The sequence below is a fragment of the Winogradskya humida genome (genome assembly GCF_016862215.1).
In the GTDB taxonomy this organism is placed as follows: Bacteria; Actinomycetota; Actinomycetes; order Mycobacteriales; family Micromonosporaceae; genus Actinoplanes; species Actinoplanes humidus.
This window is the reverse complement of sequence record NZ_BOMN01000031.1, coordinates 1-57,285: the sequence shown is the minus strand read 5'-3', so window position 1 is coordinate 57,285 and position 57,285 is coordinate 1. Positions and strand designations below refer to the sequence as shown.

The 57,285-nt window shown below is 68.2% G+C and carries 53 protein-coding genes and 1 pseudogene (1 of these 54 only partly in view); 15 read left to right on the top strand and 39 right to left on the bottom strand.

Translation table 11 applies throughout. The features are described 5' to 3' along the window. The 9 genes from nuoE to mqnC all read right to left on the bottom strand — a co-directional run. On the bottom strand, positions 1-464 hold the start of the coding sequence (nuoE, locus tag Ahu01nite_RS13515) for an NADH-quinone oxidoreductase subunit NuoE (RefSeq protein ID WP_203836839.1). It extends 649 nt beyond the left edge of the window; the window shows 464 of its 1,113 coding nt (coding positions 1-464); its start codon is at positions 462-464; the stop codon falls past the left edge of the window. After that, positions 465-1,790, bottom strand: a complete 1,326-nt coding sequence (locus Ahu01nite_RS13510) for an NADH-quinone oxidoreductase subunit D (protein ID WP_203836838.1) — start codon at positions 1,788-1,790, stop codon at positions 465-467. Next, the gene (locus Ahu01nite_RS13505; RefSeq protein ID WP_203836837.1) at positions 1,787-2,485 is read right to left on the bottom strand and encodes an NADH-quinone oxidoreductase subunit C; all 699 of its coding nucleotides are present in this window, start codon (positions 2,483-2,485) and stop codon (positions 1,787-1,789) included. Before Ahu01nite_RS13505 ends, Ahu01nite_RS13510 begins: the two co-directional genes overlap by 4 nt. After that, on the bottom strand, positions 2,482-3,153 hold the full coding sequence (locus Ahu01nite_RS13500; protein WP_203836836.1) for a NuoB/complex I 20 kDa subunit family protein: 672 nt from the start codon (positions 3,151-3,153) through the stop codon (positions 2,482-2,484). Before Ahu01nite_RS13500 ends, Ahu01nite_RS13505 begins: the two co-directional genes overlap by 4 nt. Positions 3,154-3,163: 10 nt before the next feature. After that, positions 3,164-3,529: an NADH-quinone oxidoreductase subunit A gene (locus Ahu01nite_RS13495; protein WP_067494557.1), complete on the bottom strand. Its 366-nt coding sequence runs from the start codon at positions 3,527-3,529 to the stop codon at positions 3,164-3,166. 78 nt (positions 3,530-3,607) lie between these two features. Further along, positions 3,608-4,888: a geranylgeranyl reductase family protein gene (locus Ahu01nite_RS13490; protein WP_203836835.1), complete on the bottom strand. Its 1,281-nt coding sequence runs from the start codon at positions 4,886-4,888 to the stop codon at positions 3,608-3,610. A 112-nt stretch (positions 4,889-5,000) separates the two neighbouring features. Next, on the bottom strand, positions 5,001-5,294 hold the full coding sequence (locus tag Ahu01nite_RS13485; protein ID WP_203836834.1) for a hypothetical protein: 294 nt from the start codon (positions 5,292-5,294) through the stop codon (positions 5,001-5,003). Between the two features lie 49 nt (positions 5,295-5,343). Beyond that, the gene (locus Ahu01nite_RS13480) at positions 5,344-6,039 is read right to left on the bottom strand and encodes a demethylmenaquinone methyltransferase (RefSeq protein ID WP_438874773.1); all 696 of its coding nucleotides are present in this window, start codon (positions 6,037-6,039) and stop codon (positions 5,344-5,346) included. A 309-nt stretch (positions 6,040-6,348) separates the two neighbouring features. Further along, entirely contained in the window at positions 6,349-7,584 is a 1,236-nt protein-coding gene (gene mqnC, locus Ahu01nite_RS13475; RefSeq protein ID WP_203836832.1) for a cyclic dehypoxanthinyl futalosine synthase, read from the bottom strand. A 110-nt stretch (positions 7,585-7,694) separates the two neighbouring features. On the opposite strand from mqnC, the gene Ahu01nite_RS13470 reads away from it, so the two are divergent. The 5 genes from Ahu01nite_RS13470 (at position 7,695) to Ahu01nite_RS13450 (ending at position 16,164) form a co-directional block, all read left to right on the top strand. Beyond that, the gene (locus Ahu01nite_RS13470; protein ID WP_203836831.1) at positions 7,695-10,697 is read left to right on the top strand and encodes a DEAD/DEAH box helicase; all 3,003 of its coding nucleotides are present in this window, start codon (positions 7,695-7,697) and stop codon (positions 10,695-10,697) included. A gap of 36 nt (positions 10,698-10,733) precedes the next feature. Further along, positions 10,734-11,597 (top strand): SWIM zinc finger family protein, encoded by an 864-nt coding sequence (locus Ahu01nite_RS13465; protein WP_203836830.1) that lies wholly within the window; start codon positions 10,734-10,736, stop codon positions 11,595-11,597. A 155-nt stretch (positions 11,598-11,752) separates the two neighbouring features. Beyond that, positions 11,753-13,357, top strand: coding sequence for a beta-1,3-glucanase family protein (locus Ahu01nite_RS13460; protein WP_203836829.1), 1,605 nt, complete (start codon positions 11,753-11,755; stop codon positions 13,355-13,357). Positions 13,358-14,413: 1,056 nt separating this feature from the next. Continuing rightward, positions 14,414-15,361: an aldo/keto reductase gene (locus Ahu01nite_RS13455; protein WP_203836908.1), complete on the top strand. Its 948-nt coding sequence runs from the start codon at positions 14,414-14,416 to the stop codon at positions 15,359-15,361. 2 nt (positions 15,362-15,363) lie between these two features. Further along, on the top strand, positions 15,364-16,164 hold the full coding sequence (locus tag Ahu01nite_RS13450; RefSeq protein WP_203836828.1) for an inositol monophosphatase family protein: 801 nt from the start codon (positions 15,364-15,366) through the stop codon (positions 16,162-16,164). A gap of 109 nt (positions 16,165-16,273) precedes the next feature. Here the strand turns inward: Ahu01nite_RS13450 and Ahu01nite_RS13445 are convergent, their stop codons facing one another. From Ahu01nite_RS13445 to Ahu01nite_RS13425, 5 genes are all read right to left on the bottom strand, one after another. Next, entirely contained in the window at positions 16,274-17,758 is a 1,485-nt protein-coding gene (locus Ahu01nite_RS13445; RefSeq protein ID WP_203836827.1) for a COG1361 family protein, read from the bottom strand. Positions 17,759-17,835: 77 nt separating this feature from the next. Then, complete coding sequence (locus tag Ahu01nite_RS13440) at positions 17,836-18,687, bottom strand: menaquinone biosynthetic enzyme MqnA/MqnD family protein (RefSeq protein ID WP_203836826.1); 852 nt, start codon at positions 18,685-18,687, stop codon at positions 17,836-17,838. Beyond that, entirely contained in the window at positions 18,684-19,913 is a 1,230-nt protein-coding gene (locus Ahu01nite_RS13435; RefSeq protein WP_203836825.1) for an MFS transporter, read from the bottom strand. Before Ahu01nite_RS13435 ends, Ahu01nite_RS13440 begins: the two co-directional genes overlap by 4 nt. Before the next feature lie 46 nt (positions 19,914-19,959). Continuing rightward, positions 19,960-20,547: an ArsR/SmtB family transcription factor gene (locus Ahu01nite_RS13430; RefSeq protein ID WP_203836824.1), complete on the bottom strand. Its 588-nt coding sequence runs from the start codon at positions 20,545-20,547 to the stop codon at positions 19,960-19,962. A gap of 41 nt (positions 20,548-20,588) precedes the next feature. Beyond that, complete coding sequence (locus Ahu01nite_RS13425) at positions 20,589-20,909, bottom strand: helix-turn-helix domain-containing protein (protein WP_203836823.1); 321 nt, start codon at positions 20,907-20,909, stop codon at positions 20,589-20,591. Between the two features lie 299 nt (positions 20,910-21,208). Here Ahu01nite_RS13425 and Ahu01nite_RS13420 point away from each other — a divergent pair, with 299 nt between their 5' ends. Further along, positions 21,209-23,227, top strand: coding sequence for a HelD family protein (locus Ahu01nite_RS13420; RefSeq protein WP_203836822.1), 2,019 nt, complete (start codon positions 21,209-21,211; stop codon positions 23,225-23,227). On the opposite strand, the gene Ahu01nite_RS13415 is transcribed toward Ahu01nite_RS13420, so the two are convergent. Further along, a complete protein-coding gene (locus Ahu01nite_RS13415; protein ID WP_203836821.1) occupies positions 23,224-23,724 on the bottom strand; it encodes a GNAT family N-acetyltransferase in 501 nt (166 codons plus the stop codon). The two genes, Ahu01nite_RS13420 and Ahu01nite_RS13415, sit on opposite strands and share 4 nt — an antisense overlap. 71 nt (positions 23,725-23,795) lie before the next feature. On the opposite strand from Ahu01nite_RS13415, the gene Ahu01nite_RS13410 reads away from it, so the two are divergent. Continuing rightward, positions 23,796-24,545, top strand: coding sequence for a VOC family protein (locus tag Ahu01nite_RS13410; RefSeq protein ID WP_203836820.1), 750 nt, complete (start codon positions 23,796-23,798; stop codon positions 24,543-24,545). Between the two features lie 5 nt (positions 24,546-24,550). Here the strand turns inward: Ahu01nite_RS13410 and Ahu01nite_RS13405 are convergent, their stop codons facing one another. The 5 genes and pseudogenes from Ahu01nite_RS13405 to mqnE form a co-directional block, all read right to left on the bottom strand. After that, positions 24,551-25,117, bottom strand: coding sequence for a TetR/AcrR family transcriptional regulator (locus tag Ahu01nite_RS13405; RefSeq protein ID WP_203836819.1), 567 nt, complete (start codon positions 25,115-25,117; stop codon positions 24,551-24,553). Positions 25,118-25,203: 86 nt separating this feature from the next. Next, positions 25,204-26,499: pseudogene (locus tag Ahu01nite_RS13400) on the bottom strand (M14 family metallopeptidase); the annotation flags it as partial. 221 nt (positions 26,500-26,720) lie between these two features. After that, the gene (locus tag Ahu01nite_RS50350) at positions 26,721-27,104 is read right to left on the bottom strand and encodes a DUF4229 domain-containing protein (protein WP_239158820.1); all 384 of its coding nucleotides are present in this window, start codon (positions 27,102-27,104) and stop codon (positions 26,721-26,723) included. A 12-nt stretch (positions 27,105-27,116) separates the two neighbouring features. Further along, positions 27,117-27,494: a hypothetical protein gene (locus Ahu01nite_RS13390; protein ID WP_239158819.1), complete on the bottom strand. Its 378-nt coding sequence runs from the start codon at positions 27,492-27,494 to the stop codon at positions 27,117-27,119. Between the two features lie 264 nt (positions 27,495-27,758). Continuing rightward, on the bottom strand, positions 27,759-28,928 hold the full coding sequence (mqnE, locus tag Ahu01nite_RS13385; RefSeq protein ID WP_203836816.1) for an aminofutalosine synthase MqnE: 1,170 nt from the start codon (positions 28,926-28,928) through the stop codon (positions 27,759-27,761). A 244-nt stretch (positions 28,929-29,172) separates the two neighbouring features. Between mqnE and Ahu01nite_RS13380 the strand changes: the two genes are divergently transcribed. Next, positions 29,173-30,828, top strand: a complete 1,656-nt coding sequence (locus Ahu01nite_RS13380) for a C40 family peptidase (protein WP_203836815.1) — start codon at positions 29,173-29,175, stop codon at positions 30,826-30,828. A 269-nt stretch (positions 30,829-31,097) separates the two neighbouring features. Here the strand turns inward: Ahu01nite_RS13380 and Ahu01nite_RS13375 are convergent, their stop codons facing one another. Next, complete coding sequence (locus Ahu01nite_RS13375; RefSeq protein WP_203836814.1) at positions 31,098-31,757, bottom strand: hypothetical protein; 660 nt, start codon at positions 31,755-31,757, stop codon at positions 31,098-31,100. A 795-nt stretch (positions 31,758-32,552) separates the two neighbouring features. Continuing rightward, positions 32,553-32,996 carry a hypothetical protein gene (locus Ahu01nite_RS13370; protein WP_203836813.1) on the bottom strand — a complete coding sequence of 148 codons (444 nt, stop codon included), beginning with the start codon at positions 32,994-32,996 and terminating at the stop codon, positions 32,553-32,555. Between the two features lie 163 nt (positions 32,997-33,159). On the opposite strand from Ahu01nite_RS13370, the gene Ahu01nite_RS13365 reads away from it, so the two are divergent. The 3 genes from Ahu01nite_RS13365 to Ahu01nite_RS13355 all read left to right on the top strand — a co-directional run bounded on the left by Ahu01nite_RS13365 (position 33,160) and on the right by Ahu01nite_RS13355 (position 36,427). After that, the gene (locus Ahu01nite_RS13365) at positions 33,160-33,447 is read left to right on the top strand and encodes a hypothetical protein (RefSeq protein ID WP_203836812.1); all 288 of its coding nucleotides are present in this window, start codon (positions 33,160-33,162) and stop codon (positions 33,445-33,447) included. Positions 33,448-33,688: 241 nt separating this feature from the next. Further along, positions 33,689-35,620 (top strand): DEAD/DEAH box helicase, encoded by a 1,932-nt coding sequence (locus tag Ahu01nite_RS13360; RefSeq protein ID WP_344572109.1) that lies wholly within the window; start codon positions 33,689-33,691, stop codon positions 35,618-35,620. Between the two features lie 186 nt (positions 35,621-35,806). Next, positions 35,807-36,427, top strand: coding sequence for a putative glycolipid-binding domain-containing protein (locus Ahu01nite_RS13355; protein ID WP_203836811.1), 621 nt, complete (start codon positions 35,807-35,809; stop codon positions 36,425-36,427). Between the two features lie 6 nt (positions 36,428-36,433). On the opposite strand, the gene Ahu01nite_RS13350 is transcribed toward Ahu01nite_RS13355, so the two are convergent. The 3 genes from Ahu01nite_RS13350 to Ahu01nite_RS13340 form a co-directional block, all read right to left on the bottom strand. Next, positions 36,434-37,765, bottom strand: a complete 1,332-nt coding sequence (locus Ahu01nite_RS13350; RefSeq protein ID WP_203836810.1) for a gluzincin family metallopeptidase — start codon at positions 37,763-37,765, stop codon at positions 36,434-36,436. 280 nt (positions 37,766-38,045) lie between these two features. Then, complete coding sequence (gene cds1 / locus Ahu01nite_RS13345) at positions 38,046-39,125, bottom strand: L-cysteine desulfhydrase Cds1 (protein WP_203836809.1); 1,080 nt, start codon at positions 39,123-39,125, stop codon at positions 38,046-38,048. Continuing rightward, on the bottom strand, positions 39,122-39,577 hold the full coding sequence (locus Ahu01nite_RS13340) for an Lrp/AsnC family transcriptional regulator (RefSeq protein WP_203836808.1): 456 nt from the start codon (positions 39,575-39,577) through the stop codon (positions 39,122-39,124). The genes cds1 and Ahu01nite_RS13340 overlap by 4 nt, the downstream gene beginning before the upstream one ends. 232 nt (positions 39,578-39,809) lie before the next feature. On the opposite strand from Ahu01nite_RS13340, the gene Ahu01nite_RS13335 reads away from it, so the two are divergent. After that, positions 39,810-40,091, top strand: a complete 282-nt coding sequence (locus Ahu01nite_RS13335; protein ID WP_203836807.1) for a BldC family transcriptional regulator — start codon at positions 39,810-39,812, stop codon at positions 40,089-40,091. Here the strand turns inward: Ahu01nite_RS13335 and Ahu01nite_RS13330 are convergent. From Ahu01nite_RS13330 to Ahu01nite_RS13310, 5 genes are read right to left on the bottom strand one after another with little or no spacing between them, the layout of a single operon-like run. After that, the gene (locus Ahu01nite_RS13330; RefSeq protein WP_203836806.1) at positions 40,064-40,708 is read right to left on the bottom strand and encodes a UbiX family flavin prenyltransferase; all 645 of its coding nucleotides are present in this window, start codon (positions 40,706-40,708) and stop codon (positions 40,064-40,066) included. The two genes, Ahu01nite_RS13335 and Ahu01nite_RS13330, sit on opposite strands and share 28 nt — an antisense overlap. A 41-nt stretch (positions 40,709-40,749) precedes the next feature. Then, on the bottom strand, positions 40,750-41,892 hold the full coding sequence (locus tag Ahu01nite_RS13325) for a hypothetical protein (protein WP_203836805.1): 1,143 nt from the start codon (positions 41,890-41,892) through the stop codon (positions 40,750-40,752). Beyond that, complete coding sequence (locus Ahu01nite_RS13320; RefSeq protein WP_203836804.1) at positions 41,873-42,400, bottom strand: SigE family RNA polymerase sigma factor; 528 nt, start codon at positions 42,398-42,400, stop codon at positions 41,873-41,875. Before Ahu01nite_RS13320 ends, Ahu01nite_RS13325 begins: the two co-directional genes overlap by 20 nt. A 31-nt stretch (positions 42,401-42,431) precedes the next feature. Next, on the bottom strand, positions 42,432-43,328 hold the full coding sequence (gene mqnP, locus Ahu01nite_RS13315; protein WP_203836803.1) for a menaquinone biosynthesis prenyltransferase MqnP: 897 nt from the start codon (positions 43,326-43,328) through the stop codon (positions 42,432-42,434). Beyond that, a complete protein-coding gene (locus Ahu01nite_RS13310) occupies positions 43,325-44,776 on the bottom strand; it encodes a menaquinone biosynthesis decarboxylase (protein ID WP_203836802.1) in 1,452 nt (483 codons plus the stop codon). Before Ahu01nite_RS13310 ends, mqnP begins: the two co-directional genes overlap by 4 nt. Positions 44,777-44,921: 145 nt before the next feature. Between Ahu01nite_RS13310 and Ahu01nite_RS13305 the strand changes: the two genes are divergently transcribed. Next, positions 44,922-45,791, top strand: a complete 870-nt coding sequence (locus Ahu01nite_RS13305) for a hypothetical protein (protein ID WP_239158818.1) — start codon at positions 44,922-44,924, stop codon at positions 45,789-45,791. Here Ahu01nite_RS13305 and ccsB read toward each other — a convergent pair. The 6 genes from ccsB to hemL form a co-directional block, all read right to left on the bottom strand. Then, positions 45,788-46,762 carry a c-type cytochrome biogenesis protein CcsB gene (ccsB, locus tag Ahu01nite_RS13300; protein WP_203836801.1) on the bottom strand — a complete coding sequence of 325 codons (975 nt, stop codon included), beginning with the start codon at positions 46,760-46,762 and terminating at the stop codon, positions 45,788-45,790. The genes Ahu01nite_RS13305 and ccsB overlap by 4 nt on opposite strands. Next, a complete protein-coding gene (resB, locus tag Ahu01nite_RS13295) occupies positions 46,762-48,372 on the bottom strand; it encodes a cytochrome c biogenesis protein ResB (RefSeq protein WP_203836800.1) in 1,611 nt (536 codons plus the stop codon). The genes ccsB and resB overlap by 1 nt, the downstream gene beginning before the upstream one ends. Beyond that, complete coding sequence (locus Ahu01nite_RS13290; RefSeq protein ID WP_203836799.1) at positions 48,369-49,163, bottom strand: cytochrome c biogenesis CcdA family protein; 795 nt, start codon at positions 49,161-49,163, stop codon at positions 48,369-48,371. The genes resB and Ahu01nite_RS13290 overlap by 4 nt, the downstream gene beginning before the upstream one ends. Then, positions 49,163-49,726: a TlpA family protein disulfide reductase gene (locus Ahu01nite_RS13285; protein WP_203836798.1), complete on the bottom strand. Its 564-nt coding sequence runs from the start codon at positions 49,724-49,726 to the stop codon at positions 49,163-49,165. Before Ahu01nite_RS13285 ends, Ahu01nite_RS13290 begins: the two co-directional genes overlap by 1 nt. 55 nt (positions 49,727-49,781) lie before the next feature. Beyond that, positions 49,782-50,444: a histidine phosphatase family protein gene (locus tag Ahu01nite_RS13280; protein WP_203836797.1), complete on the bottom strand. Its 663-nt coding sequence runs from the start codon at positions 50,442-50,444 to the stop codon at positions 49,782-49,784. Between the two features lie 82 nt (positions 50,445-50,526). Continuing rightward, the gene (gene hemL / locus Ahu01nite_RS13275) at positions 50,527-51,879 is read right to left on the bottom strand and encodes a glutamate-1-semialdehyde 2,1-aminomutase (RefSeq protein ID WP_203836796.1); all 1,353 of its coding nucleotides are present in this window, start codon (positions 51,877-51,879) and stop codon (positions 50,527-50,529) included. A 136-nt stretch (positions 51,880-52,015) separates the two neighbouring features. Here hemL and Ahu01nite_RS13270 point away from each other — a divergent pair, with 136 nt between their 5' ends. Beyond that, entirely contained in the window at positions 52,016-52,342 is a 327-nt protein-coding gene (locus Ahu01nite_RS13270; RefSeq protein WP_203836795.1) for an STAS domain-containing protein, read from the top strand. Here Ahu01nite_RS13270 and Ahu01nite_RS13265 read toward each other — a convergent pair. Continuing rightward, positions 52,313-52,909, bottom strand: a complete 597-nt coding sequence (locus Ahu01nite_RS13265) for a TetR/AcrR family transcriptional regulator (protein ID WP_203836794.1) — start codon at positions 52,907-52,909, stop codon at positions 52,313-52,315. The genes Ahu01nite_RS13270 and Ahu01nite_RS13265 overlap by 30 nt on opposite strands. Positions 52,910-52,962: 53 nt before the next feature. Here Ahu01nite_RS13265 and Ahu01nite_RS13260 point away from each other — a divergent pair, with 53 nt between their 5' ends. Beyond that, positions 52,963-53,907, top strand: coding sequence for a quinone oxidoreductase family protein (locus Ahu01nite_RS13260; protein ID WP_203836793.1), 945 nt, complete (start codon positions 52,963-52,965; stop codon positions 53,905-53,907). Here the strand turns inward: Ahu01nite_RS13260 and Ahu01nite_RS13255 are convergent, their stop codons facing one another. Beyond that, complete coding sequence (locus Ahu01nite_RS13255) at positions 53,908-54,456, bottom strand: response regulator (protein WP_203836792.1); 549 nt, start codon at positions 54,454-54,456, stop codon at positions 53,908-53,910. Between the two features lie 2 nt (positions 54,457-54,458). Next, the coding region (locus tag Ahu01nite_RS13250) for a hybrid sensor histidine kinase/response regulator (RefSeq protein ID WP_203836791.1) at positions 54,459-57,285 on the bottom strand (2,827 nt) is incomplete at its 5' end.

Below are 57,285 nucleotides of genomic sequence, written 5' to 3'. Positions count from 1 at the left end.
TCGATCGCGTAGTCGTAGTTGACCGTCACGACCGGCGCGTAGTCACAGGCCGCGAGGCACTCGGCGTGCTCCAGCGTGATCGAGCCGTCCGCCGTGGTCTCGTCGTGGCCGACACCCAGGTGCTCGACGAGGCCGTCGTAGACCTCCTGCCCGCCCAGCACGTTGCACAGGGTGTTCGTGCAGACGCTGATCAGGTAGTCGCCGGTCGGCCGGCGCTTGTACATCGTGTAGAAGGTCGCCACCGCGCCGACCTGCGCCTTGTTGATGCGCAGGATCTCGGCGCAGAACGCCACGCCGCCGGGGGTGACGTAGCCGTCCTCGGTCTGCACGAGGTGCAGCAGGGGCAGCAGCGCGGAGCGTTCCCGGCCCGCGGGATAGCGGGCGAGGATCTCCAGCGCCGGGGCGAGGAGCTTGTCGGCGAGCGGCGTCGCTGCCGGGGAGAATTCCAGCGTTGTGTCGGACATCTATCGGTCACACCCACCCATCACGGGATCCAGGGAGGCGCCACCGGCGATGACGTCGGCCAGCAGCGCACCTTCGGCCATCGCTGGGATGGCCTGCAGGTTCACAAAACTCGGATCGCGCATGTGCACGCGGTACGGATGCGTGCCCCCATCGGAGACGGCGTGGACGCCGAGCTCTCCGCGCGGGGACTCGATGCCGACGTACACCTGGCCCGGGGGAACCCGGAAACCTTCGGTCACGAGCTTGAAGTGGTGGATCAGCGACTCCATCGACTGACCCATGATCTTGGCGACGTGCTCCAGCGAGTTGCCCATGCCGTCGACGCCGATGGCCAGCTGGGCCGGCCACGCGATCTTCTTGTCGGCGATCATGACCGGGCCGGGGGTCAGCTTGTCCAGCGCCTGCTCGACGAGCTTCAGCGACTCCCGGATCTCCGCCATCCGGACCAGGTAGCGGCCCCAGACGTCGGCGGTCTGCGCGGTCGGCACGTCGAACTCGTAGTTCTCGTAGTCGCTGTAGGGCATCGTCTTGCGCAGGTCCCAGGCGAGGCCCGAGGCGCGCAGCACCGGTCCGGTGACGCCCAGCGACAGGCAGCCGGTCACATCGAGAACGCCGACACCCTGCGTACGCTCCTGCCAGATGATCTGGCCGGACAGCATTGCCTCGTACTCCTTGAGCTTCTTCGGCATGTAGACGAGGAAGTCGCGGATCTTCTTGATCGCCGAGGCGGGCACGTCCTGGGCGACGCCGCCGGGACGGAAGTACGCGTGGTTCATCCGCAGCCCGGTGGTCTCCTCGAAGATGTCGAGGATGTACTCGCGTTCGCGGAAGCCGTACAGCATCATCGAGATCGCGCCGAGCTCCATGCCCGTGGTGGCGATCCACACCAGGTGCGACGAGATCCGGTTGAGCTCCATGAACAGCAGCCGGATCGTCCGCGCCCGATCGGTGATCTGCTCCTCGATGCCGAGCAGCTTCTCGACCGCGAAGACGTACGCCGCCTCGTTGAACAGCGGCGCCAGATAGTCGGCGCGGGTGACGAACGTCGTGCCCTGGGTCCAGTTCCGGTATTCGAGGTTCTTCTCGATGCCGGTGTGCAGATATCCGATGACCGGGCGGGCCTCCGTGACGGTCTCGCCCTCGAGCTCGAGGACGAGCCGGAGCACGCCGTGCGTCGACGGGTGCTGCGGACCCATGTTGACAACGATCTTCTCGTTGCTGAGCGGGTCGATGCTGCCCGTGACCGTGTCCCAGTCGCCACCCGTGACGGTGAAGACGCGGCCCTCGGTGGTTTCGCGTTCGGTTGCGTATCCGGAAGTTGTCACTGGTAGACCCTCCGCTGGTCGGGAGGCGGAATCACGGCGCCCTTGTACTCGACGGGCACGCCGCCGAGCGGGTAGTCCTTGCGCTGCGGGTGGCCTTCCCAGTCGTCCGGCATGAGGATCCGGGTGAGGTTGGGGTGGCCCTCGAAGACGATGCCGAACATGTCGTACGTCTCCCGCTCCTGCCAGTCGGCGGTCGGGTAGACGGCGGTGACGCTGGGGACCGGGGTCCCGGGGGCCACGGCGACCTCCAGGCGGACCCGGCGGCGGTACGTCAGCGACGTCAGGTGGTAAGCGACGTGCAACCGGCGGTTGTCGGAGCCGAGATAGTCCACACCGGACACCGACGAGCAGAGCTCGAAGCGCAGGGACTCGTCGTCCCGCATGATCTGGCACACCTCGGCGATCCGCTCCGGCGCGATGTGCAGGGTGAGCTCGCCACGGTCGACGATCACCTTCTCCACCGCGTCGGCGAAGGCCGGGTAGGCCTCCTCCAGCGCGTCGTGCACCTCGTCGAAGTAACCGCCGAAGGGCCGGGGGCTGTCGGCGTCGACCGGCCGGCGCCGGACCAGGCCACCGAAACCGGAGACGTCGCCGGTGCCGTGGATGCCGAACATGCCCTTGTCGGGACTCGCCGGGGTCTGTGCCGGGGCGCCCAGGTTCGCGCCTGCCGGTTCGGCGTTGGGTTCGACGCTCACTTTCCACCCTCCCGCAGGTGCGGCTGGAGCTTCATCCAGTTCTCGATGCGGAGCTGCTCCTCGCGGCCTTCCTTGACGGCCTGCGTCCACTCCGCACGGCGCACCTTGTCGGCGCGGTAGGAGGAGGGCATCGCGCCGGGGGCCACGATCGGGACGTCGCCGCGCTCGCGCCGGGCCTCGAGCATCTTGCGCCCGTTGGGGCCGAGCGGCGTGGCCATGACCTTCTCGCGCATCTTGAGGATGGCGTCGATCAGCATCTCCGGCCGCGGCGGGCAACCCGGCAGGTAGATGTCGACCGGGACGATGTGGTCGACGCCCTGCACGATCGCGTAGTTGTTGAACATGCCGCCCGAGGAGGCGCAGACGCCCATCGAGATGACCGAGCGGGGCTCCGGCATCTGGTCGTAGATCTGGCGCACGACGGGGGCCATCTTCTGGCTGACCCGGCCCGCGACGATCATCAGGTCGGCCTGGCGGGGCGAGGCCCGGAAGACCTCCATGCCCCAGCGACCCAGGTCGTAGTGGGGACCACCCGCCGCCATCATCTCGATGGCGCAGCAGGCCAGTCCGAAGGTCGCGCCCCAGAACGACGACTTGCGCGCCCAGTTGGACAGTTTCTCGACCGACGTAAGCAGGATGCCGCTGGGGAGTTTCTCTTCGATTCCCATAGCGCGCCTCTCAGTCCCAGTTGAGGCCGCCGCGTCGCCACACATACGTGTAGGCGATGAAGACGGTGACGATGAAGAGGACCATCTCGACAAACCCGAAGAGGCCCAGCGCCTCGAAGTTGACGGCCCACGGGTAAAGGAAGATCGTCTCGATGTCGAAGACGATGAACAGCATCGCGGTCAGATAGAACTTCACCGGGAACCGACCGCCGCCGATGGGCTGCGGGGCCGGTTCGATGCCGCACTCGTACGCCTCGAGCTTGGCTCTGTTGTAACGCTTGGGACCGACGATCGGGGCGATCGACACCGAGAAGAGGGCGAAGAGCGCGCCGAGGATCAGCAGCCCGACGATCGGTACGTAGGGATTGAGCGTCATACCGTCTCCTGCTCGACTGTTAGCCGCTTCACACTATTTGTGTGCTTTTGCCTGTTGTCGACCGGGGTGCCCGGATTTCTACACCGCCGGTGCCACCTTCGTAAGCGCATTGATGACCCGGTCCATGGCGTCGCCGTCCCGGGGGTCAGTGAGGTTCGCGAGCAGCTTCAGAACGAAGCGCATCAGCGTGGGGTGGGGCATGCCGTGCTTGGTGGCGAGCCGCATGATCTGCGGGTTGCCGATCAGCTTCACGAAGATGCCACCGACGCGGTAGTAGCCGCCGAACCGGTCCTTGAGCTCGGCCGGATACGCTTGCAGGGCCCGCTCGCGGTCGGCACCAGCGGCCCGCGCGAGCGCCTGCACGGCGACCTCCGCGGCCAGCTCGCCCGACTCCATCGCGTAGGCGATGCCCTCGCCGTTCATCGGGTTGACCATGCCGCCCGAGTCGCCGACCAGCAGCATCCCGCGGGTGTAGTGCGGCACCCGGTTGAAGCCCATCGGCAGCGCCGCGCCCAGGATCGGGCCGTCGGCGTTGGCCTCGTCGCGCATCCCCCAGTCCTCGGGGGTGGTGGCGAGCCAGTCGGTGAGCAGCGACTTGTAATTGGTCTTGCCGAACGCCGTGGACGAGTTGAGGATGCCGAGGCCGACGTTGACCCGGCCGTCACCGAGCCCGAAGATCCAGCCGTAGCCGGGCAGCAGGCGGTCCGGGTTCTGGGCGCTGCGCAGCTCCAGCCAGGACTCGAGGTAGTTGTCGCCGTCCCAGCCGGGCGCGTTGTAGTAGCGCCGGACCGCGACGCCGAGCGGGCGGTCATCGCGCTTGGCGAGCCCCATCGCGAGCGGGAGCTTGCCGGACACCCCGTCCGCCGCGACGACGAGCGGAGCCCGATACTGAACGGGCTCCTTACCGGGACCGACCTTGGCCTCGACCCCGATGGCCCTGCCGTCGGCGTCCAGCACCGGGCCCGTGACGTTCACCCCGGTGCGGAGCAGCACCCCGGCCTCGACCGCGCGCTTGGCCAGCATGTCGTCGAAATCGAGGCGGGTACGAACAAGACCGTAGTTGGGGAAGCTGGCGAGATCGGGCCAGTCGAGCTCGAGGCGAACCCCGCCACCGATCACCCGCAGCCCGCGGTTGTGCAGCCAGCCGGCTTTCTCGGAGGTGTCGATGCCCATGCGGACGAGTTGGCGGACGGCCCTCGGAGTGAGTCCGTCGCCACATACTTTCTCCCTGGGGAACTCCGTCTTTTCCAGGAGAAGTACTCTCAGCCCGTGCCTGGCCATGTGGTAGGCCGCAGCGGATCCACCTGGGCCTGCTCCGACCACGATGACGTCAGCCTCGTCAGCGACGATCTCGTTCACGGCACACCTCCGCTTCACTGGACCAGTGAGACTTTCGCTAGTGAAACAGTTCACAAGCTGGTCCGGTTCGGAGTCTAAGACCGGCATCGAGACGGATCAGGGTTAGGGAACCCTAACTGTTTCGTGCTGATGAAATGCCCGCAATGCGAGGATCACTCTCCGTGGATAACGGGACGTCCTCGCACTCGCGCCGGACGGCGTCGACATAGTCGCGGAATCGGCCCTCCAGGACCTCATCCAGCGACTCCACGAGCTCATCCAGGAGCATTTGCGCATACGCGGGATTACTCACCGCAACGGTACGGAGCGCGTCCGCCAGCTTCAGAGCCTTGCGCTCGCCCTCGTCACGATCGTCGATCGGGACGTCGATATCCGCATCGTCGACGGTCAGGTCGATAGTCGTCATACACCGAGCTAACACCCGACAGGCCCACGAAACGGGCTAAAAGCCGTTTTTAGTTCTTTGTGGCGCGGTGCAGGGCGACAACCCCACCGGTCAGATTGCGCCACGCAACCCGCCCCCAGGCGCCCGACTCCTGAATGCGAGCGGCCAGTGCCTCCTGGTCGGGCCAGGCACGAATGGATTCCGCGAGATAGACGTACGCATCGGGGTTGCTCGACACCGCACGCGCGACCGACGGCAGGTTCCGCATCAGATACGACAGGTAGACCGTGCGGAACGCCGCATTGGTGGGGCTGCTGAACTCGCACACCACCATGCGCCCGCCCGACCTGGTCACCCGGGCCAGCTCGCGCAGAGCAGCCCCGGTGTCGACGACGTTGCGCAGGGCGAAGGAGATCGTGACAGCGTCGAACGTGTCGTCGGCGAAGGGCAGCTTGAGCGCGTCCCCGGCGACCAGCGGCACCTTGCGCCCACTGCCCCGCCCGGCCCGCAGCATCCCGGTGGACAGATCCGCACCCACCGCATACGCCCCGGAGCGTTCCAGCTCCTCGGTAGACACCCCGGTGCCGGCGCCGACGTCGAGAACCCGCTCGCCCGGCCGCAGGGCCAGCGCCGCCCGGGTCGCCCGCCGCCAGCCACGGTCCTGCCCGAAGGAGAGCACCGTGTTGGTGAGGTCGTACCGCTGGGCCACGCCGTCGAACATCTCGGCGACCTCATGCGGCTGCTTGTCCAGGTCTGCGCGCGTCACACCACGAGTTTGCCCCACCCGGACACAGAACGGGCGGGATGGTGACCCATCCCGCCCGATCCTTACGCGTTATATATACGACCGCCATCGGTCGGGTCCGCACCCACCCCGCCGGCGGTCAGATGCCTCGGCGACGCTTCATTCTTGCTTGTTACCAGGGCAACGTAACCAGCGAGAACGCGCTGTACCAGAGCCAAACACCCCTCGTTACCGAGGAGCAATCCACCCCTGTTCGGCAGGCCCACGAGAACCTGGCCGATCGGCCGAGCCGGACGGTCGTACGGTCGAGTCAACCCCCCGAACAGGTGGCTACGAGGCCTCGACGAGCGGGAGGTTCTTGCGGCCGCCGCCGGGCATCGCGATCGAGGAGAAGTGCGATGTCACGCGCTCGTCCGTCGGGTCGTCCGCGGGGTTCTCGTGCACCGTGAGGTGGCTGTAGAGGGTGTCACGCTGCGCCGGGGTGCGGCCCGCCGTGCGGATCATCGAGATCAGCTCCATCAGGTTGGAGCGGTGCCGGGCGCCGGCGGAGGAGATGACGTTCTCCTCCAGCATGATCGAGCCGAGGTCGTCCACGCCCATGTGCAGTGACAGCTGGCCGACGTCCTTGCCCGTGGTCAGCCACGAGGACTGCAGGTGGGCGACGTTGTCGAAGAAGAGCCGCGAGACCGCGACGAAGCGCAGGTATTCGATCCGGGTCGCCTGGGTGCGGCCCTTGAGGTGGTTGTTCTCCGGCTGGTAGGTCCAGGGGATGAACGACCGGAAGCCACCGGGGCCGTCCGCCGCCTCGACCGCGGAGTCGACGTAGCCGTTCGCCACGGCCAGGTCCTGCACGTCGCGGATCATGCGGATGTGCTCGATGCGCTCGGTGTTGGTCTCGCCGGTGCCCATCATCATCGTGGCCGTGCTGCTCAGGCCGTTGCGGTGGGCGATGGCCATGACCTCGAGCCAGCGCGCTCCGGACTCCTTGAGCGGCGCGATCGCCTTGCGCGGGCGGTCGGGGAGCATCTCCGCGCCGGCGCCCGCGATCGAGGCGAGACCCGCCGCCTTGATCCGGAGGATCGCGTCCTCGATCGAGACGCCCGAGACCTTGGCCATGTGCAGGATCTCGCTGGGCCCGATCGAGTGGATGACCAGCTGCGGGTAGGCCTGCTTGACCGACGAGAACAGGGTCTCGTAGTACTCGACGCCGTAGTCGGGGTGGTGCCCGCCCTGGAGCATGACCTGGGTGGCACCGAGGTCGACGGCCTCGCCGCAGCGGTGGAGGATCTCCTCCATCGGGTGCGACCAGCCCTCCTGGTGCTTCGGCGCCCGGTAGAACGCACAGAACTTGCACGCCGTGACGCACACGTTCGTGTAGTTGATGTTGCGATCGATGAGGTAGGTGACGATGCCGTCGGGATAACGCCGGCGGCGCACCGCGTCCGCTGCCTCACCGAGGCCGTGGAAGGGCGCGTCGGTGTAGAGCAGCAGTGCCTCCTCGGGCGTGATCCGCCCGCCGTCGGCCGCACGCTGCAGGATGCTGTCGATCTCCGCGTTCACCGTCACGTCCTGAAGACTACGTCCGATCCGGTCGGCGAGTCAGCGGCGAGGGTCACTGACCGCCGTAGCCGCACCGGGTCGTTAATCTCGACGGGGCGGATGGGATCGGAGTCGCAGTGCTGGTCGTGCAGGGTGGGTGGACGGCGGGGCAGCTGGTCCTCTGGGCGGAGGACCCTGACCTCCCCCGGGGCACGTCCGCGCGGGCAAAGCGGCGCCCGCATCCCTTCGCGGTGTCGGCGGACGGGCTGGCAGCGGCACTCACCGACGCCGTTCCGCATGACGCCGATCACGATCTGCTGACGCTCCAGCTCCCGGGCACCGGTTCCGGGCCCTTGCCGTCTCCCGAAACCGGACTCGAGGCCGCGAAACGGGGCGTGAAGCTCGGCCTCTGGGACACACCGGTCCTACTGATCCCGGGCGACCAGGCACTTCCCGCGCTGGCGGCCCTCGCCGAGCCCGCTGACCCCGACGGCCCCTGGACGCCGGGCGCATCCCTGCGATACCTCTCGCTGCTCGCCGGGTGGGGCTTCGACCTGGCCCGTCGCGGCCGGATGCTGCCACAGCTCGTCATCGAGGCCGGGGTGCCGACCGGCCGCTGGCGCCCGGTGCTGACCGGGCCGGACGGCGCCGCGTTCCGGGACTTCGCCGTCGCGATGCCCCCGGTGTGCCGGGCGGCCGGCGGGACGGCGGCGGTGACCCTGCGGGGGGCGCTCGACGCCGTGACCGACTCCGCAGCACGGCAACTTCTTCCCGAACGGCTACTTCTGGGCGTACGCCCCGGGCCGAAAGCGGACTTCGGCGACCGCTGGGTCTCCTCGCTGACCGCCGCCGACCCCACCCTGCCGGGCGCACGGCCGGCCGACATCGCCGAGCTGACCAGGCCGCTCGAAGCCTGGCTACGGGCCGCGCACGAGGCGAACGCGCCGATCCGGGTCAGCTTCCGCCTGGTCGAGCCGGAGGAGGGCGAGGACGAGTGGGGACTCGATTTCGCCCTGCAGTCCGCCGAGGATCCCAGCCTCTACCTGCCCGCCGACGACCTGTGGACCGGCGAGCGCATGCCGGGGCTGACCGCTCGCGCCGACGAGACGCTGCTGGCCGGGCTCGGCCGCGCCGTGCGTCTCTTCCCCGCGATGCACGCCGCCCTGCTCGAGGCCCAGCCCAGCGCGATGGAGCTGAGCACCGCCGAGGCGCACGAATTCCTGCGTCAGGCGGCGCCGTTGCTTCAGGCCGCGGGCTTCGGGGTCCAGCTGCCGACCTGGGCCGGGCGCAAAGCCGTCGGGCTGAAGCTGACGACCCGAAGCAAGAGCACCACGCCGTCCGGCAAGGCCGCCGCCAGCTCCGGGTTCGGCCTCGACGAGCTGGTCTCGTTCCGCATCGACCTGGTGATCGGCGAGAGCACGGTCACCCCCGAGGAGCTGGCCGAGCTGGCGCGGCTCAAGGTGCCGCTGGTCCGGGTGCGGGGGCAGTGGGTCGAGCTGGACGACCGGCAGCTCGAGGCGGCGCTCAAGGCGGTGTCCCGGCGGCGCGAGGGCGAGCTGACCGCCGGTGAAGTGCTGCAGCAGGTGGTTGACGGGGGCGAGGAGGACCTCCCGCTCGTCGAGGTGGACGCGGAGGGGCTGCTCGGTGACCTGCTCTCCGGTGACGCTGAGCAACGGCTGGCGCCCCTGGCCACGCCCAGCGGCTTCCGGGGGGTGCTCCGGCCGTACCAGGAAAGGGGTCTGTCCTGGCTGCACTTCCTCACGCAGCTGGGGCTCGGCGGGGTGCTCGCCGACGACATGGGCCTCGGCAAAACCGCGCAGACCCTGTCACTGCTGCTCACCGAGCGCGACAACGGCGGCAAGCCGGGCCCGACGCTGCTCATCTGCCCGATGTCGCTGGTCAGCAACTGGCAGAAGGAAGCCGCACGTTTCGCGCCCTCGCTGCGGGTCGAGGTGCATCACGGCGGCACCCGCAAGCGGGACGCGGAGTTCCGGGAGCTGCTGGAACAGTCCGATGTGGTTGTCACGACCTACGGCACCGCGCTTCGCGATCTGGGCACTCTCCGCGAGGTCCAATGGGGACGCGTCGTCTGCGACGAGGCACAGGCGATCAAGAACAGCGGGACCCGCCAGGCCCAGGCGGTCCGGTCCATCCCGGCGCGGACCAGGCTCGCTCTGACGGGTACGCCCGTCGAGAACCACCTCGCCGAACTGTGGTCCATCATGGAGTTCGCCAACCCGGGCCTGCTCGGCTCCGCGAAACGGTTCCGGAAAAGATTCCAGGAGCCCATTGAGGTACGCGGTGACGCCGACGCGACCGCAGCACTCAAGCGAGCGACGGGCCCGTTCGTGTTACGCCGCCTCAAAACCGACAAGTCGATCATCTCGGATCTGCCGGAGAAGAACGAGATGAAGGCGTGGTGCCGGCTGACCGCGGAGCAGGCCACGCTCTACCAGGCGGTGGTCGAGGACATGCTCTCGGTGATCGAGGGCAGCGAGGGTATCCAGCGGCGCGGCAACGTGATCGCCGCGATGACCAAGCTCAAACAGGTCTGCAACCACCCCGCACACCTGCTCAAGGACGGCTCCCGGCTGCCGGGGCGCTCGGGCAAGCTCGACCGGCTCGAGGAGCTGGCGCAGGAGATCATCGAGGACGGCGACAAGGCGCTGATCTTCACGCAGTATTCGGAGTTCGGCTCGATGCTCCAGCCGTACCTGGCCGCGCAGCTCGACCGGCCGGTGCTGTGGCTGCACGGCGGGCTCTCGAAGGCCAGGCGCGACGAGCTGGTCGACCGGTTCCAGAACGATCCCGAGCCGATGCTGTTCCTCCTGTCGCTGAAAGCCGCGGGTACGGGTCTCAACCTGACCGCCGCCAACCACGTCATCCACTACGACCGCTGGTGGAACCCCGCCGTCGAGGACCAGGCCACCGACCGCGCGTTCCGGATCGGGCAGTCGCGCAACGTCCAGGTCCGCAAGTTCATCTGCACCGGCACCCTGGAGGAGAAGATCGACGCCATGATCGAGCGCAAGAAGGCGCTCGCCTCCTCCGTGGTCGGCACGGGCGAGGACTGGGTCTCCGAGCTCAACACCGACCAGCTCCGCGAACTGTTCTCCCTCGACACCGCGGCGGTGCGCTGATGCCGGCCTCCTTCGACACCGCGGCGGTGCGCTGACATGCCGGTCGACCCCGGCGGACGCTGGTTCGAGGGTGGCAGCGGCCCGATCCGCATCGACGGCGGCATCGCCGTGCGGGCCCAGCGCGGCAAGATCGGCTCCCAGTGGTGGTCGCGGCGCTTCGTCGACCTGCTCGAGAGCATCTGCCAGCCGGGACGGCTCGGGCGCGGGCGGGCGTACGCGCGCAAGGGCCAGGTCATCGACTTCGAGCTGACCCCGGGCCAGGTGTTCGGGCGGGTCCAGGGTTCGCGGCCGGACCCGTACGAGGTCACCATCACGATCCCCGCCTTCGACGACGACCAGTGGGCCCAGCTCCTCGAAGCCCTCGGCGCACAGGCGTTGTTCCGCGCGGCGTTGCTGGCCGGCGACATGCCCCACGAGATCGTCGACGTGTTCGACGCCCACGGCATGCCGTTGTTCCCGCCCGACCTCGGTATGCACTGCAACTGCCCCGACTGGGGCGTGCCGTGCAAGCACGCGTCGGCGGTGTTCTACGTGCTGGCCGAGGCGTTCGACGACGATCCGTTCCTGGTCCTGGCCTGGCGGGGCCGCGACCGCGACGGCGTCCTGACAGCGCTACGCGGCCTGCCCGAGCCCGAGGACGTGGTGGACCCGCTCGCGGTCGACGACGAGCCCCTGGAGTCACGGCTCACCGACTTCTACTCCCCGGCGTTGTCGCTGGGCCGGCTGCGCGAGCGTCCATCACGGACCACGACTCCCCCGGAGCTGCTGCTGCGGGTCCTCGACGCGCCGCCAATCCGGGTCCGCGCGATTCCCCTGGTCGACGTCCTGCGCCCCGCCTACCGCGACCTGGCTGGTGGCGGCTCTGCCGCACCCGACCCCACTGCACCCGACCCCGCCTGACCCGAGTCTCGGCTCGTCCGACCCCGCCCTGCCCGGTCTCGCCTGACCCGGTCCGCCTAGACATCAGTTCTTGTCTATTGACACGGAGTCTTAACAGTTCGATCCTGTGAGAGCGCTCTCCCCCTTGCGCGCACCCTCATCCCCGAGGAGTCTCCGTGCGTACAAAAAGAAGGCTCTTGGAGGCCATCGCCGCCCTCGCGATGACCATCCCAGCAGCCGTCACCGCCCTCTCATCCCCCGCCCAGGCGATCGGCCCCGCCCTCCTGCCGGTCACCGTCACCAACAACACCGGCCGCGGCGACGCCGTCTACGTGTACGTCATCGGCATCAACCTGAACACCGGCCGGCTCGGGTACGTCAACCAGGGCGGCACCTTCACCCCCTGGCCGGCCGGATCAAACCCCCCGGTACCCGCACCGGACGTGGCAATCGGCGGACCCGGCAACGGAGGCACCACCACAGTCCAGTTCCCGCGCGGCTTCTCTGGACGCGTCTACTTCTCCCTCGGCGAGAAACTCAAGTTCTTCCTCACCCCGGACGGGCTCGTACAACCCGCCCCATGGGCGAGCGGAGACGCGAACTACAACATCCTGTTCGACTGGAGCGAGTTCACCTACAACGACTCCGGACTGTGGCTCAACAGCTCACAGGTCGACATGTTCGCGGTACCGCACGCCGTCACGGTCACCGGCTCCAGCGGAGTCACCACCAAAACCGGTGAACTGCTCAACAACGGGCGAACCAACGTCATCAACGCGATCAAGGCACAGTCCGGATGGGCGAACACCGTCTACACCCGCTCGGACGGGACGGTTCTGCGGGCACTCGCACCCGGAAAAGCCGCCGGGGCGGGACTGCTCAGCGCCAACTACCTTGACTCGTACATCACGTCGGCGTGGAACGCGTACACCAGCAAAGTCCTGACTGTCGTGCCGTTCGGCGACCAGCCCAACACGAAATACTTCGGGCGTACCTCAGGGAACGTCATGAACTTCACCAACTCCGCCGGCCAGCAGGTCGCCTCGTTCAACAAGCCGTCGTCCGCATCGGTCTGGGGCTGCGACGGCGACCTCCCCGCCCCCAACGACCAGGTCGTGGGACCGATCTCGCGCACCCTCTGCGCCGCACTCAACCGCGGCACCCTCGGCACCATCGACACCCAGCCGAGCACCAACGCCGCGCAGTTCTACCAGAACAACCCCACCAACCAGTACGCCAAAATCATCCACCAGAACATGGCCGACGGTAAGGCCTACGCCTTCGCCTTCGACGACGTCGCCAACTTCGAATCCCTGGTCCACGACGGCGACCCCCGCTCCGCCGGCCTCATCCTCACCCCGTTCGGCGCAGGCGGCCCCACCACCCCGCCCCCCAGCAGCAGCGGCGTCCCGGTCATCAACGACTGGAACGGCAAATGCGTCGACGTCCCCAACGGCAGCTTCGTCGACAGCGCGCCGTTGCAGATGTGGACTTGCAACGCGTCCGCCGCGCAGAAGTGGAACTTCAGTGGCGGGACTCTTCAGGCCGGCGGCAAGTGCATGGATGTTGCGGCTGGGTCTGTTGCTAGTGGGGCGGCTGTTCAGCTCTACACGTGCAATGGCACTGGGGCTCAGCAGTTCGTCCTTTCTTCGGCTGGTGATCTGGTCAACGTTGCTGCTAACAAGTGCGTTGATATCAAGGACTGGAATGCTGCTGATGGGGCTCGGTTGCAGTTGTGGGACTGTGCTGGGACTACCAATCAGAAGTGGCATAAAGGCTGATTTTTTCTTACTGTTGGACGGGTGAGGGCCGGGGTGGCCAAGACAGGCTTTAAGGGCGTTTTTATGCCTGTCTTGGCCACCCCGGCCCTCACCCTTGCGTGCGAGTGGTTTCTGCTTTGACTTTGGTTGCTGGGAGCTGGGTGCACGGCTTGGCTCTGCGCCCACCTCGGGCATTGTGGGCTGGCTGCCGCGCTTTTGGTCGCGCCATCACGGCGGGTGCAGCAGGCCAGGCTGAGTGGTGGGTCTCGCGACGCACCTCGCCGCTTCAGGTAAGGCTTCAGGCGCACCCGCCATGGCCACAACAACGCCGTTGACTAAACCCCGGGGCCACTCGCTGTGGGTTACTTGGGTCCGTGCCTTCAGGAGCTTGTGGCCAACTCGCCGTGGACCGGCCCACGCCTCCATGGCGAAGCCGTGCTCACCACGAAGCCCCACCGCTCAGGGGCCACACACACCCACCCCGTCCCGCAAACACCCAGGTCCCGCATCAACCGCCAGCACTACCGACGACGGTGAACCAAAGGCGATAGACAAAGGCCGCAAAACCGCAGCAAGCACGCAAAGCTACCAACCAAGAGCACAGAACCACGGCGAGCACACGCAAAGCCACCACCAAAAGCGCAGGACCATGGCGAGCACACGCAAAGGCTGTCAACGGAGAGCGCAGGACCATGGCGAGCACACGCGAGGCTGTCAACGGAGATGTACGAACCCTGGCGGACACGTGCAGAGCTGGTCGGCGGAATGCGTGACCGGCGAGGTGCGTCGCGGGACCGACCGCCCAGGTCGGCCTGCTGGCAGCGACGCAGCGACATCGACCACAGCGCGGCAGCCAGACCACAAAGCCCAAGGTGGATACGGGGCTGAGCCATGCAGCGAGAGCTCAGTGACCAAAATCCGAGAGTAAGAGGCGAAGCGGCAAGGGTGCGGGCCTGGGTGGCCAAGACAGGCATAAAAAAGCCCTCAAAGCCTGTCTTGGCCACCCAGGCCCGCACCCGTCCACCGCAACAATCTCCCACCCCGCAACCACGTCATAAGCTCAAAGACATGAGCGAAATGACCCACCGCCGCCTAGGCGCATCCGGCCTGGTAGTCAGCACAGTCGGCCTAGGCTGCAACAACTTCGGCCGCAAGCTGGACCTGGACGGCACGCAGGAGGTGGTGGACGCGGCACTGGACGCAGGCATCACGCTGTTCGACACCGCTGACATCTACGGCACCCCTCACGGCGGGTCGGAGGAGTTGCTGGGGCAGGCGTTGAAGGGGCGGCGGGACCAGGTGGTGCTGGCGACGAAGTTCGGGATGGATATGGGGGGCATGAACGGGGCGGATCGGGGGGCTCGGGGGGCTCGGAGTTACATCGTGCGGGCGGTGGAGGCTTCGTTGCGGCGTTTGGAGACGGATTACATCGACTTGTATCAGATTCATCAGCCGGATGAGGCGACCCCGATTGATGAGACGTTGGGGGCGCTTGACGATCTGGTGCGGGCGGGGAAGGTTCGGTATTTGGGGAATTCGAACTTTGCGGGGTGGCAGATCGCGGATGCCGATTGGACGGCGCGCGGTGATGGGCGGACTCCGTTTGTGAGTGCGCAGAATCAGTACAGTTTGTTGAACCGGCAGGTGGAGGATGAGGTCGTTCCTGCTTGTGAGCGGTTCGGGTTGGGGTTGCTGCCGTTCTTTCCGCTCGACAGTGGACTGTTGAGTGGGAAGTATCGGCGGGGACAGCGGCCGGCGGCGGGGACGCGGCTGGCGACCGAGCGGCATCAGCGTTGGTGGGATGGTGCTGACTGGGACAGGATTGAGGCGCTCACCGAGTTCGGGCGGGAGCGGGGTCATTCGCTGCTGGATGTTGCGATTGCGGGGCTTGCTGCTCAGCCTGCTGTCAGCAGTGTCATTGCTGGGGCGACGTCCGCTTCGCAGGTGCAGCAGAATGCCGCGGCGGGTGCTTGGCAGTTGACCGCGGATGATGTTGCGGAGCTGTCCCGGGTTCTGGACGCATAGCGTTGGGCTCGGATCGGGAGCTTGTTGTTGCCGCGGCGGCTGCGGGGGCCGCGGTTGTGCGGGCACGGTACGGCACCGAGATGGGCCGGGTCTCGAAGGCGGCGGGGGACTTTGCGACCGCCGCTGATCTGGAGGCCGAGCGGGTCATTGTCGACATGATTCGGGGTGCGCGGCCGGGTGATGGTGTTGTCGGTGAGGAGGGCGGGCGCCAGGGCGGCGATCGCGGTAATGGCAGGGAATGGCTTGTCGATCCGTTGTGCGGCACGCTGAATTACGCCGCCCGGACGATGCTGGTCGGGGTCAATGTCGCGCTGCGGGTGAGTGGGCGGACCACGGTGGCGGCCTGCGCCGATCCGTTCAGCTCCGAGATTTTCTGGACCGACCAGACCCATGCCTGGGTACGCCGTGACGACCGCGACGAGCCTCTCACGCCGTCCCCGGCCTCGAATCTCGTGGACGTCAACCTGGATCCGCCGTTCCCGAACGATCCCGCGTTCCGCGCCGTTTCGCTGCTCGCCGATCGCCGCTTCGTGCGACAGTTCCGGCCCCGGGTGGTCTCCTCGACGCTCGCGGTGGCCTGGGTCGCGGCGGGCCGGCGGGCCGCTTACGTAACCGACGGGCACCTACGCGACAGCGTGCATTTCGCCGCGGGCATCGCGCTGTGCGAAGCGGCCGGCTGCGTGGTCACCGACATCTTCGGCGAACCGTTCCACGCCAGCTCCCGCGGTGGCTTGTTGGCGGCTGCCGATGCTGAGACGCATGCGGCGCTTTTGACGTTGATTCTCACCACTCACGCAGAATGAAGGGCCCGGAGATCCGTCCTGGAGCGCTAGCTCCTTGGATCTCCGGGCCCGGCCTCGGCGGGAGCGACGGTCTGCACCCCCCACCGAGCTACGACATCTGCATTTTTCTTTAAGCGACAGTCACGATTCGCCGCCGGCGGGCGACATAAAAGAGCACCCCACCTGCGAGGAGAAGTGCGGCACCGCCGCCGAGAACGAAGCCGGTCGGGGCGCCGGTGACGGGGAGGCCGCCGCCCTCGCCGCCGGTGGAGAGCTTGACCTCAATGGCCGCGGTGTTGTTGGAGGCCTTGGTGTCCTGCGGGCCGGGCTCGATCGTGATGGAGCCCGGCTTGCTGGTTCCTTCGACAGTTCCGGAGAAGCTGAAGAATTGCTGCTCGCCCTTGTGGAGGCTTTCGAACACGAGGCAGAGATAGACGTGGTCAGCCATTTTTTCGCAGCTGGGGTCGATCTCGGTCGGGTCGATGCCGGCGGGGAGTTTGATCTCGGCGGTGGAGAGCCAGCCCTGCATGATGCTCGCGGTTGCCGCGGGGCCGTCATTGCGGATGCCGACCTTGATCGTGCGCTTGTCGCCGATGCCGCCGGTGAAGGTGGCGCCGAGGGCGACGCTGTCCGCCGGGTTCCTGCCGACGGTGATGAGGAACGAGGCGGCGTTGTCCCACTCGTTCAGCTCGTTCTCGTCGATGTCGTTGTTGCCTGCCAGGGCGCGGGCCTGGGCGAGCGGCTCAAGCTTGAGCTTGGTGCCGGCCGAGGTGGATTCGGCTGCCTTGGCCGCCGAGTCGAGTCCCAGCTCGTCGAGGTCGTTCAAGGCCAGGGCGAAGGCGCCCACTCCGTAGAGGCCGGGGCCGGGGGCGTCGGCGGCGACCTTGACCTTCATCGGTGTCTTGTCGGACAGCGTGAAGATCTGGTCACCCTCGATGGGCTGGTCGAAGAGGCAGACCGTCCCTTCGAGTTCGTCGACCTGCTCGCAGTTGGTGTACTTCGCCGGGAACGAGATGAAGTCGGCGCCGACCAGGACCACGCCGACGCCTTCCGCGGTCTTGTTACCGGTGTTGCGGATCACGATCGGGACGTCGGCGCTCTTGCCGGGCGCCAGCTTCATGTCCTTGATCGGGTTCAGCTCGAGGTCGATGCCGGTGCGGGTCGAGATGATCTGCACCTTGGCCGCGGCCGCCAGCGTGCCGGTCGAGTCCTTCGCCACGATCGTCAGCGTCTCGCCGAGCTTCGGCAGGTCGGCGGTCGGGCTGACGGTGAAGCTGAACTTCACCGCGGTGCCGTTCGCGTCGAGGTCACCGATCGGGCAGACGTTGCCGGTGCAGTCCTTCGGGGTGCTGAGGCCGATGCTCGCCGGGACCTGGTCGCCGAAGGAGACGGTGACGTCCTTCGCCTTCTCCTCGCCGATGTAGACGAGGTCAGCCTCGATCGTCTTCGACTTACCGTCGACCGCGACGACCCGCTCGGGGACATTGATGAACATGCCGCCCGGGTCCGCCGGGATCGGGTCGTCGGCGTACGCGGGCAGGCCTGCCCCGGCGGTCGCCAGGGTGGTTAGGACGAGGGGCAGCGCGAACCGACCCAACAACGTGTGCAGACGCATGATCACCGGTTTCGATCAGGTGAGAGGTCCGCAGAGAGTAGGGGACGGGTCCGTATCGGCGCTACCCCGTTCCGGCCCTATACCTGGGCGAAAAGCGGGCCGTCGTCGGGGAGAGCAGGCGCTTCGCCCCGTTCCGCGGCACGGCGGGCGAATTCTCGCAGGCCGGCGATCTGCCGCTCGCCCAGCGAGAAGTCGAGGGCGCGGAAATACGTGGCGAGGGTCTCCGCGTCGAAGGGCTCCCAGCGGGCGGCCGCCTCGGCGACGTTGTCCAGCTCGTTGAGGCAGAGGTCGCGGGAACGCTGGAAGGCCTCGTGCACGTCCTTGACCACGCCGGGGTTGGCCGCGGCGAAGTCCTTGCGCACGGCCCAGACCGCGAAGACCATCGGCAGGCCGGTCCACTCACGCCAGGCCTCGGCGAGGTCGGTGACCTCCAGCCCCATTCCGGGCGCTTCGTAGAGGGCGCGCAGGGCAACGTCGCCGATCAGCACGGCGGCGTCGGCTTCGAGCAGCATCTGGTTGAGGTCCGGCGGGCAGCGGAAATACTCCGGCTCGGCCTTGAACCGCTCGCTGAGCAGCATCTGGGCCAGCAGCACGCCGGTGCGCGACGTGGCACCGAGGGCGACCGGGCGACCGTCGAGCTCGTCCAGCGGGCGGGTCGAGACGATGTTGACAGAGAGCACCTTGCCGTCGCTGCCGACCGCCAGATCGGGCAGGAGCAGCAGCTCGTCGGCGTGCCGCAGGTATTCGACCAGGGAGATCGGCCCGATGTCGAGGTCACCGGCGACCAGCAGCGCGTTCAGCCGGTCCGGGGTGTCCTTGTAGAGATCGACGTCGAGCAGCGCACCCGAGCGCATGAGGCCCCAGTAGATCGGGAGACAGTTGAGAAACTGGATGTGCCCGACCCGCGGTCGTTGTACTGCGTCACTCATAACCCGACGCTATCCCCGGCCGGTTGCGAGACACCTTGCTCCATCGGTCGCAAGCGAGGTATCTCACGTTCGGCCCGGCGAACCGGCACTACGCAAGCAATGACGGCGGCCAATCCGGCTAAGCCCGCGGCGGCCACCAGCGGCCGCGGCGCGAAGAGCTCCAACAACGGCCCACCCACCACAAATCCAATCATTCCGCCTGTCTGGGTCGCCGAGCTGATAGCCGCCCAGGCCCGCCCGCGCACCGCTTCCGGGATCCGCTCGGCCACGACGACAGCCGTATAAACGTTGAGCCCGCCGTTGAAGGCGCCCCCCACCAGCCACAACGGCACCATCAACCAGGCGTTGGGTACGCCGGCCGCGGCCACCACCGCAAGACAGCACCCGCCCATGAGGACGAGCGTCATCCGCACATCGCCCCGCTTGGCGAGCCGCCCGAACACCAGGCTGCCCACCACGACACCCGCCGCCCAGGAGCCGCTGACCAGACCGAACGTCGTCGTCGAGGCGTGCAGGGTGTCCCGGATGAAGAAGACCTCGATCACGTTGATCGCGCCGACCCCCGCAACGGTCGCGGCCACGGCGAGCGTCATGACAGCGACGAGCCGGTCGTCACGCAAGCGCCATCGCGCGCCTGCGGTCCGCGGTGCGGCCTTCCCTCTCCGGGTACGCAGAAAGAGCCCGGCCGCCACCAACGACAGATAACTAGCCGCATCGATGAGCAGCGGAACCCGCACACCGAACCTGCCCACGAGCACCCCGGCGAGCGCCGGCGCGATCAGCACCCCGAGGCTGAACGCGGTCTGATTGATACCCCCGGCCCGCCCGACATCCTCGCGCCGCACCATCGCGGGCAGCAACGCGGCAAGGGTCGGCTGCGTGACCGCGAGCCCGCAGGAGAGCAGCGCCACCAGCGCGATGATCAGGATCGGCGTCCCGACAAAGGCGAGCACGGTGCAAACCGCCGCCTGAGCCACCCCCGCGACGACCAGCACGGTACGGCTGTCAACCCGATCGGCGATCCGCCCCGCCACCGGCGCGAGCAACGCAATCGGCGCGATCGCCGCCAGCATGAGCCCGGAGACGACCAGCCCACCGGCCCCGGCCTGCTGCAACGCGAGCGCCAACGCGGTCGCGGCAAGGAAATCACCGCAGACCGTGATCCCCCGCGCGGCAGCCGCGACGTAGACATCACCCCACCGCGAAGGCTCAGATGTGAAGGACATACTTCGAAGTTATTCCTTCACATCTACGTACGCAAGAGGTCCGCGACTACTCCTTCGGCGCCTCATCCGTCGGGAACGCCGCATATTGCAGAGCCACCACGCGCGCTCCGGGCGGCGGGTCGGCATTGCGCTCCCGCCGCAGATAAGGCTCGATCAGCGTCTTGACCTGTGCGTTGATCGCCGTCAACTCCTCGAGGGTCACCAACAGCGTGGGCAGGTTCAGCTGAGCAGCCTCCCGCCACTCCCGCGGCTCCGCCCCCTGCCGCTCCCACCACTCCTGCAACTTGGCGGCACTCCGAGCCACCCACACATCAACCAGCGCCCGCTCGGCAGCCACACTCTCGGGCTCATCAAAATCGGCATCGATGGACACCCCACGGGCCCTGCTCTGCCAGACCCGCTCCCGCCCATCCCCCCGGCTGGGCGCCTGCTCCACCAGCCCCACCTTCGCCAACTCCCGAAGGTGATAACTCGTCGCACTCGGCGACAACCCCACCAGATCCGCACACTGCGTAGCGGTCACCACATCACCCGTACTCGTCAGATACTCCAAAATCGAGATCCGCGCCGGATGCGCCAGCGCCCGCATAACCTTCGGATCGGTAATGCGCGAACTCCGCTGCTGCTCAGCCATCCCAGAATGATCCCGCGCTCCGCCCCGGCCCCGACCCGGGGCTACGCCACTTTGAGCTGCTCATCGCCGAAATCGGCAATGAGCATCAGGGTCCCGCCGAGCGCGGAGATGTAGCGACTGAGAACGTCCCGGGTCGAAACATCCCCGGATTCGATCTGGGAAACCCTGGCAACCGAGATCCCCATCCGCGAGGCCACCTGCTCCTGCGTCATCTCCCGCCGCTTACGCAGCTCCCCGAGACGCCACCCGCGAGCTTCATCCACCATCTTGCCGGCCCCGGCCTCGAACCCCGCCGGCCCTCCAGCCGTCTCCACGGCACGAGCAAGATGATCCGTATCCCGCCACCGCTTGACACCACTCATCGCTGACCTCCGTCCAGTGATTCGCGCTCAGCCAAGTCGGACTCATAGAGCTCGTTCAGAAAGATCTCCAACGCGGGCGCCCCCTCACTTAATAATATTCTTAACACGAAGGGTTGTCGCGGAGCAAGGGAAGGTAAATGGATCGCTGGGGAGGGTGTGGGCGGCGTAGGCTGGTGGGCTCGCCCGCGGGGAACGCGCGCTTTCTCGTAACCGGGCACTGCCGACACCGCACCTTGACGGAGCGCCGGGCGGCCCAGGTCAGCTGAACCATCAGATACCGATGCCGAAAGGTTCCTCGGATGACGCTGCCTGCCCATACCGATCTCGATGATGATTTAGCCGCCGAACGCCGTCATCTCGTCGACTCCCGTGCCGCGCTGGGGCGTATGCGCGGGCGTGCCGAGTCGCTGTTCTCCTCCGCCTCCGATGTCGCCGGGGACCCGTTCGCCGCGGAGACGCTGGGGCGGGCTCTGATGCGGCGGGTCGCGGATCTGGCCGATGATCCGACGACGCCGTTGTTCTTCGGCAAGCTTGATGTTGCGGAGACGGCGTACCACATCGGGCGCCGGCATGTGACCGATGATGCCGGGGAGCCGATGGTTCTCGACTGGCGGGCGCCGCTGTCGCAGTCGTTCTACCAGGCCAGCGTGAAGGATCCGCAGGGTGTCGCGGTCCGGCGCCGGTTCGGCTTTGTGAAGGGCGAGCTGACCAGCTTCGAGGATGAGCACCTGGACCGCGGTGAGGAGCTCGGCACGAGCAGCCGCATTCTGACGGCGGAGATCGAGCGGCCCAGGGTCGGGCCGATGCGAGACATCGTGGCGACGATCCAGCCCGAGCAGGACGAGCTGGTCCGGGCCGATCTGGAGACGTCCATCTGCGTGCAGGGCGCGCCCGGGACCGGCAAGACCGCGGTGGGTCTGCACAGGGCCGCATTCCTTCTGTACGCCCACCGCGAACGACTCCGTCGCACAGGAGTCCTCATCATCGGGCCGAACACCGCGTTCCTGTCGTACATTTCGGCGGTTCTTCCTGCCCTTGGCGAGGTGGAAGTCAAGCAGTCCACGGTGGACGGGCTCATTTCCCGCGTACCCGTCAAAGGGTTGGACAGTGAGGCGGCCGTCCTGCTGAAACACGATCCTCGGATGGCCGCGGTGTTGCATCGGGCCCTGTGGGGGCGGCTGGCCAAGCCGACCGTGCCGATCATGGTTTCGGACGGTTCCTACCGGTGGCGCATCGACACCGAGCCGTTGCGCCGGATTGTCGACGAGGCCCGCCGGGAGGACCTGCCGTATGCGGTGGGCCGGGATCGGGTGCGGGCGCGCGTGGTCGCCCTGTTGCAACGGCAGTCGGAGTACCGCACCGGCAACTCGCCAAACGAGACGTGGCTGAAGAAAATGGCGAAGATCGCGGCCGTACGCGAATTCCTCGACGCCGCCTGGCCCGCGGTGACCCCCGAGGCGCTGGTGGTCGATCTGCTCACGAACGCCGACCTGCTGGCGGCCTCCGCCGAGGGCATCCTGACCGCCGAGGAGCAGGCCACGCTGGTGTGGGCGAAGGTGCCGAAGACCGCGAAGTCGGCCCGGTTCAGCGCCGCCGACCTGCTGTTGCTGGACGAGGCCGCCGGGCTGCTGGAGCGGGAGTCGAGCTTCGGGCATGTAGTCGTCGACGAGGCGCAGGACCTGTCACCGATGCAGGCCAGGGCGATCGCCCGGCGCAGCGAGCACGGTTCGATCACGCTGCTTGGGGATCTCGCGCAGGGGACCGCGCCGTGGGCTGCCGCGCGGTGGCAGGACACGTTGGAGCACCTGGGTAAGGCGGGGGCTGCGGTGGTGCCGTTGACGGTCGGTTTCCGAGTGCCCGACGTGGTGGTGGCCTTGGCGAACAAGCTGTTGCCGGCGCTCGGGGTTGACGTGCCGGAGGCCGTTTCCCTGCGCCGGGACGGTGACCTGGCGATGGTGGCCGTGCACGACGCAGCCGAGGTTGACGCCGCGATGCTGGTCGAGGTGACCGCGGCGCTGGAGCACGAGGGTTCCGTCGCCGTCATCGCCGCCGACGCTTCGGTGGAGCGGGTGCGCGCGCATCTGCGAGCCGCCGGGCTGGAAGCCGCGACCCCCGAGGATGTCGACTCTGAGGCACGCGTCACGGTGGTGCCCGCCACCATCGTGAAGGGCCTCGAGTACGACCATGTGGTCGTCGTGGAGCCGGCCGAGATCGTGGCGGCCGAGCCACGCGGGCTGCACCGGCTCTACGTGGTCCTGACCCGTGCGGTGTCGGGGCTTTCCGTGATCCACGCCGAACCCCTGCCGTCGCCTCTCTAGAGCTTCTTCACCCAGCGGGACCATTCCGGCTGCTGGTGGTAGCCGTTGGCGGCCCAGATGCCGTGGGCGGCCGCGTTGTCGTCGAGGACCATGGCGTCGGCGCGGCTGCCGCCCAGGTCACGGAAGCGCTGCTCGGCCGCGTTGATGAGCGCGCGGCCGATGCCCGCCCGGCGGCGCGACGGGTCCACGGCGAGCCGGTAGAGGTGGCAGCGCCAGCCGTCCCAGCCCGCGATGACCGTCCCGACGATCTCCCCGCCGTCGACCGCCAGGATCAGCGCTTCCGGGTCACGCTGGTGGATCGCCGCAAGCGCCGCCGGGGTGTCGGGCGGGCGGCTGTCGTTCTCGGCAGCCGCCAGCCAGAACCTCAGGACGGCGGGCAACTCGCCCATTTCGGCTGGTCGTAGCGTCAGATCCCGCACAGGGAATGATCTTAGGCTTGGGGTGTACGAATCGGCGGTTCGGTTTAACTTCCGACTGAGCCGCCCTCGGGCTCGCATCGTGGTGCGACGATCTACCCGTTCACCCCCGCATGCCGGGAGGAGCCCCGTATGCCTGAAGGAGCGAGGTCATGACCGAACCGATGCCCGGGGTCCCGAACTGGGTGGATCTGGGCACCTCCGACCTCGGCGACGCGATCCGGTTCTACACGCAGCTGTTCGGCTGGGAGGCCGAGATCTCCGGCGAGGAGTACGGCGGCTACACGACGTTCTACCTCGACGGGCGGGCCACCGCGGGGGCCGGGCCGCTGTTCGGTGAGGGACAGCAGACGGCGTGGAGCACGTACATAGCCACGGACGACGCCGACTCGGTCGCGCTGCGGGTCGAGGCGGCCGGCGGCAAGGTGCTGGTGCCACCGTTCGACGTGATGTACCAGGGCAGGATGGCGGCGTTCCTCGACCAGTCCGGGGCACCGTTCAGCGTGTGGCAGTCCGGCACCATGAAGGGCGCCGACGTCTTCGACCTCCCGGGCGCCCTGACCTGGAACGAACTGATCACCCGGGACGTCGAGGGCTCGGCCGCTTTCTACGGCGAGGTCTTCGGCTGGGTCGCCCGCGAGAGCAACGCCGGCGACTACATCGTGTGGGAGCACCGCGGCCAGACAATCGCCGGCCTGCAGCCGATGGACCACGCGTGGCCGCACGACCTTCCGCCACACTGGATGATCTCGTTCGCGGTCATCGACTGCGACGACTCCGCGGGCTACGCCCAGTCGCTGGGTGGGCGTCTCGTCACACCGCCCGTGGACCTGCCCATCGGGCGCTACTCGATGATCCAGGACCCGCAGGGCGGCATGTTCTCGATCCTCCAGGCGGGCTGAGGCCCCTATCTCGGCAGGCTCGCTATGACCATGTCGATGAGCTGGTCGTAACTGGTGTCGATGTTCTCGGCCATGCCGAAGCCGCCGCCCGATTGCAGGGCGGCAAAGCCGTGCACCGCAGCCCGGAGTCGCCGCATCGCATGGATGGACTGGGATTCGTCGAGCCCGTAGCCGCGCAGTACGGAGATGAAGACCTGCAGGAATTCCATGGCCGCCTCGGCCACTTCCGCCGATTCCGCGGGAGTGTGCAGCGGGTCCAGGGGCAGAAGCGCGTACCAGCCGGGGTGTGCCAGGACGAAGGCGCGGTATTCGCGCATCAGGGCGGCGACGGCGTCGTCCCGGCTGAGACCGAGGGCTGCGGCGCTTGCCGCGTGCGTCATCCTGCGCATGATCCGAGTCGACATCAGGTCGCGTAGCACCGCGAGGCTGCCCACATGCTTGTACAGCGACGGCGAGGCGACTCCCGCGCGTTCCGCGACCGCTGCGAGGCTGAGCGCGTCGAGCCCTTTCTCGTCGACCAGGGCGAGCGCCAGGTCCACCACGGCGTCGCGGTTCAGGCCGGCCTTAGGCACGGCGGTGACTACCTGTCATAGCCCTGAAGCTACGACAGGTAGCCACTCGCGTGCAACCTGTCAGCAGTACCGCGTGCAACCTGTCAGCAGTACTGCGACTGCTTCCCGATCACCTTGTAGGGGCAGTCAGCCGTTTCTGCCAGCAGCAGTGCGGCCTCTTTGTTGCGGGTCGTCTCCCGGGTGATCACGCTGCCCGGCGGATAGAAGCCGCCGCCCGACGAACTGGTCGGGTACATCTCGAAGGTGTAGGCGAAGATCTTGTGCGTACCCCAGAGGTAGTCGAGCAGATCACCGTCGGTGATGTAGAGAGCGCTGGACTGCTCCGGCGTGTAGTTGTTCGTCGCCGCCATCTGCCGGCCCAGCGTCGCGAACGTGTTGTTCTGATCGGCCGTCATGCCGGTCCCGGTGGGGGAATTGGTATACCCGAAAGGCCAAAGGACCAGCTCTGAGTACGTGTGGAAGTCCATCGCCGCCTTGATCTGCTGGACGCCGCCCACGACCCGGCTGAGCACGAAGTCGCGCACCACCTTGGTCTCCGGCGCGGAGAACGCAGCCGTGCCGCGGTAGGTCTCCGACGACGTGCTGCCCGAGGAACCCCCGCAGCAGCCCCAGTTGTAGCCGTAGTTGCGGTTCAGGTCGGTCCCCACGTACGACGAACCGCTGTTGGGCTGGCGATTCTTACGCCACGACCGGTAACTGCCCGTCGCGATGTCGTACTCCGCACCGTCCGGGTTGACCGACGGAATGATCCAGATCTCGCGACTGTCCACGACGCTCTTGACCCGGCTGTCGCTCGCGTAGCTGCCCGTGTAGAGCTTCAGCAGGTAGAGGGCCATCTCCACCGTCAAATGCTCACGCGCATGATGATTCGCGTCGTAGAGGACCTCGGGCTCGCTCTCATCCGTCCCGACGTTGTCCGAGATCTTCACGGCCACGATGTCCCGGCCCTCGTACGTCTTACCCAGCACGCGCTTGCTGGCAATACCCGGATACTGCGCCACCACCGAGTTGACGTCGGCGATCATCTCCGCGTAGTTGTGGTACGCCGCATCCCGGCTCGGGAAGTCCAGGATGGAAACGTCATCCACCTTCTGCACGGTGAAGCCGAGCGCCCGCAACGTCCGGACCTCACTGAGCGTGGCGGTTACCTCGACCACTGCGTGTTCAATGCCGTCGATCGAAACACCGGTGCCGGCGATCAGGTTGCGCTGGTCGAGCGTCCGGACATCATAGATTTCGTACGCTGCTGAGCTGCCCGCCGCTGCGCTCGTACCCGCGCCCGGGGTCGGCTCGGCGGCTGCGGGCTGGGTCGTGGATGCTGCGATCAGGGCCAGACCGGCTGTAGCGGCGGCAACCAGACCGGTGACGCGTCGTCGTCTCACGAACGACCTCCGGGGGGTGTCAGAGGAGTTCCATCCCCGTCACCACACCATCACGCATCGACGCTTGCCAATATGTCAATCTGCCCCATACCCCGGCGTGATGCCCCCACGGCCCAGCTCAGGTCGCACGGCTCAGGCTGTGCGGCTCGGCGTCGACCGCTCGGCTTTTACTGCCGGGCGTGGCGTCCGCTGCTCAGGTTGTGGGGCTCGGCGTCAGCCGCTCAGCTTTTACTGCCGGGCGTGGCTTCGTTGTTGCCGGCCGGCGCGGCTTCGGCTCTATTGGTCGGCGTGGCTTCAAGTTTGTCGTTTTTGTCGGCCGTTGGCGCCGGCTCGGCAGCGCGGTCGCCTGCGGCTGCGGCGGCTTCATCACCGGCGAGCGCGGCCCGCAGACGTTCCTTCTCCGCCGTGCGCCGCTCCGCGACCGTGCCGAGCTGCTCGGCCATCTCGTTGCGCCACTTGGCGAGCAGAAAGTACGAAAAAGCGGCAGACGCGAGCAACGCGATCATCGCCTTTACCAGGAAATTCAGCGGCACCGGCGTAAGTAGCCCGAACACCACGACGAACAGGCCGAGGCGGCCGAGCGTGTACTTGACGGCGGGACTCATCACGAACTCCTGTCAGCCCACACGGTGGCTCAACCACCGCAGGCCGTAGAACCAGACCACGCAGTAGACAACCGTCAGCCCGAGCGCCCCGACGCCCCCGCTGACAAGGTTGGGAAAAATCGGCGCCGTAAGCCCGGCCAGCGTCATCCCGACCGCAACCCCGAACCCTGCCGCGAGCACCGCGACAATGATCCGGTAAGCCCCGAACCCCGCCGCCCGGAACTCCTCGGTGAACAGCCACACGGGCAGCACGATCGCGATCCACCCGCTGGCATCCCCGAACTCGGACGCCCGCACCAGCGACATCGCGCCCTCGAAGATCAACAGAATGACCAGACCCGACACCAGCCCGGCCAGCGCAACCCCGAGCAGATCCTGAACGGACGCCAACCGACCATCCGCATCCCGGCGCGGTCGACGCGCACTCTCAGTCTCGGCCATGACCCCCAAAGGGTACGCCGCCCCCCACCAGCCCCGTCAGCCCCTGCCCAGCGCCAGCCGGCCCGAAGTCCATCGCGGCACGAGCCGGCCCGAAGTCCATCGCGACGCGAACCGGCCCGAAGTCCATCGCGACGCGAACCGGCCCGAAGTCCATCGCGACGCGAGCCCTGGCGCCACCATGTCGCGAGTGGCAGCGCCAGTGTTGCTTCCGCGTCAGGCCCAGACCTGCTGGGGTTCGCTGCGGCGCTCGGCGAGGGAGATCGGCTTGTCGTACTCCCGGACGATCTCGTAGCGGGTGTTGCGCTCCACCGGTTGGTAGCCGGCGTCCCAGATCAGGTCGAGCAGGTCGCTGCGGTGCATCGTGTTGGGGGTGCCGTAGGAGTCGGCGTCGTGGGTGATCTTGTATTCCACGACCGAGCCGTCCAGGTCGTCGACGCCGAAGTTGAGCGAGAGCTGGGCGACCGACAGGCCGTGCATGACCCAGAAGCATTTGACGTGCGGGACGTTGTCGAACATCAGCCGGGAGACCGCGAACGTCTTCAGCGACTCGGCCGGGGCCGCCATCGTGGTCTGCGCCTGGATGCGGTTACGGATCTTGCCGTCCGCGGAGTCGACGAAGTCGTGCTGGTAGCGCAGCGGGATGAAGACCGCGAAGCCGCCCGTCTCGTCCTGCAGCTCGCGCAGGCGCATGACGTGGTCGACCCGGTGCCGCGGCTCCTCGATGTGGCCGTAGAGCATCGTCGAGGGGGTCTTCATGCCCTTCTCGTGGGCGAGCCGGTGGATCCGCGACCAGTCTTCCCAGTGGGTGTTGTGGTCGACGATGTGCTGACGGACCTCCCAGTCGAAGATCTCGGCGCCACCACCGGTCAGCGACTCCATGCCCGCGTCCATCAGCTCGTCGAGGATCTCGCTGGCCCCCAGGCCGCTGATCTTCTCGAACCACTGCACCTCGGTCGCGGTGAAGCACTTGAGCTTGACGTTCGGCAGCGCCGCCTTCAGCTCGCGCAGCACCTTGGGGTAGTAGCGCCAGGGCAGCGTCGGGTGCAGGCCATTGACGATGTGCAGCTCGGTGAGCTGCTCGTCCTCCATCTCCTTGGCCTTGCGGACGGCCTCGTCGATGCGCATCGTGTACGCGTCCTTTTCGCCCGGCTTGCGCTGGAACGAGCAGTATGCGCAGCTGGCGGAGCAGACGTTGGTGAGGTTGAGGTGCCGGTTGACGTTGAACATCACCCGGTCGCCGTTCATCTCGGTGCGCTTGTGGTGCGCGAGGCGCCCCAGCCAGGCGAGATCGTCGGAGTCGTAGAGGGCGATGCCGTCCTCGCGGGTCAGCCGCTCGCCGGCATAGACCTTGGCCTCGAGCTCGCGCTTCAATCCGACGTCCATCCGGTCCCCTTCTCACGCTCACGGTCCGATCCACGATCGCGGTGGAACCGGTGGATCGAGCCTACGTCCTACCTCCGACAGAAACATGGTCCCGGACCTCGATGGGCGGCGCAGGTCACGTAAGTAGGGCAGGATTCTCAGGGTCCTTTCATGTTGAATCAATCGACAGCGGTACAGGTGTTGGGGTAAGACCTTTATGTGGCCGACCGTGCCGGTCGGCTGCCGGTTTTCGGGCAGGGAGCTCATGGCGATCAAGTGGCTGGGCCGACGCGGCATCGCGACTCGCGTGCGCCCCTGGTGGCGGCCCCTGGCGCTGTCCGCGGCTACCGCTGCGGCCATCGCTGCGCTGTTCAACCCCGTGCCCGCGCTCGCCGCCCCGACCACACCACCGGCCATCCCCGGCGCTGTCCCCGACACCGGCACCAACCCGTTCGCCGCCGGCGGCACCATCACGATGCCCGGCGAGCAGGCCAGCAGCACCACCCCGTCGACGACCACCCCGATCTCCACCGGCCTGGTGACGAGCCCCACGCTGAAGAAGATCGAGGCCGGTCGCACGGAGATCGCCCGGATGGGCGAGGAGCTCGCCAAGCTCCAGGAAGATCTCACCCTCGTCACGCAGCAGCTCACCACGGCCACCACCAAGGTCACCGACACCCAGACCGCCATGACCCAGGCGGAGGCTGAGGTCCGGGCCGCAGCAGCCACTTCAGTACGTGACGCGGCAGCCCTCCCACCCGGTGCGCTCGGCTCCGGGCTGCAGGACCTCGACTCCCTCGCCCGCATCCAGCGCGGTGACTCGGCGAGCCAGCAGGCCGCCGCCCGGCAGCTGGACATCGTCAAGTCGGCGCATGAAAACGCGCTGCTCGAGCAGCAGGCGCTCCTCGCACGGCAGACCCAGGGCACCGCCGACCAGTCGGCGAAGCAGACCACGCTCACCCAGAAGAGCGCCGCCCAGCAGAAGCTCGAGCAGGACAACGCCACCGAGATCAACGCGGCCGACGCCGCCGAGGCAGCCCAGGACGCCGCGGTCGGCGCCGACTACCTCGCCGGCGAGGACAAGGGCCGCGGCGCCGACCCCCGCGCGCTGGCGGCGCTCAAGATCGCGCTGGCGCAGCGCGGCGACCCGTACGTCTGGTCGGAGGAAGGCCCGAATCAGTTCGACTGCTCCGGGCTGATGTATTACGCCTACCGCTCGGCTGAGGCGGGCAACTTCCCACTGGTCCGGGTCTCCCGTGATCAGTACAACCAGACCAACGACAAGACCGTCGACCGCTACTCGCTGCTCCCCGGCGACCTGCTCTTCTTCAGCTCGTCAAACAGCTGGACCGAAATCCACCACGTCGCCATGTACGCAGGCGACGGCATGATGGTCGAGGCACCTCGCACCGGCCTGGACGTGCGCCTCACTCCCGTCCGCTGGACCCGGCTCTTCGCGGCGACCCGCATCTACGGCTCGGTCGACGGCGCGGTCGAGGGCCCGGACCTCGGCCCGGCCGACCCGGAAACCCCGAGCGACCACACGCCGACAAAGCCCGGCACCCCCGCACCGACCACCTCACCGACGAAGCCGCCGTCGACCACCCCGACGAAGCCGAGCACGTCGCCCACGCCGACCAAGACCAGCAAGCCCCCGACCACGCCGTCAACGTCACCGTCGACCACACCGCCGTCAACGTCACCATCGACGACGCCGCCGACCACGACCCCGCCGACCACCACACCTCCGACGACAACGCCGCCGACCACCACCGCGCCGTCGCCGGAGGAGTCGGAGACCACATCACCGGCCGCCAGCTCCGAATCCACGAAGTCACCGTCGGCGGAGACCTCCGAGTCGAAGACCACATCGCCGTCCGCCTCCGCCATCGAATCGGCGCAGGCAAAACAATCGAGCTGATCGGCCGACCACACTGCCGCTGGTCAGGCAGCAAATAGACACCTGATCTTCAGGTACGGACCGGTTGACGCCGGATGCGCACATGAGCGCTCATGTGGCACGGTAGTGACGAGCGCCCGGCATCCAGCTTGCCCGGCGTCCGATATTTGACGTCGGCGCGCCACGTGGCGGCGATCGGGAGGACCCATGGACGAGCAGCAGACGAATCCGGACAGCGACGGCACGAAGCCACCCGCTGCAGGACCGTCCGGCTCCCGGCCGCAATCCGATCAGGGGTACGAGTTCCCGCCACCCCCTGCCCCCGGAGCGCTCTGGGGCACCCCCGCCACAGGCGCCACCCCCAACCCGGCCCCCAGCTCGGCACCGGTGTCAGGCTCCGCCCGCGTGCCCAGCTCGACCCCTACCTCGGGGTCAGCCGCCGTTGGTAGCTCGGCCCCCGTCTCAGGGTCAGCCAGCGTTTCCAGCTCGGCCCCCACCTCTGGGTCAACCAGCTCGGCCCCCACCTCGGGGTCAGCTGCTGTCGCCAGCTCCGCCCCTACCTCGGGGTCAGCAGCCGTTGGTAGCTCGGCCCCCACCTCGGGGTCAGCCAACGCTGGTAGCTCGGCCCCCGTCTCAGGGTCAGCGACCGTTGCCGGCTCCGTGTCTGTCTCCGGATCGGCTGGCGTTTCGAGCTCCGCGCCTGTCTCGGGTTCAGCTCGCGTGAACGCCCCGACGAGCTCGCCGCGTCCCCCCAGTGGCTCCTCCCGGCCGACGAGCCTCGCGGGCATGTCCAAGCCACCCGCCGCACCGAAGCCCGCCCCCACACTTCCGGCGTCGGCGTCCTCCGCCCTGTCCCTCTCCGCTTCGGCCCCGGGCGCCCCGGTTTCGCCATCTCCCGCCGACCCGGTCTCAGGTGCAACCGCGTCGAAGAACCCCACAACCCGGACCACCGGCTCGGTCTACGGCGCCCGCCCCGCCCCAGCCCCGGAACCAGCAACCTCCGAACCAACGATCCTCCAGCCGTCGACCTCTCAACCGTCGACCTCACAGCCGAATGCCGAGGGGTCGCAGCCGGAGAAGCCCGAGCCGACCCGGCCCGAGCCCGGTAGTCCCGCTCCGGGGCATCCGCACCCGATCAGCCCGGACCCGGAATCTCCGGACCCGACCGAGCCCCCGAAGCCACAGCGACCGGAGCCGACCCCACCCGTGCCGACCCCACCCGTGCCGACCCCACCGGGGCCTGGGCCGTCGCCGGTGCCGCCCGGCCCGAACCCGCCGAGCCCGCTTCCGCCCGGTCCTGGGCCGTCGCCCGTGCCGCCGAGCCCGAACCCGCCGAGCCCGCTTCCCCCGGGTCCCGGGCCGTCGCCCGTGCCACCGATGCCTGAGCCGGTTCCCGCGCCGCCGCGGCCCGGGCCGTCGCCGGTGCCGCCGGTTCCGACGCCTTCGCCCGTACCCCCCGGTCCTGGTCCTTCGCCGATCCCGCCGATGCCGGCTTTCCCGGCGACGTCGGCAGGAAAAACGGCAGGGACGTCGGGTGATTCCGGGTCTGGTTTCCCGGCCAACGGCACCGGGCTGCCTTCGAGCGCGAGCCGCCCGTCCGGCCTGCCTTCCTACACGGTTCCGCCCACCGGGTCGCCGGCCAGTGCGGCGCCGGCCGGTGATGCGCCGGCCGGTGATGCGACCATGCCGTTCTCGGCTACCGGGCTTTCGGCTCCGGGGCAGGCCGCCCGTTCCAGCTCGGCGAACTACCCGTCGACGCCGTCCGATTTCCCGAACTCGGCGCCGCCTTTCGGCCAGCCGCGAGCTGATTCGGCGCCGTCGGCCCGGCCCGCGTCGTCGCCGGTGTCGGGTCGGCCGTTCTCGCCGGCGAGCCGGAACTCGGTGCCCTCTGCCGAGGAGACCGCTGCGGCCTGGTCGCAACTCACCGCGGCACAGTCCGCCGGGCAGAGCAGCGGACAGGGCAGTGGGCAGAGCAGCGGACAGGGCAGTGGGCAGAGCAGCGGACAGGGCAGTGGGCAGCAGTCGCGCAGCTCGGCGGACTTCGCCGATCGCACCTCTGTGCTGCCGCCGTCGGCGTCCTCTACGCCCGCGGCCGATCGGACCATGGCGCTGCCGCCCGCCGCGGCGGCTGGTGACACCACTATGCCGATCTCGGCGGCGGGGCTGTCCGTGCCGGGCGATCGGACCATGCCGTTGTCGGCGGCCGGGGGGCACTCCGGGGACGAGACCGCTCCGTTCGGGTTAAATGCATCGGGCGGCTCTCGGCAGCCGTTCGGACAGCAGTCCGGGCCGGGTGGAGGCCCCTCCCGGGGGTCGACGACGTACGGGTCGGGTTCCGGACAAAACGGGTCGGTGCCGCAGCAGCGTGGCGATGCTCACGTGTACGGCGGCCTCGCGGATTACGCGCCCGCTGACATGACGATGCCGCTGACGATGAACCCGGTGGAGAACTCCGGCTCGCTGACCGGGCACATCCTGGCTCAGGGCTGGCGGGACACCCCGGATACGCAGCGGAAGGGCAACGTCAAGGTGGTCGTGGCCATGGTGGTTGTGCTGCTGGTGCTGGTCGGTGTGAGCCTGGCTTTCCTCTTCACCGTGGGCGATGCGTTCAGCGACATGATCGGTGGAGTTTTCTCGTAACCGGTTGTCGCGGGGGCCATGTGCCCCTAAGCTGGCGGGATTGCGCCGAGGGTGAGTCTGCCCACTACCGGCGCGGAATGCGGGCAGTGTCCACGACGTTGACCCGTACACTGATGACAGTAATTGACCTGGCGTGCCCACGAGGCGCACGCCACGGGCGTTCTTGCGGGCAATTCAGCGGCGAGCTCCTTATAGCCGCGGCGGGCCATTCGCGAGCATGCGCCCCCGTAGAGAGGTTCTCTTGACCACTTTCGCTGATCCCAGCACGTTCCCGTCCGTTTTCGACCAGTCCGACTCCCCCGCTGCCGACCCGACGACCGCAGACGTCGAGATCGTTGCCACCGAGGTGGAGACCCCCCAGACTTCCGGCGCGCAGACCGCCGACGCCCCCAACCCCGAGGACACCGCGACCGTGACTGCTGAGACTCCGGCCGACACGACCGTGACCGCCGAGGTTGCCGAGGACGCTGCCGAGATCGAGATCGTCGAGGCCACCAAGAGCTTCGCCGACCTCGGCCTTCAGCCCGAGCTTGTTCGCGTGCTCAGCCGTGAAGGCATCACCACCCCGTTCGAGATCCAGGCCGCGACGATGCCCGACGCACTCGCCGGTCGCGACGTGCTCGGCCGTGGCCAGACCGGCTCCGGCAAGACCCTCGCCTTCGGCCTTCCGCTGCTGGCCCGGGTCTCGCAGGGCGGTCGCGCTCTGCCGCACTACCCCAAGGCCCTGATCCTGGTGCCGACGCGCGAGCTGGCGATGCAGGTCGCCGACGCGCTGATGCCGCTCGGTCGTTCGGTCGGCGTCTTCCTGAAGACCGCCGTCGGCGGCGTGCCGTATGACCGTCAGATGGACGCGCTGCGCCGCGGCGTCGAGGTCATCGTCGCCACCCCGGGCCGCCTCGGCGACCTGATCGAGCGTGGTGCCTGCAAGCTCGACAGCGTTGAGGTGACCGTCCTCGACGAGGCCGACCAGATGGCTGACATGGGCTTCCTGCCCGAGGTCACCGAGCTACTCGCCAAGACCCCGGCGAACGCTCAGCGGCTGCTGTTCTCGGCCACCCTCGACGGCGACGTCGACCAGCTGGTCAAGCGCTTCATGCACGACCCGGTGACGCACTCCACGGACCCGTCCGAGGCGAGCGTCTCCACCATGGAGCACCACCTGCTGCTGATCCCGCCGCACGACAAGTTCCCGATCACGTCGTGGATCGCCAACCGGGAGGGCAAGACCATCGTCTTCGCCCGCACCCAGATGGGCGTCGACCGGCTGGTCGAGCAGCTCGCGGCGGTCGGTGTCCGCGCCGGCGCTCTGCACGGCGGCAAGACCCAGCGGGTCCGCACCCGCACGCTGGCGGAGTTCAAGGAAGGCCGCACCAACGTGCTGGTCGCCACCGACGTCGCCGCCCGCGGCATCCACGTCGACGGCATCTCGCTGGTCATGCACGTCGACCCGCCGAAGGACCCGAAGGACTACCTGCACCGTGCCGGTCGCACGGCGCGTGCCGGCGAGTCCGGTGCGGTCGTGACGCTGGTTCTCCCGAAGCAGCGTCGCAGCACCCAGGCCATGATGCAGAAGGCCGGCGTCACGCCGGGCGAGGTCCGGGTCCGCCTGGGCGACGAGAACCTGGCCGAGATCACCGGTGCCCGCGAGCCCAGCGGCATCCCGGTCAAGATCGAGCCGGAGCGCAACGAGCGGGGCGACCGCCCCCGTCGTTCGTTCGGTGACCGTCCCCAGCGTGGTGGCTACGGCGACCGCTCGCGTGGCGGCGACCGCGGTGGCGAGCGTGGCGGCAGCAGCAGCTACGGCGACCGCCCGGCGCGCCCCTACGGCGACCGTGACCGTTCATTCGGTGGCGACCGCCCCCAGCGCACCTACAGTGACCGTCCCGCGGGTGACCGCACGTACGGTGACCGCAATGCCAGTGACCGTCCGTCAGGCGACCGCGGCTACGGTGGCCGTCCGGCCGGCGAGCGCACCTACAGCGACCGCCCGGCGGGGGACCGCAGCTACAGCGACCGCCCCACCGGCGAGCGCACCTACGGTGACCGTCCGACCGGTGACCGTCCGGCTCGCAACATCAGCGACCGTCCGACCGGTGGCTTCCGCCGCGAGGGTGGCCGCAACGAGCAGGGCAACGGCCGCTTCCAGACGGGCCGCCCGGCGCACACCCACTGAGCACCAAGCACCCAAGCACGGGGCACCAAGCACCAAGCACGGGGCACCCAAGCGCTGAGCCTCAAGTACCAAGCGCTGGGCACAGCCACTGAGCGCTGATCCACAGAGTTATCCACAGGACGGCCTCCGGCAGCACGCCGGGGGCCGTCCTGCGTTAGACGGGCGGGATCGGGGTATGGGCAGGGCATGGTTGCCTTGCCCACCTCGCTGTTCTGGGAGCGCCGCGACACCGTCGGTGCCGAGCATGCCCTGGTTGATTCGCGGACGGGACTCGTCGCCCGCGGGACCGTGCTCGCGGTGGACCCGATCGGCTACACGGCCCGCTATGAGCTTCGGACCGATCCTTCCTGGGTGACCACGTCGCTGGAGGTCAGCACCGAGGGCGGCGGGTGGGGGCGGACCCTTCGGATGGAGTCCACGGGCGGCCAGTGGCGGGTCACCACCTCCGAGCGGGGTGATCTCGACGCCGCGCTGACCGCCGCCGGGCACGCCGGCGCGGGGCTGCCCGGGACCGAGGACACGGATCTTCTGGCCGGGGCGTACGACGTCGACCTCACCGGGTCACCCTTGACGAACACCTTGCCGATCCGCCGGCTCGGACTGCTCAAAGCCGAGCCCGGGATCGCGCACCGGATCAGTGTCGCCTGGGTGCTGCTGCCGAGCCTGGAGGTCGTCCAGGCGGATCAGATCTACACGGCGGTGAGCGAGGGCACCGTACGTTTCGCAAGTGAGACTTTCAGCGCCGACCTGACCGTCGACGATGAAGGTTTCGTGCGCGACTATCCCGGCCTGGCGAAGCTTCGGTGACCGAGGTCAGGCCTTGCTGCGGATCCACGCCACGCAGGTCTTGTCGACCGTGCTGAACGGCTTGCCGAAGGCTTCGCGGGAGGCCGGGTCGAGGTCCTTGTCCTCGCGCAGATAAAGCCGGACGAACGTGAACAGCGCCTGCTGGCCGTATTTCTTCGCCATGCAGTCGGCGGCGAAGTGGCCGAGGCCGTAGAAAGCGTCGCTCTCCTCGACGCTGGCATTGTCTTTCAGTGCGTTCACGGCGATTGACTTCGGGCGTTTGCTGCCGTGCACCGCCTTGCTGACCGAATAGCGGCGCCAGCTGGCCGTGGCGGGCTGGGGATACCAGCCGATGTATTCGGCGATGCCTTCCTTGAGCCACATGTCGCCGGCTGTCCAGGATGTCCGCTCAGCAGCGCCGAGGGTGACCACGTGGCCGAGCTCGTGCCGGACCGTCGTTTCGAGCAGGCGGGTGTCGGACTTCAGCTCGGGCATGTTGAGCACGACGTCCATGCCGGCCTCGTTGAGGGGGATGGCGTAGCCGATGACCCATTTATCGTCCATGCCGCCGTACCACTGGGTCCATTGTTTGGCGCCGGCCAGGTAGATCCGGTAACGCTTCTGCGGGTTGCCCACCATGCCGGCGAATCGGTCGTTGACAACCGCGGCGGCCTCGGCGATCGGCAGCAGCTTCTTGAAGTACTTCTTCTCGCTGGGCAGCGCCACGAGGGTGACGCGCTTGCCCTTGGAGAAGACGAGGTCCCCGCTCTCCCATGGCGTCGGCAGCGCGTCGTCCTCGCTCTTCGTCGGCGCCGAGGACGCGATCACCCACTGCCCGCCGACCGGTTTGAGCTTGAGTTTCGCGGCGATCGTCGGCTTGGCGTCGACGTCGGCCGGGCAGACGTTGCCGGCGAAGCAGTAGCTGATCGTGGCATCCAGGTCGACGCCCTTGGCCGTGTCGGCGCCGTCGGGGTCGCGGAACGCCCGATAGTCGAACGCGCTCACGCCGAGGGAACGCAGCGACCGGAACATCGTCCTGTAGCGGGCGCGCAGCTTCGCCTGCCCCGGGTCGACGGCCGCCAGCCAGGCCTTCTCGTCGTTGCGGATCAGGGCGGCAGCCTGTGCCTTCAGCGCCGCGGTCGCGGACTCGAGCGTCGTCGGCGGCCGGGTCTTGGTGGGTGCGGCGGCTTCCGCGGGTGCCGCGAAGGAATCCCGGTTGGCCACGAAAACCGCGCCGCCGGCCACCGCCAGCGCCGCGATCAGCGCCATGATGCCACCGATCAGCAGACCACGGCGGCGCCTGGGTGCCGGGGGCAACGGCAGCGGAACCGCACCCGGCGCGAGAGAGAGCGGCGGCATCTCGTACAACTCAACAGGCCCAGGCACCTCGACAAAACCCGAGACCGGAGCCGAGAGCGAAGCCGAGACAGAAGGCGAGACAGGGGCCGAGACAGAAGGCGAGACCGGAGCCGAGAAAGGGGCGGGCTCTGAAGATTCGGGCCCGGAGGAGAAGATGGGCGCCGCGACAAAAGGCGCACGCTGCTGAGGAACAGGGTTGGTGACGTCATCGCCATCGCGCACGAATGCTCCTCGAAACGTGAATCCCTTTGCGCGACGATCCTCCCACGAACCCGACCTGTCAGGCTGCCCCCGGCCAGATCCCTGTGGACAGAAAATCGCTGATCATGGCCGCGGGGGCAGCGAGCTCCAGCCCCTGCGCGGCCACCCAGTCGTCCGAGTAGTACGTATCCGCGTACCGTTCGCCGCCGTCGCAGATCAGCGTCACCACCGAGCCGCGCACCCCCTGCGCCCGCATCTCCGAGATCAGCCCGAAAGCTCCCCACAGGTTGGTCCCGGTGGAGCCCCCGACGCGCCGCCCCAGCACGGCCGAACCCGCGCGCATGGCCGCCAGCGACCCCGCATCCGGCACCTGCACCATCCGGTCGACCACGGCGGGCTGGAACGACGGTTCGACCCGGGGCCGGCCGATCCCTTCGATGCGGGAGCTGCGTCCGGTTGAGAGATTCCAATCCTGATTCTGGTACGCCGGCCAGAACGCGGACCCCTCCGGATCGACCACACACAGTCTCGTGTCGAACCGGCGGTACCGCGCGTAACGCCCGATGGTGGCGCTGGTGCCGCCCGTGCCGGCTCCGACCACGACCCACGCCGGGATCGGGTGCCGTTCGAGGCTCAGCTGGGCGTAGATCGACTCGGCGATGTTGTTGTTTCCCCGCCAGTCGGTGGCGCGTTCGGCGTACGTGAATTGGTCCATGAAATGCCCGCGTAGCTCGCCGGCCAGGGCGCGAGCCGTCGACACAACGGTGGTGGAGTCGTCGACCAGGTGGCATTTGCCGCCCTGGAACTCGATGAGCGAGATCTTCTCGGGCGATGTGGACGCGGGCATGACGGCGATGAACTCGCAGCCGAGCATCCGTGCGAAGTACGCCTCACTGACGGCGGTGGAGCCCGATGATGCCTCGACGATCGGGGTGTCGGGGCCGATCCAGCCGTTGCAGAGCGCGTACAGAAAAAGGGAGCGGGCCAACCGGTGTTTGAGCGACCCGGTCGGGTGTGAGGATTCGTCCTTGAGATAGAGGTCGACGCCCCACGAGGATGGCAGCGGAAACGGCAGCAGATGCGTGTCCGCGGAACGATTGGCGTCAGCCTCCACGAGGGAGATCGCGTTGCGTTCCCAGTCGCGGTCGACCGGTTTCACGCGACCTCACGCCCCGGTTGGGGCCTGTTCTCCCATTTTGTGGAAAGCGCGATCGCGGTGCGGGTAGAGGCGACGCCCGGGGTCCGGTTGATACGCACGATCAGCTGCTCCAATTCCGCGATGGTGCCGACCCGCACGGTGAGCTGGTACGACTCCACTCCCGCCATGAAATGACAGGATTCGATCTCAGGCATGACACGCAGCGCGGCGAGCACGTCGTCGGTGTCGGCACCGGAGTCCTCGATGATGCCGATCAGCGCGGTGACGCCGAGCCCGATCGTCTCCGGCTCCACTTCGGCGCGGTATGCCCGGATGGTTCCGGCGGTTTCCAGCTTGCCGACCCGTTCGTGCACGGCCGGCGCGGAGAGGCCCACTTGCCGGGCGAGCTCCGCGTAGGACGAGCGGGCGTTGTCCCGCAACAGGTCGATCAGGCGCAGGTCGATGGCGTCCATGGCTTGAAAGGTTAGTGGGCGGCCTCGAGGACCCGTCCGGGTGGTTCACGCCCTGTAGCGATCGGCAACCGCCCGGCCCGGCAAGGATAATGGTCAACGTCGCAATCGGGGCTTTTTCCGCATTTCAGCGACTTGCTGTTTTGGCCGATGCTCTAATGGCTTTACGTCCCGATCGAGCAAGCCGACACTCACCGTGACCACCGGCGCTCCAACACGACGCGAGGAGAGGGCCGTGGACACAGGAGATCGACTGCTGACGCCTGGGGAGGTTGCCGCGCTGTTCCGGGTGGACCCCAAGACCGTCACGCGTTGGGCGGCCGCGGGCCGCATCGGCAGCATCCGCACTCCGGGTGGCCACCGCCGGTTCCGTGAGTCGGAGGTGCGAGCCCTGCTCGAGGGCGAGGGTGCCGCCGTCGTCGAGGAGATGCGCGAGGACGACGCCAACAACCGGCCTCGTAACACGGGCCCGGCCAACCCGGGCTCCAGTTACGGTCCACCCAACGGGCTGCGCTGAGCATTCAGTTCTCCGCGCCAGCGCGCGGAGAGGCTGTGCGGCACGTCGAGGGCGTCGAGCACTTTGCCCGCCACGAAATCGATCAGCTGCTGAGCGGTGGCCTCGGCCCCGGCGCCGTAGAAGCCGGGCGAGGCCGGTAGCACCACAGCCCCGGCGTCATGCAGGGCGATCAGGTGCTCCAGGTGGCTCCGGGTCACGGGTGTCTCCCGCGGCACGACCACCGTGCGGCGGCGCTCCTTGAGGTTGACCTCGGCAGCGCGTTGCAGCAGATCCTTCGAGAGCCCGATGGCGATGCCCGCACACGATGCCGTGCTCGCGGGCACCACCGCCATGCCCTTGGCCGGATAGGAGCCGCTGCTCGGCCCGGCCGCGAGGTCGTTGGCCGGCCAGTAGGTCAGATCCGCGGATCCGAGGTCACGGCCGAGCCAGGCGCCGACGTCGTCCTTCCAGTGCGCGTCCCGCACGCTGGCACCCGTCTCGTCGAGCAGGGTCAGCCGTGCGGCCTTGGAAATGACGAGGTCCACGGACTCGCCGGCGTCCAGGAGCGCGCCCAGCACGGCCTTGGCATAAGGCGTACCGGAAGCTCCTGAGACACCGACGATCCATGGCGTTCGCATGCCCTCAAGCATGCCTCAGGTTTGTCAGCCGATGGCTGACGTCAGCTGACGGCCGACGTGGCGTCGAACCAGGTGGCTGAGTCCTCGACGTTGGCGAAGGTCACATTGCTCAGGATCTTGCGCAGCTCGTCGTCGGACACGAAGCCGCCACCGCCGGCCTCGATGAAGTACTTGCCGTCGTCGGTGTAGCGGTAGCAGATGCTGTCCGTCGGGCAGTACGGCGTCTTGCCGGGAGCCTCGTACTTCTGGTTCCACGCCGGGTAGACGGTGAACGAGAGCACCGGAAGCTGCTGGTCGCCGACGACGTACGGGTCGATGACGGTGTCGGTCAGGTTCTTGTAAGGGAAGTCGCCCTTCAGCAGCCGCAGGTACGACTTACCCGGAACCGGCGCGGTGAGCCCGTCGTCGGTGCGACCGGCGGCCGACAGCGTGTAGCCCGCGGGGACGTAACCGAGCTTGAAGTTGACCTTCGTGGGCTCCGCCGGGCCTGCGTTCAGGCCGGCACCGAGCTTGGCCAGATCGGCCGCGGTGAGCTTCTCGCCACCGAAGACGGAGATGACCGCCCAGGAATCGTCGGCGTACTCCCAGGACAGGGTCGTCTTGGAGTAAACCGCCGCGCCCTTCTTCGGGTCCGTACCCTCCTTCTGGCCTGCCGTGAAGTAGCCGGAGTGTGAGCCGACTTTCTGCGCGGTGCCCTTCTCGGCGACCTTCGGATCGAAGACGCCCTTGGCATACGTGACCAGGCTGCCGACCCAGTTGGGCGACGAGTGCGACTTGCCCTTGAGGTCGATAGTCTTCGAACCCTCGCCCTCGCCGATGACGTTGGCCACCTGGTAGCCGGGGGTCACCAGGACGGTGTCCGAGACGGTCAGCGTGCCAGCCTTGTAGCTCTCGATGTTTCCGGTGAAGTCGCTCGCCGGATATGCGAAAGGACTCGGCTTGCCGGCAGCCGCTTGCGGCAGAGCGGCGGCGGGGGCAGCTTTTTCGTGGCTGGGCAGCAGCTGGGGAACGGCCGCAGCACCGGCCACGGCCAGCACCACAGCGGCGGAGCCCGACACCGCCCAGAGCGCGCGACGCTGGCGCTGCCGCTTGTGCCCGGCGGCCAGCGCGTCCTCAACCGTGTAGCGAGGGGCCGGCGCGTCCGACTTCGCATCCTGCAACATGTCAGACAGCTCGTGCTTCACGATGGTTCTCCTTGTTGACGAAGACCTCGGCACCGAGGACGTTGCGCAGGGCCTCGAGGCCGCGCGAGGTGTAGCTCTTGATGGTTCCTTCGGGGCAGCCCAGGGCCTCGGCGGTCTCCTGGACGCTGAGCCCCTCGAGGTAGCGCAGGGTCAGCACGGCACGCAGGCGCGCCGGCACCTTCTGCAGGGCTGCCCGGATCCGCAGCCGTTCGTCGACCGAGCTGGTGGCGTCGACGGGATGAGCCCGGTCGGGCATGGCGTCGCTCTGCGCGTGCTCACGCCGCCACCAGGGACGCCGGGTCTCGTCGATGGCAGCGCGCACCACGGCCGTACGCGCGTAGGCGCCCGGATTGTCGATGCGCCGCCACTTCACATACAGCTTGGCGAGCACCGTGAGGACCGCGTCCTCGGCTGCCTGCCAGTCACCGCACGTGAGGTAGGCAAGCCCGCGCAGCGGCTCCATCTGCGCGGTGACGAAGTTTCTGAACTCCGTATCTTTGTCGCTCACAGCAACTAGACGGAGCAAGTGGTGCCGGGGGTTACAACAAACTCAGGTCGAGGAGCGCGAAGACGAAGAGCGCGATGCCGACGAAGCCGTTCGCGGTGAAGAACGCCCGGTTGACCTTCGAGAGGTCCTTCGGCGTGACGACGATGTGCTGGTAGACGAAGGCGGCGGCGGTGAGCGCAAGGCCGATCCACCAGAGCCAGCTCAGCCCGACGAGCTGGCCGAACCACACGAACAGCGCGAATGTCACCACGTGGGTGACCGTGGAGATGTGCAGGGCGGTGCGGACCCCGAACCGGGCCGGGGTGGAGTGCACGCCGATCTTCCGGTCGATGTCGACGTCCTGGCAGGCGTAGATGATGTCGAAGCCGCCGATCCAGAGGCCGACCGCGACACCGAGCAGCCATGCGGGGCCCGAGCCGGCGAACGTGCCGGTGATCGCCAGCCACGCACCGACCGGCGCCACGGCCTGCGCCAGCGCCAGCACGTAGTGCGGGAAGTTGGTGAAGCGCTTCGCGTAGGGGTAGACGATCAGCGGGATCACGGCGAGCGGTGACAGCACCAGGCAGAGCCAGTTGAGCAGGCCCGCGGCGAGGAACAGCACCACCAGGGAGACCACGGCGCCGGTCCAGGCCGTCCGCACGCTCACGGCCCCGGTGACCAGCTCACGATTGCGCGTACGCGGATTCTGCGCATCGATCTTGCGGTCGAGGATCCGATTGGCGGCCATGGCGAACGTGCGCCCGGAGACCATGGCGATCGTGACCAGCAGCAGATCGAGCCAGTGCACCCCGGTCGCCGCGCGGTCCATGGCGACCAGCGCGGAGAGATAGGCGAACGGCAGGGCGAAGACCGAGTGCTCGATCGCGACGAGCCGCAGGAACGCCTTGATCTTGCCCGGTTTCTCGGGCGCGGAGGCCACCGCCGTCATATGCCGTATTCCTTCCAGCGCTTGTCCACCAGGGCGGTCACCTCGGGCGCCATGGTCATCTCCTCCGGCCACCCGCGTGAATACCCTTCACCGGGCAGCTTACGGGTGGCGTCGAGCCCCGCCTTACCGCCCCAGAACTGCTGGTAGGAAGCGTGATCCAGATGATCGACCGGCCCCTGGGTGACCATGAGGTCACGGTCGTAGTCGACGTTGCCGAAGGCCCGGAACGCGACCTCGTTGTAGTCGTGGACGTCGCAGTCCTCGTCGACCACCACGATCAGCTTGGAGAGCGACATCAGGTGCGCGCCCCAGATCGCGTTCATGACCTTCTGGGCGTGCTTCGGGTAGCGCTTGCGGATCGACACGATCACGCAGTTGTGGAAGACACCGGCGGCGGGCATGTCGTAGTCGGCGATGTCCGGGATCATCATGCGCAGCAGCGGCAGGAAGATCCGCTCGGTCGCCTTGCCCAGGCCGTGGTCCTCCTGCGGCGGCTTCGACGTGACGATCGAGTGGTAGATCGGCTTCTTGCGCATGGTCATGCACTCGATGTGCAGCACCGGGAAGGGCTCGACCGGAGTGTAGAAGCCGGTGTGGTCGCCGAACGGCCCCTCGGGCGCCCGCTCCCCCGGCTCGAGGTAGCCCTCCAGCACGATCTGCGCCTCGGCGGGGACCTGCAGCGGCACGGTCAGGCAGTCGACCATCTCGACCCGCTCGCCGCGCAGGAACCCGGCGAACAGGTATTCGTCGATGTCGCCGGGCAGCGGGGCGCTGGCCGAATAGGTGACCACCGGGTCGCAGCCGATCGCGATGGCCACGGGCAGCCGCTGCCCGAGCCGCTCGGCGACCGCGTGGTGCGCGGTGGAATCCTTGTGGATCTGCCAGTGCATGCCCAGCGTGTTCTTCGAGTGCTGCTGCAGCCGGTAGAGGCCGAGGTTGCGCTTGCCGGTCTCGGGGTGCTTGGTGTGGGTCAGCCCGAAGTTGTGGAAGATGCCGCCGTCGCCGGGCCACACCTGCAGGCCGGGCAGCAGGTCGAGGTCGACCTCGTCGCCCTTGAGCACGACCTCCTGGCAGGGCGCGCCCTTGACCTTCTTCGGCGGCAGCGACTTGAGCTGCAGGACCTTGCCGAGGCCCTCGCGGATGCCGGACCAGCCGACCGGCAGCTCCGGTTTGATCAGCGAGCCGATCCGGTCGCCGACGTCGTCGAGCGAGTCGACGCCGAGCGCCATCGCCATCCGCTTCTCGGTGCCGAAAAGGTTGATGACCAGCGGCATGTCACCACGGGTGGGACGCTCGAAGAGCAGGGCGGGGCCGCCGGCCCGGACCGTGCGCGTCACGATCTCGCTGATCTCCAGCGTGGGATCCACCGGCACCTTCACCCGGCGCAGCTCGCCGGCCGCTTCCAGGGCCGAGATGAAGCTCTGCAGATCGTGAAACGGAGCAGCCATGTCCCCCAGTCTTCCACCCGCGCGCGCCGCGGGACCGTCAGGCGGGGTAGACGTACGTCGCACTTCCGGCCGTCACCCGAAGATCGCCTTCCCCGTTGAGCTAAGGGTTTGGTTTCAAAAGCCACGGGAGGGCGAGGTGGACGACGTGAAGTTCCGTTCTCTGGCGCGATGGTGCGCCCTCACGGGCCTCGTCGCGGCCCTGGGAGTCACGGTCCCGGCGACGGCCGCCCCCAAGAAACTACCGACGTGCAAGACCGGCACCGCGTCGACCAGGGCGCCGGCCAGCGCGCCCAGCACCAGGGCACCGAAGGCGTGCCAGGCCACCCCGCCGCGGGTCGAGCTCGGGCGGATGAGCCGGGCGGCGGGGGCGAGGACAACGGCGGGTTACCACCATCTCGGTGCGGGCACGGCCGGCGTCTGGCGTGGGGTGTACGGCCGGATGCAGGTCGTCAACGGCGCCGTCCGGCCCGGCACGTACGACTTCCTCGCCAGCCGCTTCCTCGTCAAGCGCGACCTCGGCGGTGGCAAGCTCGCCTGGCTGGAGGCCGGCTGGGCGGAGACGGGCTGGTCCGGCAAGGGCCGGCAGCGCATCTACACGTTCAACACGAACACGAACACCTGGCAGTTCTACGACCAGTACAAGCTGAAGTCGGGCAGCCGCATCTGGATCGACGTGCACACCGACGGCAACAACGTCTGGCAGGCCTGGCTCTGGTGGAACGACACCTGGAACCTGCTGACCACCCAGAAACTGCCGATCGGCTCCAGCGCGTACGTCGAGCAGTACGTCGAGGTGCACGTCGACGATGATAAGCCGACCAGTCTGCGGGTCCCCCGGGCTGAGGTCGACAACGTGAAGCTCCGCGACCCGGACGACGGCGGGATCCGCTACTGGCGTTCGGACGTGGACACCGTCACCGGTGGCAGCACCCGGCGCTCCGACGACTTCTGCCTGGACTGGGTGACCCAGTTCGACACCTGGAGCGCCGGCGACTGCGAACGACCTGCTGATTAGCCGCCCGCGTTGGCGTACGAGTGCAGGCCCGAGAAGAACAGATTGACGCCGAAGAGGTTCATCAGCATCGTCGCGAAGCCCAGGATCGCGATCCAGGTGGCGACGGTGCGCTTGACGCTCGGGGTCGCGCGGGCGTGCAGGTAGCTGGCGTAGACGATCCAGGAGATGAACGCCCAGACCTCCTTGGGGTCCCAGCCCCAGTAGCGGCCCCAGGACGCCTCGGCCCAGATCGGACCGGCGATCAGCGCGCCAAAGGTGAACAGCGGGAACGCGAAGGCGTGCAGGCGGAAGGTCAGCCGCTCGAGCAGCGCGGCCTCGGGGACCTTGGCGCCGAGCGAGTAGGGGAAGCGGCGCTTACCCTCGTCGTAGCCGGCCCGGACCAGGAACATCGCGGCCGGCACGGCACCGATCAGGAAGATGCCGCTGGCCAGGATGATGGTCGAGACGTGGATGATGAACCAGTACGAGTTGAGCGCGGGCACGAGCGGCCCGACCGGCGCGTACGCGATGAGGCCGTCGGCGCCGAGCAGCATGACCAGCGCGAGCGCCGCGAAGAGCCCGAGGTGGCGCAGCTCCGGCTTGCGGGTCAGCACACCGAGCCACACGGCCGAGCCGACCAGGGTGACGGTCAGCGTGAACTCGTACATGTTGCCCCAGGGCATGCGGTCCGCCGCGATGCCGCGGGTGACCACCGTGCCGAGGTGCAGCGCGAACGCCAGCCAGTTGAAGCCGACCGCGATCCGTCCGAGCAGGACGCCACGGTCGCGCTTGGGCGCAGGCTCTTCCGCAGCCGGAAGTGGATCATCAAGAGGCACCGGCGCCCCGGCACCCACCAGCTGCCGGGCCGGCCGCTGGGCAGCACGACCGATGTGGCTCTTGTTGCCGAACGCATACTCGGCGGCGTAAAGGACCATCGCTGCCAGGTAGGACAGCACCGTGACGGCCATCAACTGATTGGACAACTCCGCCATCAGGGCGTCCCTCCATCCGGACCGCGAGCGGCCCCCACGATCTGGCCGAACTCCTCAGCGAAGCCCGGGTAGTCGGTGCGGGGCAGGCCGCCGGCCTCCATCAAACTACCGGACCCGTCCCGAGGCGAAATCCGGAACCACAACCTGCGACGGTGCCCGCCCAGCGACAGCATCAGGCCGAGCAGCCCGACGACCGCGCCGGCGAGCACCAGCGTCGCGGTGGGGTCGTAGCGGACGGCGAGCGTCGCGAACGGGCGGGTGGCCAGGAACTCGACCTTGGTGCCGTCGTCGAGCGTCCATGACTGGCCCGGCGTCAGGCGCTGCGGACGGTCGCCGCTGACCTTCTTGAGCTCGCCGTTGGCGATCTGGCCCTGGTCGAGCGAGTACACCGAGCCGGGGTTGCCGACCTCGACGCCCAGGTCACCGCGGTAGGCGGTGAGGAAGAGCGCGGGGTTGTTCTCCGCCGGGAAGACCGAGGTGGCGCCGCCGGCCGGGTCGACCGTCGGCACGAACACGCCTTCGAAGCCGACCTGCAGGTTGACGTCACGCTTGTTCGTCTTCGGATCGATGTTGACGTCCGGGAACGACCCGACACCCGAGCTGGTGAACAGCCCGTCGGTGGGCAGGAACGGCACGACCTTGGTCTGCTGGGCGCCGAAGCGGTCGGTGTAGCGCAGCTCGACGGCGTACCCGTGACCGAGCAGGTGCACGTTGGCCTGCGACAACCGCAGCGGGTTGTTGACCGTGAAGTGCCGGGCCTTCCACGGGCCGTCCTGCTTCGTCTGCACCTCGACGTCGGCGTCGAAGCTCTTCGGCTGGCCGGTGGTCTGGTACGCCGCCTGGAAGTCGGTCAGCCGCAGGCAGAAGAACGGCAGGTCGGCGGCGTCGACCCGGGGGCCGAGCGAGGACTCGTCGTACTGCGTGACCGAGTTACAGAAGCCCTGGTCGTTGCCCTCGACGAGGATCCGGTTGCCGTGCCAGCCGTACCAGTGCCCGAATCCGACCCCGATCAGCACCGTGAGCAGCGCGAAGTGGAAGAACAGGTTGCCGGTCTCCTTGAGAAAGCCCTTCTCGGCGGAGACCGTCCAGGTGCCGTCCCCACGCTCGCGGACCTTGGTCCGGAAACGACGTTTGCGCAGCTCAGAGGCCGCGGCCTGCGCCGCATCGGCAGGGTCGTCGGCCCGCTCCTCGACGGCGGCATGCTGTGGCAGCCGCTCAAGCCGCTTAGGAGCATCCGGGGGTACGGTACGGAGCGCGCGAAAATGGTCACGCAACCGCGGCACCACGCAACCCACCAGCGACGTGAACAGCAGCAGGTAGATCGCGGCGAACCACGGCGACGCGTAGACAGCGAAGCCACCGATCTGCTCCAGTTTCGGGGCCAGATCGGGGTGCTGGGTGTAGTAGGCCGTGACCTTCTCCGGCGACACCGCGCGCTGGGGCAGCACCGAGCCGGGGATCGCGGCGACGGCGAGCAGGAACAGCAGCACCAGCGCCGTACGCATACTCGTCAGCTGTCGCCACGAATTGCGCAGCAGGCTCCACGCGAAGTGGGGCTTGCGCGGCGGCGGTGGCGCGGCGGGCACAGGGCGTTCCTCGACAACGGTCACAGCAGGGTCCCCGCGTCGAAGTTGAACGTCGTGAGCAGCCAGATCAGGAAGCTGTTCCAGCCGCCGGTGACCAGCGCGACGCCGACCAGGATGAGCAGCCCGCCGCCGACGCGGGTGACCCAGCGGCTGTTGCGCCGGATCGCCTTGAAGACCCCGAGCAGCCGGCGGAAGAAGAGCCCGAACAGCACGAACGGGATCCCGAGCCCGAGGCTGTAGGCCAGCGCGAGCACCACCGCACGTCCGGTCGACCCCTCGCGCGTGGCCAGCGTCAGCACCGCGCCGAGGGTCGGGCCCGTGCACGGCATCCAGGACAACGCGAAGAGCGCGCCCAGGACCGGCGCCCCGGCCAGCCCGACGCTGGGCAGTTTGGCGATCCGGAACTCGCGCTGCATGCCGGGGACCACGCCGAGGTAGGCCAGGCCCAGCACGATGACGATCACGCCGAGCACGATGTCGAGGGCCCGCTTGTGGGTCAGCATCGTCGTGCCGACCCCGGCCACCAGCGTCGCGATGAGCGTGAACACCACCGCGAAGCCGAGCACGAACAGGCTCGTACCCGCGAGAATTCTGCTCTTGGTCCTGGTGCGCTCCAGAACGGCGACACCGCCACCGCTGTCGGGGGCTTTGTCGTCAAGGTCGGAGCCGGCCAGCCCGGTCACGTACGACAGGTAGCCGGGCATCAGCGGCAGCACGCAGGGCGAGAGGAAGCTGACCAGCCCGGCGGCGGCGCTGACCAGGACTGCGAGCAGCAGCGGACCGCTGAACGCGATGTCGTGGAAGGTCTCACCCATCAGCCGGTCCCCTCGGCGGCGATCCGCTCGACGACCGGCTTCAGCTGGGCGATCGTGGTGGACTTGCGGATCGCGGCGGCGATCCGGCCCTGCCGGTCGAGGATCAGCGTGGCCGGCGTGCTGACCTGCGTCACGTCGAACTTCAGCGCGACGTTGCCGTTGGGGTCGTAGATGCTCGGGTACGTGACCCGGCCCTTCTCGAACGCCTTCGCGGAATCGCGGTCGTCGCGCGAGTTGACCCCGATGAACGTGACGTTCTGTGCCTTGGTGGCCTGATAGGTCTGCTCGAGATCGTCCGCCTCGGCCCGGCACGGGTTGCACCACGAACCCCAGAAGTTGACCACGACGACTTTGCCCCGGTCGGTGGCGACGTCATAGGTGCCGCCGTCGAGCAGCTCCCCGGTCACCTCGCGGGCCTGGGGACGCTGCTCGGGCGTGCACTCGATGACGCCGTCCTTGCTGGTCGTGCAGTCCTTCTCCCAGCTCTTGCCGCCACAACCGGTCAGCGCACCAGCCGCGACAACGGCGGTGACCAGGACTGCGGCGAGCCGGCGCACGGTCATGCCCTGCTTGCCTTCGGCATGCCGTCGCGGCCCTCGCTGCGCTTCGTGCACTCCGTCATGCCCCCTTGGCCGTCCGGGCGCCGGGCGACATGGCCACCAGTGCAGCAGCAGGCTCGGAGTAGTCGACTCCGACGATCTTGGCGCCTTCGAAACGGAACGAGGTGAGGCTCGCGAGCCCGCACTGACGCTTGCGGGGGTCGTGCCAGAGGCGCTTCTTCTCGACGTAGCGGCGCAGCGTCCAGATCGGCAGCTGGTGCGAGACGCAGACCGCTTCGTGGCCCTCGGCGGCGACCCGCGCGGCCTGCAGCGCGGCGAACATCCGCTGGGCGATGACCAGGTAGGGCTCGCCCCAGCTCGGGGTGATCGGGTCGCGCAGCACCCACCAGTTGCGCGGGTTGCCGAACGCGCCGTCACCGACCGCCACCCGCTTGCCCTCGAAGAAGTTGGCGCTCTCGATCAGCCGCACGTCCGTCGCCGTCTCCAGCTTGAACTGCGCGGCGAACGGCTCGGCCGTCTCCTGCGCGCGCTCCAGCGGGCTGGCCACCACGTGCGTGACGTCGCGGCCGGCGAGCGAGTCCGAGGCGGCCACGGCCATCTGGCGGCCGAGCTCCGAGAGGTGGAAGTCGGGCAGGCGGCCGTACAAAATCTTGCTCGGGTTGAACACCTCGCCATGCCGCAGCACGTGCACAGTGGTCTTGGTCGGCTCTTCGTCGCTCATGCTGTGTCTCCTGGCATGCCCTCGTGGCCCTCGCCGTCCAGGCCGTTGCTTGCCGCCGGCAAGTGAGGCTCGGTGCAGTCGCTCATGCTTTTGCCTTACTCCCCGCAGCAGCCGCCGCCCGAGCCGCGAACGGCAGGGCGGCACCGATCGTCTCCATGGCGGCGTCGTCCAGCGCCGTCGACACGAACCACGACTCGAAAGCGCTCGGCGGAAGATATACGCCCCGGCTGAGCATTTCGTGGAAGAACGCTTTGAACGCCCCGGCGTCCTGGGTCTTCGCGGAGTCGTAGTCCACCACGTCGACCTCGGTGAAGAAGATCGAGAACATGTTGCCGGCGAAGGACAGCCGGTGCGCGACGCCCGCGGTGGTCAGCTCGGCGGACGCGAGCGCGCCGATGGTCGCCGACAGCTCGTCGAGACGCTTGTAGGCGGCATCGTCGGCGAGGCGCAGGCTGGCCAGCCCGGCGGCGCAGGCGAGCGGGTTACCCGAGAGCGTGCCGGCCTGGTAGACCGGACCGGCCGGGGCCAGCCGGGACATGATCTCCGTGCGGCCACCGAAGGCCGCGGCGGGCAGGCCACCACCCATGACCTTGCCGTACGTGAACAGGTCGGCATCGACCGGCTCCAGCCCCGCCCAGCCGCCCGCGGACACCCGGAAACCGGTCATGACCTCGTCGACGATGAGCAGGGCACCGTTGGCATGCGCGATCTCGGCGAGACGCTGGTTGAAGCCCTCCCGCGGGGCGACGACGCCCATGTTCCCGGCGGCGGCCTCGGTGATGATCGCGGCGATGTCGTCCTGCTCCGCGAAGACCCGCTCGACGGCACCGATGTCGTTGTACGGCACCACGATGGTCTCGCTGGCCGCCGCGCCGGTCACGCCGGGCGAATCGGGCAGCCCCAGCGTGGCGACCCCGGAGCCCGCCGAGGCGAGCAGGGCGTCGACGTGACCGTGGTAACAGCCGGCGAACTTCACGATCTTCGAGCGGCCGGTGAAGCCCCGGGCCAGCCGGATCGCGGTCATCGTCGCCTCGGTTCCCGAGTTGACCAGGCGGACCTGCTCGACGGGGGTCCGCCGGACGATCTCCTCGGCCAGGTCGACCTCGCCCGCGGTGGGCGTGCCAAAACTGGTGCCGCGAGCCGCCGCGGCCTGGACCGCAGCGATGATCTCGGGATGTGCCTGGCCGTGGATCATCGGCCCCCAGGAGCAGACCAGGTCGACATAACGCCGCCCGTCGGCGTCCAGGAGCCACGCTCCGGAGCCCTCGGTCATGAACCGGGGCGTGCCACCCACGGCGTGGAAGGCACGCACGGGTGAATTGACCCCGCCGGGAATGATGACCTTGGCGCGGTCGAACAGGGCCTGGGAAACCGGAGCATCCTGCGGATAAGGCGTGCCCTCGGTGCGGTATGAGGTGGTCACAGCGCCTCTCATTCTGTCAGCGCCGGTACGGGCGCGTCCCGTCAGCCCCCGCCACGGGTTGGCTAGGTCACGGTCAATGCCCTCTAGTCAACACCGGCCTCATCGCGCCCAGCAGGCCGGATCACCCGGCTCGCGATAGGGTGATGTGGTGGAGCGACCGGAGCTGTCCATCACGGTTGAGAGTGCTCCCGACGAGGCTGTCTTTCACCTCGCCGGGGAAATCGACGTGCTCACCGTGACCAAGCTCTCGGCAATGGTCAACGAGATCCTGGCGGAACCCCCGTCCCGGATCATCCTCGACATGTCGGGGGTCACTTTCTGTGACTCGCAGGGCCTGGGCACCCTCGTCGTCCTGAGCCGTAAGGCCCAGCACGCCCGCGCGGTCCTCGCCCTGACCAACGTCGGCGACTTCCTCCTGCGCGTGCTCGACATCACCGGCCTGCGCTCAGCCCTGATGATCTCCTCCACCGCTTAAGAGTGCCGTTGCGGTAACGCGCAGACCTGCGGCGACCCGCTCGGATTCACCTCGTTCCAGCATGGTGAGGATCGCGTCGCTGGACAGCGGCGCGAGCAGCAGATCGGCGATGAGCGCGGTGTCCAGGCCGGGGCGCGACTCGGTGAGCAGGCCGGCGATGTGGGCGTGCCAGAAACCGTAGACCGGGTGGGCCTCGCGGTCGTCCGGGTCCAGCCGGTGCGCGGTGGTGACCGCGTGGCCGAGCGCCGCGAGCAGGCCTTTGTTGCGGGCGACCACGGCGACCACGGCGTCGAGGAAGGCGAGCAACCGCTCCTCGGGCTCGGCGCCGGGGCCGAGCGGGGGCGGACCGCTGCTCACGGACTCGCCCAGGGCCATGGCTCGCTCCTGCATGAGCGCGATCATCAGGCCCATCCGGGAGCCGAAGCGGTGGAAGACGGTCCCTTTGCCCACCCCCGCCGCCGCGGCGACCCGTTCCATCGAGATCTGCTCGGGGCGCAGGCGGGTCAGCAGCTCCTCGGTGGCAAGCAGGATCGCGCTTCGGTTGCGCAGGGCGTCGGCACGCGTCACGGACCCATTCTTGCCCCTGGCTAACTGGACCGACGGTCCAGTAAGGTCGGGAGATGCGGAGAGTGCGGTTCTACGAGTACGGCGACCCGGGCGTTCTCACCGTCGAGAAGGCGGAGATCCCCGAGCCCGGAGCAGGTCAGGTACGCATCCGGGTGCAGGCGATCGGGGCGAATTTTGTCGACACGAGGTTCCGGCGCGGGCCGTCCAGCGGTGCGATCTTCGAGCGGCCACTGCCCGGCAAGCTCACCGGTGACGTGGTGGGCATAGTGGACAAAGGCGACGAAGACCTGTTCGGGTGCCGGGTTGTGGCGCTCTCCGAGGATGCCTACGCGGACTACGTGGTCGTCGACGCGCAGTGGATCACGCAGGTGCCGGACGACATGGACGTCGTCGCAGCGAGCATGGTGCCGACCTCGGCGCCGGTCGCGTTACGGGCGCTGCGGTCCGGAGCGGTCGCGGCGGGCGAGACGGTGCTGGTGCACTCGGCGGCCGGCGGGATCGGGCAGCTGGCGGTGCAGCTCGCGCGGATGGCGGGTGCAGGGCTGGTGATCGGGACTTCAAGCACCCCGGAGAAGGTCGACGCTGATGTCGCGATCGATTACACCGCTGCGGACTGGCCCGATCGGGTTGCCGAGGCCGCGCCGGGCGGTGTGGACGTTGTCCTCGACGCCGCCGGCGGGGATGTGCTCCGGCGTAGTTTCGGGGTGCTCCGGGCGTACGGTCGAATTGTCACTTATGGGGCCGCCTCGGGTGACCTGATAGACGTGCCAGTGACCGATTTCTTCGCTCTCAGATCTTTGATCGGATTTTCGCTGCTCGCCTGGCGGGCGGCGCGGCCGGAACAGGCGCGGGCCGAGATGACCGAGCTGGCCGGGCTGCTCGCGACGGGGCAGCTGCGGGCCGGACCGGCCGTGACGTTGCCGCTGAGCGAAGCGGCCGAGGCGCATCGTCTGCTCGAGAGCAGGGCGCACCCCGGCCGGATCATGCTGATTCCCTGATCAGGTGCCCCAGCGGGCCTTCTCCAGCAGCTCCAGGGCCTCGACGGAAGCGTCCTCGCCGCCGGCGCGCAGCGTGCGGGTGGCCTCGTCGACGAGCTCGGTGAGGCGTTCCCACTGGTTGTCTCGTTCGCGGGTGACCTCGGCCTGGGCCTTGAGCTGCTGGGTCTTGGTCCAGAGCTCGACGAAGATGGAGACCTTCGCGCGCAGCACCCACGGGTCGAAGGGCTTGGTCAGGTAGTCGACCGCGCCGACCGCATAACCGCGGAGGGCGAGCTGGGCGTCACGGTCGGCCGCGGTGAGGAAGAGGATCGGGACGTGGCGGGTGCGCTCGCGGCGCTTGATGTGGGCGGCTGTCTCGAAACCGTCCATGTTGGGCATCTGCGCGTCCAGCAGGATGACCGCGAAGTCGTCGGTGAGCAGCTGTTTCAGGGCTGCTTCGCCGCTCTCCACCGCCACGGCCTGCACCGGGAGGCCCTGCAGGATCGCTTCCAGCGCGAGCAGATTGTCACGCCGGTCGTCGACCAGCAGCGCCTTGGCTCGCTCGGCCACACTCACTCCCCACTGCTCTCTGCGGCGTTCACCCAGCGGGCCATGAGCTCGATGAGCTGGTCCAGGTCGACGGGCTTGGTGATGTAGTCGCTCGCCCCCGCCGCCAATGCTGACTCACGGTCACCAGGCATCGCCTTGGCTGTCAGGAACACTACCGGCAGATCCTGAAAGCGCTGATTGCGGCGGATTCCCCGGGTCGTCTCGTAGCCGTCCTGGTCGGGCATCATCGCGTCCATCAGTACGATGTCGACCTCGGGATGCTCGGCCAGCAGGCGTACGCCGTCGACCCCGTTGTCGGAGTAGAGAACGTTCAGCCCGTGCATCTCCAGGGCGCTGGTCAGGGCGAACACGTTGCGCACGTCGTCGTCGACGATGAGCACCGTGGCGCCGTCGAGCTGCCGGGAAGCCTGGGTCGACGGGGGCACCGGCTCGGGCTCGAGCTGATCGGTGATCAGCGGGAAGTCCAGCGAGTTGAACGACGCCGGCCGCGGTGACACCGGGGTCTCCACGGGCGGCAGCAGCTGCGGCAGCCCCGAGAGGCCGGGCATGAGCGGCTTCGGGATCGAGTCGGGCACCGGGTAGTCCGGCATGTAGAGCGTGAACGTCGAGCCCTCGCCCGGCGCGGACGACACCACGATCGTGCCGCCGAGCAACGCCGCGAATTCCCGGCTGATCGACAGGCCCAGGCCGGTGCCGCCGTACTTGCGGCTGGTCGTGCCGTCGGCCTGCTGGAAGGCCTCGAAGATCAGGCTGAGTTTCTCGTCGGAGATGCCGATGCCGGTGTCGGTGACCGCGAACGCCACCACCTGATCGGCCGCCGCCAGCGCCGGGATGTCGAAGTAGCTGTCCTCCGGCGCCGGGTAGATGCTCAGCGTCACCGAGCCGCTGTCGGTGAACTTGACCGCGTTGGAGAGCAGGTTGCGCAGGATCTGCTGGAGCCGTTGCTCGTCGGTCACGATCGAGTCGGGCAGTTCGGGCGAGACCTCCACCCGGAATTCCAGGTCCTTCTCGTCGGCCTGCGGGGAGAACGCCTGCTCGACATAGCTGCGTACGCCGTCGAAGTCGACCTGGTCCGGCTCGACGTCCATCCGGCCCGCCTCGATCTTGCTGAGGTCGAGGATGTCGTCGATCAGCGAGAGCAGGTCCGAGCCGGCGCTGTGGATCGTGCGGGCGAACTCGATCTGCTTCTCGGTCAGGTTGCGCTCCGAGTTGTCCGCGAGCAGGCGGGCCAGCAGCAACAGCGAGTTGAGCGGCGTACGCAGCTCGTGACTCATGTTGGCCAGGAACTCGGTCTTGTAGGCCGAGGCGCGGGACAACTGCTGCGCCTTCTCCTCCAGACCGAGGCGGGCCAGCTCGATCTCGCGGTTCTTGGTCTCGATGTTGCCCTTCTGCTCGCTGAGCAGCTGGGCCTTGTCCTCGAGCTCGGCGTTGGTGCGCTGCAGCTCAGCGGACTGGTCCTGCATCTCGCGGGCCAGTCTCTGCGACTGCGAGAGCAATTCTTCGGTACGCCTGTTGGCCTGGATCGTGTTGAGCGCGATCCCGATCGTCGCGACCAGCCGCTCGAGGAACGTCAGGTGCAGCCCGGAGAACGTGGCGACCGACGCGAACTCGATCACGCCGAGCATCTCGCCCTCGAACAGCACCGGCAGCACGACCAGGTCGTTCGGCGGCATCGACATCAGGCCGGAGCGCATGGTCAGCACGCCGTCATGTGTCGCGCGCACCCGGATCGTGCGGCGCGAGACGGCGGCCTGACCCACGAGACCCTCGCCGGGGCCGAACGTCACCTCGTGGTTGCGGGCGACGTATCCGTAGGACGCGGCCAGTCGCAGCCGCATCACCGCTTCCTCGTTGTCGACCAGGAAGAACGCGCCGAGCTGGGCGTACACCAGCGGCGTCACCTCGGTCATGATCATGCGGCAGACCTCGCCGAGATCCCGCTGGCCCTGCAGCAGACCGCCGATACGGGCCAGGTTTGAGTCGAGCCAGCCCTGCTCGGCGTTGGCGGTGGTGGTCTCCCGCAACGCCACGATCATCTGGTTGATGTTGTCCTTCAGCTCGGCGACCTCGCCCTGCGCCTTGACCGCGATGCTCTGGGTCAGGTCACCCCGGGCCACCGCGGTGGACACCTCGGCGATCGCGCGCAGCTGGGTGGTGAGTGTGGAGGCGAGCTGGTTGACGTTGTCCGTGGTCTCGCGCCAGATGCCGGAGACGCCCTTGACCTCGGCCTGACCGCCGAGCTTGCCCTCGATGCCGACCTCGCGGCCGACCCGGGTGACCTCGGTGGCGAACGACGAGAGCTGGTCGACCATCGTGTTGACGGTGTCCTTGAGCTCCAGGATCTCGCCGCGCGCGTCGACGGTGATCTTCTGCGACATGTCGCCCTTGGCCACTGCCGTGGTCACCGAGGCGATGTTGCGGACCTGGGCAGTCAGGTTGGACGCCATGTAGTTCACGTTGTCGGTGAGGTCGCGCCACGTGCCGGCCACGCCGCGCACCTGCGCCTGACCGCCGAGCTTGCCCTCCGAGCCCACCTCGCGGGCCACCCGCGTGACCTCGTCGGCGAACGACGACAGCTGGTCGACCATCGTGTTCACGGTCATCTTCAGCTCGAGGATCTCGCCCTGGGCGTCGACGGTGATCTTCTGCGACAGGTCACCCCGGGCGACGGCGGTGGAGACCTGGGCGATGTTGCGGACCTGGGCCGTCAGGTTGGACGCCATCGAGTTCACGTTGTCGGTGAGGTCGCGCCACGTGCCCGCGACCCCGCGCACCTGCGCCTGACCGCCGAGCTTGCCCTCGGTGCCCACCTCGCGGGCCACCCGCGTG

Bases quoted from the DNA above. Each gene is read 5' to 3' on its own strand.
- Ahu01nite_RS13355 (WP_203836811.1), top strand. From the start codon at position 35,807: ATGGTTGCCTTGCCCACCTCGCTGTTCTGGGAGCGCCGCGACACCGTC.
- Ahu01nite_RS13380 (WP_203836815.1), top strand. From the start codon at position 29,173: ATGGCGATCAAGTGGCTGGGCCGACGCGGCATCGCGACTCGCGTGCGC.
- hemL (WP_203836796.1), bottom strand. From the start codon at position 51,879: ATGAGAGGCGCTGTGACCACCTCATACCGCACCGAGGGCACGCCTTAT.
- Ahu01nite_RS13455 (WP_203836908.1), top strand. From the start codon at position 14,414: ATGACCCACCGCCGCCTAGGCGCATCCGGCCTGGTAGTCAGCACAGTC.
- Ahu01nite_RS13500 (WP_203836836.1), bottom strand. From the start codon at position 3,153: ATGGGAATCGAAGAGAAACTCCCCAGCGGCATCCTGCTTACGTCGGTC.
- Ahu01nite_RS13350 (WP_203836810.1), bottom strand. From the start codon at position 37,765: ATGCCGCCGCTCTCTCTCGCGCCGGGTGCGGTTCCGCTGCCGTTGCCC.
- Ahu01nite_RS13435 (WP_203836825.1), bottom strand. From the start codon at position 19,913: ATGTCCTTCACATCTGAGCCTTCGCGGTGGGGTGATGTCTACGTCGCG.
- Ahu01nite_RS13425 (WP_203836823.1), bottom strand. From the start codon at position 20,909: ATGAGTGGTGTCAAGCGGTGGCGGGATACGGATCATCTTGCTCGTGCC.
- Ahu01nite_RS13420 (WP_203836822.1), top strand. From the start codon at position 21,209: ATGACGCTGCCTGCCCATACCGATCTCGATGATGATTTAGCCGCCGAA.
- Ahu01nite_RS13465 (WP_203836830.1), top strand. From the start codon at position 10,734: ATGCCGGTCGACCCCGGCGGACGCTGGTTCGAGGGTGGCAGCGGCCCG.
- Ahu01nite_RS13370 (WP_203836813.1), bottom strand. From the start codon at position 32,996: ATGGTCCGATCGCCCGGCACGGACAGCCCCGCCGCCGAGATCGGCATA.
- Ahu01nite_RS13415 (WP_203836821.1), bottom strand. From the start codon at position 23,724: ATGCGAGCCCGAGGGCGGCTCAGTCGGAAGTTAAACCGAACCGCCGAT.
- Ahu01nite_RS13495 (WP_067494557.1), bottom strand. From the start codon at position 3,529: ATGACGCTCAATCCCTACGTACCGATCGTCGGGCTGCTGATCCTCGGC.
- Ahu01nite_RS13410 (WP_203836820.1), top strand. From the start codon at position 23,796: ATGACCGAACCGATGCCCGGGGTCCCGAACTGGGTGGATCTGGGCACC.
- ccsB (WP_203836801.1), bottom strand. From the start codon at position 46,762: ATGGCGGAGTTGTCCAATCAGTTGATGGCCGTCACGGTGCTGTCCTAC.
- Ahu01nite_RS13310 (WP_203836802.1), bottom strand. From the start codon at position 44,776: ATGGCTGCTCCGTTTCACGATCTGCAGAGCTTCATCTCGGCCCTGGAA.
- Ahu01nite_RS13290 (WP_203836799.1), bottom strand. From the start codon at position 49,163: ATGGGTGAGACCTTCCACGACATCGCGTTCAGCGGTCCGCTGCTGCTC.
- Ahu01nite_RS13485 (WP_203836834.1), bottom strand. From the start codon at position 5,294: ATGACGACTATCGACCTGACCGTCGACGATGCGGATATCGACGTCCCG.
- mqnE (WP_203836816.1), bottom strand. From the start codon at position 28,928: ATGGACGTCGGATTGAAGCGCGAGCTCGAGGCCAAGGTCTATGCCGGC.
- mqnP (WP_203836803.1), bottom strand. From the start codon at position 43,328: ATGACGGCGGTGGCCTCCGCGCCCGAGAAACCGGGCAAGATCAAGGCG.
- Ahu01nite_RS13445 (WP_203836827.1), bottom strand. From the start codon at position 17,758: ATGCGTCTGCACACGTTGTTGGGTCGGTTCGCGCTGCCCCTCGTCCTA.
- Ahu01nite_RS13440 (WP_203836826.1), bottom strand. From the start codon at position 18,687: ATGAGTGACGCAGTACAACGACCGCGGGTCGGGCACATCCAGTTTCTC.
- Ahu01nite_RS13260 (WP_203836793.1), top strand. From the start codon at position 52,963: ATGCGGAGAGTGCGGTTCTACGAGTACGGCGACCCGGGCGTTCTCACC.
- Ahu01nite_RS13340 (WP_203836808.1), bottom strand. From the start codon at position 39,577: ATGGACGCCATCGACCTGCGCCTGATCGACCTGTTGCGGGACAACGCC.
- Ahu01nite_RS13280 (WP_203836797.1), bottom strand. From the start codon at position 50,444: ATGAGCGACGAAGAGCCGACCAAGACCACTGTGCACGTGCTGCGGCAT.
- Ahu01nite_RS50350 (WP_239158820.1), bottom strand. From the start codon at position 27,104: ATGAGTCCCGCCGTCAAGTACACGCTCGGCCGCCTCGGCCTGTTCGTC.
- Ahu01nite_RS13330 (WP_203836806.1), bottom strand. From the start codon at position 40,708: ATGCGAACGCCATGGATCGTCGGTGTCTCAGGAGCTTCCGGTACGCCT.
- Ahu01nite_RS13430 (WP_203836824.1), bottom strand. From the start codon at position 20,547: ATGGCTGAGCAGCAGCGGAGTTCGCGCATTACCGATCCGAAGGTTATG.
- Ahu01nite_RS13285 (WP_203836798.1), bottom strand. From the start codon at position 49,726: ATGACCGTGCGCCGGCTCGCCGCAGTCCTGGTCACCGCCGTTGTCGCG.